The sequence below is a fragment of the Nocardioides sp. genome, assembly GCF_035697785.1.
Classification (GTDB): Bacteria; Actinomycetota; Actinomycetes; order Propionibacteriales; family Nocardioidaceae; genus Nocardioides_B.
In genome coordinates this window covers 1-55,633 of record NZ_DASSCL010000064.1, presented here as the reverse complement: position 1 = coordinate 55,633, position 55,633 = coordinate 1, and the positions used below count along the sequence as shown (strand labels likewise).

54 protein-coding genes (1 of these 54 cut by a window edge) are annotated in these 55,633 nt (G+C 72.0%); 28 read left to right on the top strand and 26 right to left on the bottom strand.

The window, feature by feature from the left end; genetic code table 11:
- Positions 1–225, bottom strand: the 5' end (the start) of a protein-coding gene (locus VFH10_RS06500; protein ID WP_325127134.1) for a DUF222 domain-containing protein. 1,200 nt of this gene lie to the left of the window's left edge; the window shows 225 of its 1,425 coding nt (coding positions 1–225); it begins with the start codon at positions 223–225; the stop codon falls past the left edge of the window.
- Between the two features lie 113 nt (positions 226–338).
- On the opposite strand from VFH10_RS06500, the gene VFH10_RS06495 reads away from it, so the two are divergent.
- Complete coding sequence (locus tag VFH10_RS06495) at positions 339–1,169, top strand: class I SAM-dependent methyltransferase (protein WP_325127131.1); 831 nt, start codon at positions 339–341, stop codon at positions 1,167–1,169.
- A gap of 6 nt (positions 1,170–1,175) precedes the next feature.
- Here the strand turns inward: VFH10_RS06495 and hrpA are convergent, their stop codons facing one another.
- A complete protein-coding gene (hrpA, locus tag VFH10_RS06490; RefSeq protein ID WP_325127129.1) occupies positions 1,176–5,060 on the bottom strand; it encodes an ATP-dependent RNA helicase HrpA in 3,885 nt (1,294 codons plus the stop codon).
- Between the two features lie 54 nt (positions 5,061–5,114).
- Between hrpA and VFH10_RS06485 the strand changes: the two genes are divergently transcribed.
- From VFH10_RS06485 to VFH10_RS06470, 4 genes are all read left to right on the top strand, one after another.
- Complete coding sequence (locus VFH10_RS06485) at positions 5,115–5,564, top strand: AraC family transcriptional regulator (protein WP_325127127.1); 450 nt, start codon at positions 5,115–5,117, stop codon at positions 5,562–5,564.
- 9 nt (positions 5,565–5,573) lie between these two features.
- The gene (locus tag VFH10_RS06480) at positions 5,574–6,008 is read left to right on the top strand and encodes a VOC family protein (protein WP_325127125.1); all 435 of its coding nucleotides are present in this window, start codon (positions 5,574–5,576) and stop codon (positions 6,006–6,008) included.
- 102 nt (positions 6,009–6,110) lie between these two features.
- Positions 6,111–6,395 (top strand): Fe-S cluster assembly protein HesB, encoded by a 285-nt coding sequence (locus VFH10_RS06475; protein ID WP_325127123.1) that lies wholly within the window; start codon positions 6,111–6,113, stop codon positions 6,393–6,395.
- Positions 6,396–6,491: 96 nt separating this feature from the next.
- Positions 6,492–6,635, top strand: a complete 144-nt coding sequence (locus VFH10_RS06470) for a GPGG-motif small membrane protein (RefSeq protein WP_325127121.1) — start codon at positions 6,492–6,494, stop codon at positions 6,633–6,635.
- A gap of 76 nt (positions 6,636–6,711) precedes the next feature.
- Here the strand turns inward: VFH10_RS06470 and VFH10_RS06465 are convergent, their stop codons facing one another.
- Complete coding sequence (locus tag VFH10_RS06465; RefSeq protein ID WP_325127119.1) at positions 6,712–7,380, bottom strand: TetR/AcrR family transcriptional regulator; 669 nt, start codon at positions 7,378–7,380, stop codon at positions 6,712–6,714.
- A 72-nt stretch (positions 7,381–7,452) separates the two neighbouring features.
- On the opposite strand from VFH10_RS06465, the gene VFH10_RS06460 reads away from it, so the two are divergent.
- The 4 genes from VFH10_RS06460 (at position 7,453) to VFH10_RS06445 (ending at position 10,796) form a co-directional block, all read left to right on the top strand.
- Positions 7,453–8,970: an NAD(P)/FAD-dependent oxidoreductase gene (locus VFH10_RS06460; protein WP_325127117.1), complete on the top strand. Its 1,518-nt coding sequence runs from the start codon at positions 7,453–7,455 to the stop codon at positions 8,968–8,970.
- The gene (locus tag VFH10_RS06455; RefSeq protein ID WP_325127115.1) at positions 8,967–9,791 is read left to right on the top strand and encodes an SDR family NAD(P)-dependent oxidoreductase; all 825 of its coding nucleotides are present in this window, start codon (positions 8,967–8,969) and stop codon (positions 9,789–9,791) included. Before VFH10_RS06460 ends, VFH10_RS06455 begins: the two co-directional genes overlap by 4 nt.
- A gap of 84 nt (positions 9,792–9,875) precedes the next feature.
- The gene (locus VFH10_RS06450) at positions 9,876–10,241 is read left to right on the top strand and encodes a hypothetical protein (protein ID WP_325127113.1); all 366 of its coding nucleotides are present in this window, start codon (positions 9,876–9,878) and stop codon (positions 10,239–10,241) included.
- Positions 10,242–10,250: 9 nt separating this feature from the next.
- A complete protein-coding gene (locus VFH10_RS06445; RefSeq protein WP_325127111.1) occupies positions 10,251–10,796 on the top strand; it encodes a DUF402 domain-containing protein in 546 nt (181 codons plus the stop codon).
- On the opposite strand, the gene VFH10_RS06440 is transcribed toward VFH10_RS06445, so the two are convergent.
- The 3 genes from VFH10_RS06440 to VFH10_RS06430 form a co-directional block, all read right to left on the bottom strand.
- A complete protein-coding gene (locus tag VFH10_RS06440) occupies positions 10,762–12,090 on the bottom strand; it encodes a threonine/serine ThrE exporter family protein (RefSeq protein ID WP_325127109.1) in 1,329 nt (442 codons plus the stop codon). The genes VFH10_RS06445 and VFH10_RS06440 overlap by 35 nt on opposite strands.
- Before the next feature lie 122 nt (positions 12,091–12,212).
- A complete protein-coding gene (locus tag VFH10_RS06435) occupies positions 12,213–12,539 on the bottom strand; it encodes a hypothetical protein (RefSeq protein ID WP_325127107.1) in 327 nt (108 codons plus the stop codon).
- Between the two features lie 128 nt (positions 12,540–12,667).
- A complete protein-coding gene (locus VFH10_RS06430; RefSeq protein WP_325127105.1) occupies positions 12,668–13,735 on the bottom strand; it encodes a DNA polymerase IV in 1,068 nt (355 codons plus the stop codon).
- Between the two features lie 46 nt (positions 13,736–13,781).
- Between VFH10_RS06430 and VFH10_RS06425 the strand changes: the two genes are divergently transcribed.
- Both VFH10_RS06425 and VFH10_RS06420 read left to right on the top strand, forming a co-directional pair.
- Positions 13,782–14,450, top strand: a complete 669-nt coding sequence (locus VFH10_RS06425; protein ID WP_325127103.1) for an SDR family oxidoreductase — start codon at positions 13,782–13,784, stop codon at positions 14,448–14,450.
- Between the two features lie 11 nt (positions 14,451–14,461).
- Positions 14,462–15,853: a wax ester/triacylglycerol synthase family O-acyltransferase gene (locus VFH10_RS06420; protein WP_325127101.1), complete on the top strand. Its 1,392-nt coding sequence runs from the start codon at positions 14,462–14,464 to the stop codon at positions 15,851–15,853.
- Positions 15,854–15,860: 7 nt separating this feature from the next.
- Here VFH10_RS06420 and VFH10_RS06415 read toward each other — a convergent pair whose 3' ends face one another.
- On the bottom strand, positions 15,861–16,004 hold the full coding sequence (locus tag VFH10_RS06415) for a hypothetical protein (protein WP_325127099.1): 144 nt from the start codon (positions 16,002–16,004) through the stop codon (positions 15,861–15,863).
- 32 nt (positions 16,005–16,036) lie between these two features.
- Between VFH10_RS06415 and VFH10_RS06410 the strand changes: the two genes are divergently transcribed.
- The gene (locus VFH10_RS06410) at positions 16,037–16,537 is read left to right on the top strand and encodes a cupin domain-containing protein (protein ID WP_325127097.1); all 501 of its coding nucleotides are present in this window, start codon (positions 16,037–16,039) and stop codon (positions 16,535–16,537) included.
- A 66-nt stretch (positions 16,538–16,603) separates the two neighbouring features.
- On the opposite strand, the gene VFH10_RS06405 is transcribed toward VFH10_RS06410, so the two are convergent.
- From VFH10_RS06405 to VFH10_RS06395, 3 genes are all read right to left on the bottom strand, one after another.
- Positions 16,604–17,626, bottom strand: coding sequence for an HAAS signaling domain-containing protein (locus VFH10_RS06405; protein ID WP_325127096.1), 1,023 nt, complete (start codon positions 17,624–17,626; stop codon positions 16,604–16,606).
- A complete protein-coding gene (locus tag VFH10_RS06400) occupies positions 17,623–17,982 on the bottom strand; it encodes a PadR family transcriptional regulator (RefSeq protein WP_325127094.1) in 360 nt (119 codons plus the stop codon). Before VFH10_RS06400 ends, VFH10_RS06405 begins: the two co-directional genes overlap by 4 nt.
- 71 nt (positions 17,983–18,053) lie before the next feature.
- Entirely contained in the window at positions 18,054–21,359 is a 3,306-nt protein-coding gene (locus VFH10_RS06395; RefSeq protein WP_325127092.1) for a DEAD/DEAH box helicase, read from the bottom strand.
- Between the two features lie 151 nt (positions 21,360–21,510).
- Here VFH10_RS06395 and VFH10_RS06390 point away from each other — a divergent pair, with 151 nt between their 5' ends.
- Positions 21,511–23,334 carry an NAD(P)/FAD-dependent oxidoreductase gene (locus VFH10_RS06390; protein ID WP_325127090.1) on the top strand — a complete coding sequence of 608 codons (1,824 nt, stop codon included), beginning with the start codon at positions 21,511–21,513 and terminating at the stop codon, positions 23,332–23,334.
- A gap of 18 nt (positions 23,335–23,352) precedes the next feature.
- Here the strand turns inward: VFH10_RS06390 and VFH10_RS06385 are convergent, their stop codons facing one another.
- Together VFH10_RS06385 and VFH10_RS06380 are read right to left on the bottom strand one after the other, a co-directional pair.
- The gene (locus tag VFH10_RS06385) at positions 23,353–24,312 is read right to left on the bottom strand and encodes a hypothetical protein (protein ID WP_325127088.1); all 960 of its coding nucleotides are present in this window, start codon (positions 24,310–24,312) and stop codon (positions 23,353–23,355) included.
- Positions 24,305–25,768 carry a hypothetical protein gene (locus tag VFH10_RS06380; RefSeq protein WP_325127086.1) on the bottom strand — a complete coding sequence of 488 codons (1,464 nt, stop codon included), beginning with the start codon at positions 25,766–25,768 and terminating at the stop codon, positions 24,305–24,307. The genes VFH10_RS06385 and VFH10_RS06380 overlap by 8 nt, the downstream gene beginning before the upstream one ends.
- Before the next feature lie 150 nt (positions 25,769–25,918).
- Here VFH10_RS06380 and VFH10_RS06375 point away from each other — a divergent pair, with 150 nt between their 5' ends.
- On the top strand, positions 25,919–26,743 hold the full coding sequence (locus VFH10_RS06375) for an HAD-IIA family hydrolase (RefSeq protein WP_325127084.1): 825 nt from the start codon (positions 25,919–25,921) through the stop codon (positions 26,741–26,743).
- 63 nt (positions 26,744–26,806) lie between these two features.
- On the top strand, positions 26,807–27,748 hold the full coding sequence (locus VFH10_RS06370) for a S1C family serine protease (protein ID WP_325127082.1): 942 nt from the start codon (positions 26,807–26,809) through the stop codon (positions 27,746–27,748).
- A gap of 209 nt (positions 27,749–27,957) precedes the next feature.
- Here the strand turns inward: VFH10_RS06370 and VFH10_RS06365 are convergent, their stop codons facing one another.
- The 4 genes from VFH10_RS06365 to VFH10_RS06350 form a co-directional block, all read right to left on the bottom strand.
- Positions 27,958–28,854 carry a sucrase ferredoxin gene (locus tag VFH10_RS06365; RefSeq protein ID WP_325127080.1) on the bottom strand — a complete coding sequence of 299 codons (897 nt, stop codon included), beginning with the start codon at positions 28,852–28,854 and terminating at the stop codon, positions 27,958–27,960.
- Positions 28,851–29,981 (bottom strand): cupin domain-containing protein, encoded by a 1,131-nt coding sequence (locus tag VFH10_RS06360; protein WP_325127078.1) that lies wholly within the window; start codon positions 29,979–29,981, stop codon positions 28,851–28,853. Before VFH10_RS06360 ends, VFH10_RS06365 begins: the two co-directional genes overlap by 4 nt.
- A gap of 3 nt (positions 29,982–29,984) precedes the next feature.
- Entirely contained in the window at positions 29,985–30,209 is a 225-nt protein-coding gene (locus VFH10_RS06355) for a hypothetical protein (RefSeq protein WP_325127076.1), read from the bottom strand.
- Positions 30,210–30,292: 83 nt separating this feature from the next.
- The gene (locus VFH10_RS06350; RefSeq protein ID WP_325127074.1) at positions 30,293–32,098 is read right to left on the bottom strand and encodes an alpha-glucosidase; all 1,806 of its coding nucleotides are present in this window, start codon (positions 32,096–32,098) and stop codon (positions 30,293–30,295) included.
- A gap of 35 nt (positions 32,099–32,133) precedes the next feature.
- Between VFH10_RS06350 and VFH10_RS06345 the strand changes: the two genes are divergently transcribed.
- Both VFH10_RS06345 and VFH10_RS06340 read left to right on the top strand, forming a co-directional pair.
- A complete protein-coding gene (locus VFH10_RS06345) occupies positions 32,134–32,529 on the top strand; it encodes a low affinity iron permease family protein (protein ID WP_325127072.1) in 396 nt (131 codons plus the stop codon).
- Between the two features lie 56 nt (positions 32,530–32,585).
- Positions 32,586–33,545, top strand: a complete 960-nt coding sequence (locus VFH10_RS06340; protein WP_325127069.1) for a glycerophosphodiester phosphodiesterase — start codon at positions 32,586–32,588, stop codon at positions 33,543–33,545.
- Position 33,546: 1 nt separating this feature from the next.
- On the opposite strand, the gene VFH10_RS06335 is transcribed toward VFH10_RS06340, so the two are convergent.
- Positions 33,547–33,675 (bottom strand): hypothetical protein, encoded by a 129-nt coding sequence (locus VFH10_RS06335; RefSeq protein WP_325127067.1) that lies wholly within the window; start codon positions 33,673–33,675, stop codon positions 33,547–33,549.
- Positions 33,676–33,819: 144 nt separating this feature from the next.
- Here VFH10_RS06335 and VFH10_RS06330 point away from each other — a divergent pair, with 144 nt between their 5' ends.
- Positions 33,820–34,635, top strand: coding sequence for an alpha/beta hydrolase (locus VFH10_RS06330; protein ID WP_325127065.1), 816 nt, complete (start codon positions 33,820–33,822; stop codon positions 34,633–34,635).
- On the top strand, positions 34,632–35,816 hold the full coding sequence (locus tag VFH10_RS06325; RefSeq protein ID WP_325127064.1) for a SpoIIE family protein phosphatase: 1,185 nt from the start codon (positions 34,632–34,634) through the stop codon (positions 35,814–35,816). Before VFH10_RS06330 ends, VFH10_RS06325 begins: the two co-directional genes overlap by 4 nt.
- A 10-nt stretch (positions 35,817–35,826) precedes the next feature.
- Here the strand turns inward: VFH10_RS06325 and VFH10_RS06320 are convergent, their stop codons facing one another.
- Both VFH10_RS06320 and VFH10_RS06315 read right to left on the bottom strand, forming a co-directional pair.
- Positions 35,827–37,248, bottom strand: coding sequence for an adenylate/guanylate cyclase domain-containing protein (locus VFH10_RS06320; RefSeq protein ID WP_325127063.1), 1,422 nt, complete (start codon positions 37,246–37,248; stop codon positions 35,827–35,829).
- Positions 37,249–37,266: 18 nt separating this feature from the next.
- Positions 37,267–38,991 (bottom strand): FAD-dependent oxidoreductase, encoded by a 1,725-nt coding sequence (locus VFH10_RS06315; RefSeq protein ID WP_325127061.1) that lies wholly within the window; start codon positions 38,989–38,991, stop codon positions 37,267–37,269.
- Between the two features lie 161 nt (positions 38,992–39,152).
- On the opposite strand from VFH10_RS06315, the gene VFH10_RS06310 reads away from it, so the two are divergent.
- The 5 genes from VFH10_RS06310 to VFH10_RS06290 are packed head-to-tail and all read left to right on the top strand — an operon-like array spanning position 39,153 to position 42,625.
- Complete coding sequence (locus VFH10_RS06310) at positions 39,153–39,680, top strand: 2'-5' RNA ligase family protein (RefSeq protein WP_325127059.1); 528 nt, start codon at positions 39,153–39,155, stop codon at positions 39,678–39,680.
- Positions 39,681–39,695: 15 nt separating this feature from the next.
- Complete coding sequence (locus tag VFH10_RS06305; RefSeq protein WP_325127057.1) at positions 39,696–40,448, top strand: class I SAM-dependent methyltransferase; 753 nt, start codon at positions 39,696–39,698, stop codon at positions 40,446–40,448.
- On the top strand, positions 40,441–41,220 hold the full coding sequence (locus VFH10_RS06300; protein WP_325127054.1) for a hypothetical protein: 780 nt from the start codon (positions 40,441–40,443) through the stop codon (positions 41,218–41,220). The genes VFH10_RS06305 and VFH10_RS06300 overlap by 8 nt, the downstream gene beginning before the upstream one ends.
- The gene (locus VFH10_RS06295; protein ID WP_325127052.1) at positions 41,217–42,257 is read left to right on the top strand and encodes a zinc-binding dehydrogenase; all 1,041 of its coding nucleotides are present in this window, start codon (positions 41,217–41,219) and stop codon (positions 42,255–42,257) included. The genes VFH10_RS06300 and VFH10_RS06295 overlap by 4 nt, the downstream gene beginning before the upstream one ends.
- A complete protein-coding gene (locus VFH10_RS06290; protein ID WP_325127051.1) occupies positions 42,254–42,625 on the top strand; it encodes a DNA polymerase ligase N-terminal domain-containing protein in 372 nt (123 codons plus the stop codon). Before VFH10_RS06295 ends, VFH10_RS06290 begins: the two co-directional genes overlap by 4 nt.
- A 52-nt stretch (positions 42,626–42,677) precedes the next feature.
- Here the strand turns inward: VFH10_RS06290 and VFH10_RS06285 are convergent, their stop codons facing one another.
- Complete coding sequence (locus VFH10_RS06285; protein ID WP_325127049.1) at positions 42,678–44,831, bottom strand: M36 family metallopeptidase; 2,154 nt, start codon at positions 44,829–44,831, stop codon at positions 42,678–42,680.
- Between the two features lie 203 nt (positions 44,832–45,034).
- Between VFH10_RS06285 and pta the strand changes: the two genes are divergently transcribed.
- Positions 45,035–47,122 (top strand): phosphate acetyltransferase, encoded by a 2,088-nt coding sequence (pta, locus tag VFH10_RS06280; protein ID WP_325127047.1) that lies wholly within the window; start codon positions 45,035–45,037, stop codon positions 47,120–47,122.
- Positions 47,119–48,318, top strand: a complete 1,200-nt coding sequence (locus VFH10_RS06275) for an acetate kinase (RefSeq protein WP_325127045.1) — start codon at positions 47,119–47,121, stop codon at positions 48,316–48,318. The genes pta and VFH10_RS06275 overlap by 4 nt, the downstream gene beginning before the upstream one ends.
- Positions 48,319–48,333: 15 nt before the next feature.
- On the opposite strand, the gene VFH10_RS06270 is transcribed toward VFH10_RS06275, so the two are convergent.
- Together VFH10_RS06270 and VFH10_RS06265 are read right to left on the bottom strand one after the other, a co-directional pair.
- Positions 48,334–48,807 (bottom strand): hypothetical protein, encoded by a 474-nt coding sequence (locus VFH10_RS06270; RefSeq protein WP_325127043.1) that lies wholly within the window; start codon positions 48,805–48,807, stop codon positions 48,334–48,336.
- Between the two features lie 138 nt (positions 48,808–48,945).
- Positions 48,946–50,259: an HNH endonuclease signature motif containing protein gene (locus tag VFH10_RS06265; protein ID WP_325127041.1), complete on the bottom strand. Its 1,314-nt coding sequence runs from the start codon at positions 50,257–50,259 to the stop codon at positions 48,946–48,948.
- Between the two features lie 405 nt (positions 50,260–50,664).
- Here VFH10_RS06265 and VFH10_RS06260 point away from each other — a divergent pair, with 405 nt between their 5' ends.
- On the top strand, positions 50,665–51,129 hold the full coding sequence (locus tag VFH10_RS06260) for a C40 family peptidase (RefSeq protein WP_325127040.1): 465 nt from the start codon (positions 50,665–50,667) through the stop codon (positions 51,127–51,129).
- 18 nt (positions 51,130–51,147) lie between these two features.
- Here VFH10_RS06260 and VFH10_RS06255 read toward each other — a convergent pair whose 3' ends face one another.
- The gene (locus VFH10_RS06255) at positions 51,148–52,701 is read right to left on the bottom strand and encodes a S8 family serine peptidase (protein ID WP_325127038.1); all 1,554 of its coding nucleotides are present in this window, start codon (positions 52,699–52,701) and stop codon (positions 51,148–51,150) included.
- Positions 52,702–52,793: 92 nt separating this feature from the next.
- On the opposite strand from VFH10_RS06255, the gene VFH10_RS06250 reads away from it, so the two are divergent.
- Positions 52,794–53,261: a hypothetical protein gene (locus VFH10_RS06250; RefSeq protein WP_325127036.1), complete on the top strand. Its 468-nt coding sequence runs from the start codon at positions 52,794–52,796 to the stop codon at positions 53,259–53,261.
- A 7-nt stretch (positions 53,262–53,268) separates the two neighbouring features.
- On the opposite strand, the gene lhgO is transcribed toward VFH10_RS06250, so the two are convergent.
- From lhgO to VFH10_RS06235, 3 genes are read right to left on the bottom strand one after another with little or no spacing between them, the layout of a single operon-like run.
- Entirely contained in the window at positions 53,269–54,498 is a 1,230-nt protein-coding gene (lhgO, locus tag VFH10_RS06245) for an L-2-hydroxyglutarate oxidase (RefSeq protein ID WP_325127034.1), read from the bottom strand.
- Positions 54,499–54,555: 57 nt separating this feature from the next.
- Positions 54,556–55,173 carry a helix-turn-helix domain-containing protein gene (locus VFH10_RS06240; protein ID WP_325127032.1) on the bottom strand — a complete coding sequence of 206 codons (618 nt, stop codon included), beginning with the start codon at positions 55,171–55,173 and terminating at the stop codon, positions 54,556–54,558.
- Positions 55,170–55,613, bottom strand: coding sequence for an SRPBCC family protein (locus VFH10_RS06235; RefSeq protein ID WP_325127030.1), 444 nt, complete (start codon positions 55,611–55,613; stop codon positions 55,170–55,172). The genes VFH10_RS06240 and VFH10_RS06235 overlap by 4 nt, the downstream gene beginning before the upstream one ends.
- Positions 55,614–55,633 lie beyond the last annotated feature (20 nt).

Below are 55,633 nucleotides of genomic sequence, written 5' to 3'. Positions count from 1 at the left end.
GGCCGCGAACGCACCCGCGAACGGCGTCCCGTCACCGCCGTACCGCCGCGCCCGCTCGGGGCCCGGCAACACCACCCCGGAGCCGATCGACTCCGCGGCGTGCAGGTCCGCCCACTGCGCCGCCAACACCAGCTCGCGGCACTCCGCCTCGACCAGCGCGGCGTGGTTGGACACCAAAGCGTCGGCGACAGCCCGCCGCTCGAGGTCGTCCACCACCGGTTCCATACCCTCAACCTAGAGGTGACCACCGACAGTTCTAAGCGCCGGATATCCCTTGTGCACAACGGGATCGGCCTCGATACGCATGACCGCCGCGAGGGGTGGACTAGCATCCCGGGATGAACGACGACTACCGGGCGGTCAACCGTGCGATCTGGGACGAGCGCGCTGTGGCGCATGCAGCGTCGCCCGGCTACTCCGTGGACCGGTTCGCCTCAGATCCCACGCACATCTCGGACGTGGTGCGGTTCGACCTGCCGCTCCTGGGTGACGTGTCGGGTCAGCGCGGGGTGCACCTGCAGTGCCACATCGGCACCGACACCGTGTCGCTGGCCAGGCTGGGCGCGCGGATGACCGGTCTCGACTTCAGCGCCCCGGCCCTGGAGCAGGCTCGGACGCTGGCCGAGGCCGCCGGTGCACAGGTGCGGTTCGTCGAGTCTGACCTCTACGCGGCTCCGGAGGCGCTGGGCCACGAGACGTTCGACCTGGTCTTCACCGGCATCGGAGCCCTGTGCTGGCTGCCCGACATCCGCCGATGGGCGCATGTCGTGGCGACCCTGCTGGCGCCGGGTGGCCGGCTGTTCCTTCGCGAGGGGCACCCGATGCTCTGGACGCTCGCCGACCCCCGCCCGGACGGTCTCGTCGTCGTCGAGTACCCGTACTTCGAGCGCCCCGAGGCAACGGTGTTCGACTCCGAGGGCACTTACGTCGAGACCGACGTGGAGTTCGAGCACACCACCACCCACGAGTGGAACCACGGACTGGGCGAGATCGTCACGGCGCTGCTCGACAAGGGTCTGCAGCTCACCGGGCTGGTCGAGCACGACAGCGTTCCCTGGGACGCGCTGCCCGGCCAGATGGAGGAGCTGCCCAACGGCGAGTGCCGGCTGCGCGACCGGCCGTGGCGGCTCGCCCACAGCTACACCCTCCAGGCGGTGCGGCCGGCGTGAGGACCGTCAGGCCTGGTCCAGCGCCTTGCGGATCCGGGTGTCCGACACCGGGAACGACGTGCCCAGCGACTGCGCCCAGAGACTGACCCGGAACTCCTCCAGCATCCAGCCGACCCGGCGCAGCTCCGCGCTCGGCAGGCGACCGTCGGGAAGCGCGTCGAGCCGGTGCAGGTACGCCTCCTGCAGTCCCACCACCTGGTCCATCAGCCGGCGGTCCCGCGCGACGTCTCCAGGAAGCCGGGTACGACGCTCGGCCACCGCGGCCAGGTAGCGCGGGTAGTGCCGCAGCCACACCGTCCCCGCTTCGCCGACGAACCCGCGTTGCACGAGCCGGCCGACCTGCGCCTTCATGTCCGCGAGCGCCGGCAGCATCGTCATGTCGACCGACCCGGTGAGTGCCTTGTCGACGTCTCGCCACACCGCCAGCACCCGCACGACGTCGTACATGACGCTCCGGGTCGTCTCCGGCAGGTCCACGCGCACCGCTGCGGTGAGTCTCGTGAAGGCCGCCTCATCCCACACCGGGCCGCCGTGCCGCGTCACCAGGTCGTCGACCGCGGCCGCTACGCAGTCCTCGAGCAGGTCCGCGACGGAGGGGTGCGGCGAGCCGGCGAGCGACAGCTTCTCGGCGTTGGACAGGCCGTCCGCGATGGCGCGCGCCGGCGACGGGACGGCCAGCATCAGCAACCGTCGCAGCCCGCGCAGGTGTGAGGCGTCCCGCTCCGGCTCGGAGCCGAACACGCGCAGCCCGACGGAGCCGCCCTCGTCGACGAGCCCCGGGAACCCGCGCACGTCGTGACCCGCCCGGGTCTGCGTGAAGGTCTGTTCGATGATGCCGAACGTCCACGCCGTCGCGCCGCTGACGTCGAGACCGGATGACGACGCGGCCTCGGCCATCGCGGCCTGGAACTTCGGCCGGAGCGGCTCCTTGAGCTTCTCCAGGTCCTTGCCCTCGCCGACGACCGTGCCCCGCTCGTCGACGACGCGGAACGTCGGTCGTAGGTGGTCGGGCACCTTGCTCCAGTCCCACGCCTCCGGCGGCACGTGCACGCCGCTCCGCCCGCGCAGGAACCGGCCGAGCGCGCCGAGCAGCGACTCCTCCCCCGGCGACGCGGCCGCGAGGAACTCCTTCGCCACGTTCGGAGCCGGCACGAAGTTCACCCGCAGCTGCTTGGGGAGCGACCGGATCAGTGCGACCACCAGGTCTTCGCGCAACCCCGGCACCTGCCACGTGAACGCCGTCGTGTCCACCTGGTTGAGGGTCGCCACGGGTACGTCGACGGTGACACCGTCGGCGGCGGTCCCCGGCTCGAACTGGTAGCTCAGCGGCAGGCTCAGGTCGCCCTCGCGCCACTCGTCGGGGTAGTCGTGGGCGGTGACCTCTCCGGCCGACTCGCGCACGAGCATCGCCGGGTCGAAGGTGAGCAGGTCCGGGGCCCGCTGCCGGGTCCGCTTCCACCACGAGTCGAAGTGCGCACCGGACACCACGTCGGCTCCGACCCGCTCGTCGTAGAAGTCGAACAGCGTGTGCTCGTCGACCACGATGTCGCGACGTCGGGCCCGGTGCTCGAGCTCCTCGGCCTCCTCCAGCAGCGCCCGGTTGCGCGCGAAGAACTTGTGCCGGGTCTGCCACTCGCCGTACACCAGCGCGTGCCGGATGAACAGCTCGCGGGCGAGTGCCGGGTCGACCTTCGCGTAGGACACGAGCCGGTCCGCCACCAGGGGTACGCCGTACAGGGTGACCCGCTCGTAGGCCATCACGGCGGCACGCTTCTTGCTCCAGTGCGGCTCGGAGTAGGTCCGCTTCACCAGCGAGGCGCCCAGCTCCTCGGCCCACTCGGGGCGGATCGCCGCATTGACGCGGGCGTAGAGCTTCGACGTCTCGACGAGCTCAGCGGACATGAGGAACTGCGGCTGCTTGCGGAACAGCCCCGAGCCGGGGAACACCGAGAACCGTGCGTTGCGGGCACCGAGGTAGTCGCGCTTCTCGGGATCGCGCAGGCCGATGTGGGACAGCAGACCGGACAGCAGCGCCTGGTGGATGCCGTCGGCATCGGGCTCGCCCGCGGAGCCGGTGGTGGAGCCCGTCGAGCCCCCCAGCTTCAGCTGCTTCGCCACCTGCCGCAGCTGCGACTCCAGGTCCTGCCACTCCCGGATGCGCAGGTAGTTGAGGTGCTCCGCGCGGCACATCCGCCGGAACGCGGACGACGACAGCTCGCGCTGCTGGGACTTCACGTAGCGCCACAGGTTGAGCAGGGTCAGGAAGTCCGAGGTCTCGTCGCGGAAGCGCGCGTGCAGCTGGTCCGCGTGCGCCCGGGTCTCCACCGGCCGCTCGCGCGGGTCCTGGATCGACAGCGCCGCGGTGATCACCAGCACCTCGCGCAGGCAGCCGCGCCGGTCCGCCTCCAGCACCATGCGGGCCAGTCGCGGATCGACCGGCAGGGTGACCAGCCGCCGCCCGAGACCGGTCAGCCTCCGGGAGCCACCGTCGACCCGCAACGCCCCGAGCTCCTCCAGCAGCTGCACGCCGGCCTTCACGTTGCGCTGGTCGGGTGGGTCGACGAACGGGAACCGCGCGACGTCCCCCAGCTCGAGCGCGGTCATCTGCAGGATCACCGAGGCAAGGTTGGTGCGCAGGATCTCCGGGTCGGTGAACTCGGGACGCGAGTCGAAGTCGGCCTCGGAGTACAGCCGGATGCAGATGCCCGCCTCGACCCGGCCGCACCGGCCCTTGCGCTGGTTGGCGGACGCCTGGCTGATCGCCTCGATGGGTAGCCGCTGCACCTTGGTGCGGTAGGAGTACCGCGAGATCCGCGCGTAGCCGGAGTCGACGACGTACCTGATCCCCGGCACGGTCAGTGATGTCTCGGCGACGTTGGTGGCGAGCACGACCCGACGGCCGGTGTGCGGCGCGAACACCTTGTGCTGCTCGGCTGCCGACAACCGGGCGAACAGGGGCACGATCTCGACGCGCCTGGGGTGGTCCAGCTTGTCGAGACCACCCTTCTCCAGCACATCGGCGGTGTCGCGGATCTCCCGCTCCCCGGGCAGGAACACCAGGATGTCGCCCGGCCCTTCCTGCATCAGCTCCTGCACCGCGTCGACGATCGCCTCGGTCTGGTCCCTGACCAGCACCTCGCCCTCGGCGTCGACGGCGTCCGGATCATCCTCCCCGGCCACCGTCATGAGCGGGCGGTAGCGCACCTCGACCGGGTAGGTCCGCCCGGACACTTCGACGATCGGCGCCGGCGTCCCGTCCGGCCTCGCGAAGTGAGCGGCGAAGCGCTCGGGGTCGATCGTGGCCGAGGTGATCACGACCTTGAGGTCCGGCCGACGCGGGAGCAGCTGCTTGAGGTAGCCGATGATGAAGTCGATGTTGAGGCTGCGCTCGTGCGCCTCGTCGATGATCAGCGTGTCGTACGCCGAGAGCATCCGGTCGCGCTGCAGCTCCGCCAGCAGGATGCCGTCGGTCATCAGCTTCACCAGCGTGTCCCGGCTCGACCGGTCGGTGAACCGCACCTGGTAGCCGACCGCACCGCCTGGCTCCCCGAGCCCGGGACCGCCCAGCTCCTCGTTGATCCGCTCCGCCACGCTCCGGGCCGCGATACGGCGCGGCTGGGTGTGCCCGATCATGCCGTGCACGCCACGGCCGAGCTCGAGGCAGATCTTGGGCAGCTGGGTGGTCTTCCCCGAGCCGGTCTCGCCGGCCACGATCACGACCTGGTGGTCCCGGATCGCCGCCGCGATGTCCTCACGTCGCTGACTGACCGGGAGCTCGGGGGGATACCGCACCTCCGGGACCAGGGCCCGGCGTGCCTCGACCTGCGCGGGGCTGAACCGCTGCCGACGAGGGCCCCTCCGGCGACGAGGGGTGCGGGTGGCCTGCGACATGACCCGTGAAGTCTACGAAGGGCGCGCAACCGGGATTCCTGGGAAGATCGGCACGTGGCCAGCGCTGTCTCCGCCGTTCCGGAAGACGTGCTCGTGCACCTGCGCCGAGCCCGCGACCTCGCCGACCGCGAGTTCGCCCAGCCTCTCGACCTCGACCGGCTGGCCGACGCCGCGGGGTTGTCGAAGTTCCACTTCCTCCGGCTGTTCAAGGCGACGTACGGCCTCACCCCTGCCGCGTACGTCTCCCAGCGCCGCATCGAACGTGCGCAGGACCTGCTCCGGGCCACGAACCTCACGGTGACCGAGGTCTGTCACGCGGTCGGGTTCACCAGCCTCGGCTCGTTCAGCTCGCGGTTCCGGGCACTGGTCGGGGTCAGCCCGACCGAGTTCCAGCAGCGGTACGCCGACGGAGCGCCGCGGATCCCGGGGTGCTTCGTGTTCCTCTGGGGCCTCGCCGAGACGTCCGCAAGCCAGGAGAAGCCACCGCCTGCGCCGTCCTCCTAGCCTGGCCACATGATCACCAACGTCTCGATCGTGGGTGTCTGGGTCAAGGACATCGACGACGCCAAGAAGTTCTACACCGAGGTCCTCGGCTTCGCGCCGAAGGACGACATCACGCTCGGCGAGGGGTACCGGTGGTGCACCGTCGTGCACCCCGACCAGCCCGAGCTCGCGCTCAACCTGCAGGTGCCGGGACCTCCGCTCTCGGGGACGCTGGCCGACGCGATCCGCCGCGAGCTCGACGCGGGCACCATGCACGCCGCCGGCCTCGACGTCGATGACTGCCGGAAAACCTACGAGGAGCTCAGCGCCGAGGGCGTCGAGTTCCTGCAGCCGCCTGCGGAGCGGCCGTACGGCGTCGAGGCGCTGGCCCGCGACAGCTCCGGCAACACGCTGGTGCTCGTGGAGAAGAGGGCCTACACGGCTCAGGACTTCGAGGACGCCTAGCCCTACCGTCATGTGGACGGGCATCGCCTCGATTTGAACGCGGTCCGCACGACCTGCAGGGTGGGAGGTCAGCGAAGCGATCAACCGAAGGAGAAAGCACTCGTGCTCACCCTGACCGAGAACGCCAGCACCGTCGTCAAGACCCTGGTCGACCAGACCGGCGGCCCCGAGGAGGCCGGCCTGCGGATCAGCCAGGACGCTCCCGACTCCCCCGCGCTGCATGTCATCCCGAGCGAGGCGCCGCTGCCCGGCGACCAGGTGCTCGAGGAGGACGGCGCCCGCGTGTTCCTCGAGGGGGTCGCGGCCGACACCCTCGACGACAAGATCCTCGACGCGCAGGTCGACGACAAGGGCGGCGTGCAGTTCACGATCGCTCCCCAGGCCTGAGCCCCGGCCGCCCGGAGAGCACGTCCAGACGTCCGGAATCAGGACGTTTGAACTCCCTCCCGGCGGGCACATGTTGGGTCAGGAAGGGAGAACAACATGGCATTCATTCTCTGGCTCATCGCGGTTGCCCTGGTCATCTGGGGCATCATCACCCTGGTCCGCGGCGGCGTGCTCATGGGCATCGTGCTCATCGTGCTCGGCCTGCTCGTCGGTCCGGGTGGGGTCAGCATCTTCACCTGACACCCGCACGACACAGCTACACCACGGCTGGACCGTCCGCACGACGCGGGCGGTCCAGCCGTTCGTGCGCGTCCGGTCAGGCGTCCGGCAGTGCGCCGGGCAGTACGCCGGGCAGTACGCCGGGCAGGGCGGCGGCCAGCATCGCGAGCAGATCTCGCTTGTCGACGCCGCCCGGGTCGCGCACCCAGGTCAGCACCACGTCCTCGGTCATCGCCGCCCAGCCGCGCACCATCAGCCGGGTGGCCGGGGTGTCCGCGACTCCCAGCACGTCGAGCAGCGGCCGCCCGTCGGCGACCCCGTCCGTCCGGGTCTCGAAGATCCGGTCGGTGAGCGCGGCCCGCGCTTCCTCGTAGATCTCGAGCAGGTCGGCGTTGCCGCTGCCCGCGCCGCGCACCAGCGACGCATAGCCCTCGTAGTTGGCCATGACGTAGTCGACGTACGCCTCCAGCGAGGTCGCCAGCCGCTCCAGGGGCTCGCCCTCGGCGGGCGGCGCGGTGACCCGGATCAGGTCGTCGGCCGCCTTGCGCACCACCGCCCGGTGGAAGTCCCGCTTGTTGCCGAAGTAGTGGTAGAGCAGGCCGCGCGAGATTCCGGCCTCCTCGGCGAGCATGTCGATCGACAGCTCGTCGACCGACCGCGTCGACAGCAGCCGGACCCCGAGGTCGAGCAGCTGCTCGCGCCGGCCGTCGGGCGTCATCCGGACGCGGCCGGCGCCGCGGGGATGGCCGGAACCGACGGCGCTCATGCCGCGACTCTACTGAACAACTTTCAACAGCGCTATTGACGCCCGTTCAATACCGTCGGTATGTTCGGCGGCATGCCCTCCGCCCCGCTCCCCTCCCACGTCCGAGTCCTCGTGATCGGTGCGGGGTTCGGCGGTCTCGGGACGGCGATCCGCCTCCAGCAGCACGGTGAGACCGACTTCCTCGTCGTCGAAAAGGGCACCGAGGTCGGTGGCACCTGGCGCGACAACACCTACCCCGGCGCCGCCTGCGACGTCCCCTCGCAGCTGTACTCGTTCTCGTTCGCCCCGAACCCCGACTGGTCGCGGTCGTTCTCCCCGCAGCCGGAGATCCAGGCCTACCTTCGCCGCGTCGCCGACGAGGCCGGAGTGCTCGACCGGTTCCGGTTCGGCACTGCCGTCGAGGACGCCGCCTGGCACGACGACGACGCGTCGTGGACGGTGCGTACGACGGCGGGGACCGTCACCGCAGACGTGGTCGTGGCCGCCGCCGGCGGGCTGTCCGAGCCGCGGATGCCCGGCATCGACGGGATCGAGGGCTTCAACGGCGAGATCTTCCACTCCGCCCGGTGGAACCACGACTACGACCTCACCGGCAAGCGGGTCGCCGTGATCGGCACCGGCGCCTCCGCGGTCCAGATCGTGCCCGAGATCGCGGACCGGGTGGCCCACCTCGACGTCTACCAGCGCACCGCCCCGTGGGTGATGCCGCGCCGCGACCGGGACTACACGACGGCGGAGCGACTCGGCTTCCGACACCTCCCCGGATTGCAGCGGCTCTACCGCACCGCGATCTACTGGGGTCGGGAGTGCTTCGTCCCCGGCTTCACGGTCAACCCCGGGCTCGCCGCCCCCGCGAAGAAGGCCGCCCTGGCGAACATCGCCAGGGGCATCGCCGACCCCGCGCTGCGCGCCAAGGTCACACCCACGTTCGAGATCGGCTGCAAGCGGATCCTGATCTCCAACGACTGGTACCCCGCGCTGGCCCGCGACGACGTGGACCTCGTGACCAACCCGATCACCAAGATCACCGGCAGCGCGGTCGTCACTGCCGACGGCGTCGAGCGGGAGGTCGACGCGATCGTTGTCGCCACCGGCTTCTACACGACCGAGCAACCGATCGCCGGCCACATCACCGGTGCCGAGGGCCGCACGCTCGCAGAGGTCTGGAGCGAGGACGGGATGGCGGCCTACAAGGGCACGACCTTCCACGGCTTCCCCAACCTCTTCCAGATCGTCGGCCCGAACACCGGCCTGGGGCACTCCAGCATGGTGTTCATCATCGAGTCGCAGATCGCCTACATCCTCGACGCACTGAGCCGGATGCGCAGCGACCGGTTGACCTCCGTGCAGCCGCGGCTCGGCGCGCAGCGAAGGTGGAACGCAGACGTCCAGCGCAGGCTCGCGCGCAGCGTGTGGAACACCGGCGGCTGCTCGAGCTGGTACCTCGACGCCCACGGCCGCAACACCACGCTCTGGCCACGCACCACATTCACGTTCCGGCGGCTGCTGTCCCGGTTCGACCCCGAGCAGTACGTCACGACCACCCGCTCCGGCGTACCCGCCCCGACCGACCGAAGGGTGACGGCGTGAGGACGCTCGACGGCAAGGTCGTCGTCATCACCGGCGCCGGCTCCGGCATCGGCCGGGCGCTCGCCGTCGAGGTCGCCGACCGCGGCTCGCACCTGGCGCTCAGCGACTGGGACGAGGTGGGGCTGATGGACACGGCCGCTCTCGTGCAGGCGCGGGCCAACAGGGAGCCGCGCACCGACAAGCTCGACGTGCGCGACCGGGACGCGATGCGGACGTACGCCCAGTCCGTCGCCGCCGACCTGGGCCGGGTCAACGTGATGGTGAACAACGCCGGAGTTGCGCTGCACGGTGACTTCGAGGAGGTGTCCTACGACGACTTCGAGTGGGTCATGGACGTCGACTTCTGGGGTGTCGTGCACGGCACCAAGGAGTTTCTGCCACACCTGATCGCCTCGGGCGACGGGCACGTCGTCAACGTCTCCAGCCTGTTCGGGCTGCTGGGCATGCCCGGGCAGACCGCCTACAACGCGGCCAAGTTCGGGGTGCGCGGCTTCACCGAGGCGCTGCGCACCGAGATGCTCGTCGCCCGGCACCCGGTCCAGGTCACCTGCGTGCACCCCGGCGGCATCCGCACCGCGATCGCCCGCAACGCCCGGGCCACCGCCTCGCACGACCAGGCCGAGGTGGCCCGGCACTTCGACACCAAGCTCGCGCGGATGACGCCCGAGCGCGCCGCCGAGATCATCGTCGCCGGGATCCTGGCCGACCGCCCGCGCGTGGTGGTCGGTGCCGACGCCAAGATCCTGGACGCGCTCGTCCGGCTGGTCGGTCCGCGCTACCAGTCGATGGTCGCCCGGGCGGCGCGCCGCCTGGCCCCCTAGGACCACCGGACCCCTGACTTTGGGGCTCCCTGGCTGTCGGCGCCACACCCTACGGTAGCTGGACGGCGACGAGGGGGGATCCTGTTGAGCGTCGACTCCTGGACCGGCGCGGGCAAGGCGCCCGCGGGCACCACCGCGACGGCGTGCGCGAGCTACGCGCCCGGCCACCAGATGCACTACATCCACCAGGGCCAGGCGCTCCGGTCTCCGTCGCTGCGCGTCGGCGGCCTGACCGTCGACGGTGACCGGCTGCTGATCTCCCTGGAGGACGGTGAGGAGCTGGTCTGGCGGCACCACGACCCGGCCCGGCTCTCCGACGTCCTCGGCCTGTTCCCGACGTTCCGGGTGATCTACCCGCACTTCCACGCGCTGCGAGTCGGCCCGTACTGGTTCAACTGCGCCGAGCACGCGTTCGTGCCGTGCGAGCCCGCGGAGCCCGACGACACCTAGGCTGCACCCGTGAGCTCGGTGCGGATGGTCTTCTCCAAGTGGCGCGGCCGCCCGCACTGGGAGTACGACGCGCGGGTGCTCGGCGACGACGAGCACGGCACCTGGGTCGGCGCCCCGGCCGGCACGCGGGTGGCGCGGCCCGGAGCCGCGTTCGATTCACCGAGCCACTTCGTCAGCCTGGTGCCACCCGACCGCGGCTTCGTCGCCACCTTCTACGGCGAGCACCCGCTGCCTCCGGGTGACCCACACGTCGAGCTGTACGTCGACATCACGACCGTGCCCACCTGGGAGACCGCCCGGGGCCGGACGACCGTCCTGATGGTCGACCTCGACCTCGACGTGCTGCGCGGCCGCAGCGGGCGCGTGTGGGTCGACGACGAGGACGAGTTCGCCGACCACCGGGTGCGCTACGACTACCCCGCCGAACTGGTCAGGCTCGCGGCCTCCTCGTGCGACCGGGTGCGTGAGGACGTGCTGGCCGGGCGCGGGCCGTTCGCGAGCGACGTCGGCCGGCGGTGGCTCAGCCGACTGGCTCCGTCTTCTTCTTCCTCTTGACCTGCCTGGCCCGCACCGGACCGACCAGGCGTGGCCCGGAGAGCCGCTGCTCGAGCCGGCGGGCCTCGCGGCGTAGCGGCTGGGCGGCGTACTCGCCGAAGATCACGCCCGACGCCAGCGCGATGGCGATCGCGGCGGCGCCCATCAGCGAGAGGATCCCGTTGCCGCCCGCGGCCAGCAGCGACAGCCCGCGGTAGATCGAGAGTCCGGGCAGCATCGGCACGATCGCCGACACCACCACGACGAGCGGCGGCACCCGCACCCGGCCCGCCGCCGCGTAGGAGACCAGGCCCACGAACAGGGCGGCGACGGCCGCGGACCAGGCCCTGCTGAAGCCCAGCTCCTCCACGAGTCCCAGGACCAGGGAGGCGACACCGGCGATCAGCGCGATGGGCAGCAGGCTGCGCAACGGCGCGTACGACGAGAACGCGAACGCGCCCGCACAGATCGCCGCACCCGCGACGACCATGGTGGCCTCCGACAGGGTGGACACCCCGGGGTCGAGCCGACCGAGGTCGACGCCGAGCATCTGCCCGACGGTCAGCCCACCGCTCACCCCCGCGATGATTCCGGCGGTCGCCAGGATGGCCTCGAGGATGCGGGCCCCGGCGGTGAGCGGGAAGCCGGTCAGGGCGTCCTGGATCGCTCCCATGAAGCCGATCCCGGCCAGCAGCATCACGATGCTGGTGGTGACGACGAGCGACGGGTCCACGTCGAGCCCGACGGCCGCGGAGGTCACCGCGAGCAGGGTGGCCAGCAGCCCGCCGGCCACCTGCTGGTAGAAGCCCGGGAGCCGCCGACGGGACATCCACCGGAGCAGCAGGTCGATGCCGACGGCGGCCACGAAGGCGATCACGATCACGGTCGGGTTTCCGCCGAGGAGCATGCCGACACCGGCACCCATCACTCCGAAGCCCAGGCTGACCGCCCAGCGCGGCCGCCGGTGACCCGAGGACACGACCCGTGCTAGCCGGGACCGCGCCTCGTCGCGGTCGATCACGCCGGCGAGCAGGTCACGGACCAGGTGGTCGACGAGGGTGAGGTCCTCGTAGTCGATGTCGCGGTGCCGCACGTGCCGGGTCTGGATCAGCGCCGGCTCGTCGGCGCTGGGCTGATGGCTCAGCGTCAGGGTGGTGAAGGTGACGTCGACCTCGACGTTGCGGATGCCGCATGCATGCGCGACCGACCACATGGTGGCGGTGACGTCCGCCGCGCCGGCCCCCGACGAGAGCAGCATCTCCCCGATCCGGAGCGCCACGTCGAGGGTCTTGTAGGTGTCGGTGTTGTCAGCCATGGCGACGTCCAGTCTGACGAATCCGGGACTGGCGGCGCGAGCCGGCGGACGTGGGGTTGCTCACGCGAAGGCCCCCGTGTCCGACGGACACGGGGGCCTCGATGCTGCAGCTGCGTGCGGGATCAGCTCCGGGGAGCGGCCTCGCGGGACTTCTTCGGGTTCCTTGCGTCGGCCACCGGGGTCGCCTCGCGGGATTTCTTCGGGTTCGGGCCGTCGGCGACCGGGCGGGCTTCGCGCGACTTCTTCGGGCTCTTGCCGTCGACCGCAGGAGTCGCCTCCCGCGACTTCTTGCCTCCCGGCGCGGTGACGGACTTGCGGACATCGGACGATCCGGTGTCGGCCGCGACTGCGGCACCGACCGTGATCATGCCGAGGACGAGCGTGCCGGCGCCGATGGCGCCGACGATACGCAGCGTGCGGGCACGCTGCGTTGCTTGCTTGCGCGTCATGTGATTCTCCCAGGGTCACAGAAGCGGATATGGAACCTCGACCGTAAAGCCGAAGCGACGGCCTGTCCGCAACTGAACCGGTTTTATGGTCCTTCGATGACGGAAATGGCCCGAAATGACTAGACGGATCAGTCCGTTTCGGGGTGATCGGCTCCGAGTGGCGGCGCCATCTCCAACCGGACCCCGACCAGGCGCACCGCCCGGGCGTGGTCGAAGCGGCCGAGCAGGTCCAGCGCCGCCGCCTCGATCACCGGCTCCTCGACCGTCGCCGCGGGCAGGGTCAGGCTCCGCGTCCGCGTCTCGAACGGGGCGTAGCGCATCTTCATGCCGACCCGGACCGCGGGTCGCCCCTCCCGGCGGATGTCGTCGAGCACGGTGCGGGCCAGCCGACGGACCGCCTCGGCGACCTCGTCCCAGTCGGTCAGGTTGTGCTGGAAGGTCTCCTCCCGGCCGTGGCCGCGGGGCACGTACGGCGAGGCGTCCACCGGGGAGCTGTCGACCCCGCGCCCGAGCCGTCGGTACCACGGTCCCATCGTCGGGCCGAGCCGGTCGGCCAGCACCTGCGCCTCCGTCTCGGCCAGCTCGCGCACCGTCCGGATGCCGAGCCCGGCCAGCTTGGCGGCGGTCTTCCGGCCGATCCCCCACAGCGCGTCGGTGGGCCGCTCCCCCATCACCTCGAACCAGTTCTCGGCCGTCAGCGTGAACCGCCCCCGCGGCTTGCCGAACTCGGTGGCGATCTTGGCGCGCAGCTTGTTGTCACCGACTCCGACCGAGCAGTGCAGCCGGGTGGCGTCGAGCACCGCGGCGCGCACGTCGTCGGCGAAGCCTTCCGGGTCGTCGGTGCGCACCCCCATGAACGCCTCGTCCCAGCCGAGCACCTCCACGGGCACGTCGAAGCCGCGGAGCGTGTCCATGACCTGCACGGACGCCGCCTCGTACGCCGGCGCGTCGACGGCGAGGAACACCGCGTCGGGACACTTCTTCGCGGCGGTGCGCAGCGGCATCCCGGACCCCACGCCGAACTCGCGCGCCTCGTACGACGCCGTCGACACCACGCCGCGCTCCGTCGGGTCGCCACGGCCGCCCACGACGACGGGCAGGCCGGCCAGCTCGGGGCGGCGCAGCACCTCGACAGCGGCGATGAACTGGTCGAGGTCGACGTGCAGCACCCAGTCGGTCCGGGTCGACTCGCTCACGCCGACAGTCTGCCCGGCCGCGGCGGCGACGCCCTAGGGTCGGGGCATGAGCAACCCGGTGATCGTGGTGGTGGGCGCAGGACCCGGCATGGGCGCGTCGGTGGCGCGGCGGTTCGGCCGCGAGGGGTACGACGTCGCGCTGATCGGGCTGCCGGCCGACCAGTTGGACGAGCTGGGCAAGACCCTGCAGGGCGAGGGGATCACCACCGGCTGGACGGCGGTGGACGTGGTCGACCAGGAGGGGATGCGAGCGGCGATCACCCGGTTCGGCGACCACGCCCACCGGATCGACGTGCTGCACTTCAACCCCAGCGCGTTCCGGCAGAAGGACCCACTCACGCTCGCCGTCGACGAGCTGCTCGAGGACGTCGCGCTCGGCGTCGGTGGACTGCTCACCGCGGTCCAGGCAGCCAGACCGTTCATGTCCGAGGGCGCGCGGGTCACCGCGACCGGGAGCATGGCCGCCGACGAGCCCTGGCACGAGGCGGCCTCCCTCGGCGTGCAGAAGGCCGGCCTGCGCAACCTCGTCCGCAGCCTCGACCGGACCCTCGAGCCACACGGCATCCGGGCGGTCTCGGTGACGGTCAGGGGCACGCTCAAACGCGGCACGCCGTTCGACCCGGACCTGATCGCGGACGCCATCTTCGCGGCGGCCCACCAGCCCGAGGACTCCTGGCGGGCCGAGGTCCCCTACGACGGCACCGAGGGGAGCTGATGCTCGCCCCGATGGATCCGACGTCCGCGGCGTTCATGCTCGCGGAGAACCGGAACCAGCCGATGCACGTCGGCAGTCTGCAGCTGTTCCGCCGTCCCGAGGACGCCGACCGGATGTTCGTGCGGGAGATGTACGAGGCGATGCTCGCCGCCGACGACGTCGCCCCGCTGTTCATCAAACGTCCGCACCGGTCTGTCGCCACCGGCGGGCAGTGGGCGTGGACCGAGGACACCGAGTTCGACATCGAGCACCACGTGCGGCACGGCGCCCTGCCGAAGCCGGGACGGGTCCGGGAGCTGCTCGAGCTGTGCTCGCGGCTGCACGGCACCCGGCTCGCGCCCGAGCGACCGCTGTGGGAGACCACGGTCATCGAGGGCCTGCGCGACGGCCGGATGGCGATGTACTCCAAGATGCACCACGCCCTGGTTGACGGCGTCTCCGCAATGCGGCTGCTGCAGAGCGTGCTGTCCACGGACCCGTCCCGGCGCGGGATGCCGCCGCCGTGGGCCGTGCAGCCCGCCACAGATGCGGAGCGGCAGCGGTCGGACGCCGACCTGCACCCCGGCCGCGTGCCGACGAGCGCCTTCCGCAGCGCCTGGGGCCTCAGCGCCGACGCGGCCGGGCTGCCAGGCGCCCTGGTGCGGACCCTCACGCGCGGGATGCGCAACGAGACCTCTGCGCTGTCGTTCTACGCACCGCGCACGATCCTCAACAAGAACATCACCGGTTCCCGGCGGTTCGCGGCGCAGGACTGGCCGGTCGAGCGGCTGCGGGCGGTCGGCAAGGCGACCGGCACCACGATCAACGACGTGGTGCTGGCAATGGTCAGCGGCGCGATGCGGCGCTACCTCGGCGAGCTCGACGCGCTGCCGGACACCACCCTGGTGGCGATGGTGCCGGTCGGCCTCAACGTCAAGCAGTCACAGCTCGCCTCGGTCGAGGGCGGCAACGCGGTCGGCGCGGTGATGGTGAAGCTCGGCACCGACGTCGCGGACCCGGGCAAGCGGCTCCGAGCGATCCATCGCTCGATGCGCGACGGCAAGGAGGCGCTCGGCACGATGACGCCCCTGCAGATCCTGGCGATGAGCGCGATCGGACTGGCCCCAGCCGTGCTGCCGCCGTTGCTGAAGATGTCCGGGTTCACCCGGCCGCCGTTCAACCTGATCATCTCCAACGTGCCCGGTCCCCGGGTGCCGCACTACTTCAACGGCGCCGAGCTGGTCGGGATGTACCCGCTGTCGATCCCGATCCACGGGATGGCGTTGAACATCACCTGCACGTCGTACGCCGGCAACATGGGATTCGGCCTCACCGGTTGCCGGCGCACGGTCCCGCACCTGCAGCGCCTGCTCACCCACCTCGACGACGAGCTGACCGACCTCGAGACCGCCGCCGCTGTCTAGGAGTCTCCTAGAAGGCGGAGATGACGAAGTAGAACACCAGCGCCAGGATCAGCACGAGGGCGACGCCGCGGACCCACGGGGGTGTGCTCGTCTCGCGGACCGGGTCGGGTGACACGCCGCGCAGCTCACGGGGAAGTTCGTCGTCGGCCATGCTTCGAGGGTACGTCAGCCTAGGGTCGGTTCATGTCCTACCCAGAGCCACGCTACTTCGGCGAGACCGGCGAGCCCTCCGCGGTGCTCCGGCCGGCCGGCCACCCGCCCGAGATCGCCAACGAGAGGACCGGAGGTTCGGCCCACTACCTCGCTACCGGTGCGCTGACCGGCGGGGACTTCGGCCTGTACCGGTGGAACATGGGCCCGGCGCCGTCCGGACCGTCCCCGCACTTCCACCGCACGATGACCGAGTCGTTCTTCGTGATCGACGGCACCGTCTCGTTGTACGACGGCACCGGCTGGCGCGACGCGACCGCCGGTGACTTCCTGTTCGTGCCGGCCGGCGGCGTACACGGCTTCCGCAACGAGTCCGGTGAGCCGGCATCGATGCTGATCCTGTTCACCCCCGGGGCTCCGCGCGAGGCCTACTTCGAGGGACTCGCGCGGATCGCGGCGTCGGGTGAGCGCCCGTCGGAGGAGGAGATGGCGGCCTTCTACGCCGAGCACGACAACGTCTGGGTCGACGACTGAGCCGTCCGGTTCGCCGTCAGCGCCCGCCGCATCCACCCCGCCCTGACCACGTCGCCGAGGCCAGGGTCAGGCGCCGCTTGCCACCAGCCGCCGGTGCTTGAGCACGCAGTCGATGCTGTCCCAGGCCACCACCACCAGCACGCCGACGACGACGCCGGGGACGGCGCCCGCGGGGTCCCAGTCGATCCCGTCGGCTGCCATCGCGGCGGAGTAGGCCGGGTTCACGGGATCGGTCAGCAGGTAGAGGGCGACGAAGTACGCCGCCGTCACGGCATTCAGCACGAGGTTGGCGACCATCAGGCCGCGGGTCCAGTAGCCGACGAGGTAGGCGCGGACCTCGAGGACGGCGACGGCGAGCGCCAGGACGGCCAGCGCCGGCAACCAGCCGTTCCACAGCTCCGGGTCGAGCAGCGGCACCGGGTCACCGGCGCCGTCCTGGTAGGCGGACCGGAAGTGCTGCCACGGCAGCCACACCGCCAGGAAGAGTGCCATGCCGACGCCCCAGAACAGGTCGGGGACGCCGATCTGGCGAGGCACCACGGTCTCGGGCAGCCGGTCGGGGCTCCAGGCGTCCCGCTCCCTGCCCTCGAGCACCACCTGCGGCTCGGCTCCCGTCCGTTCGATGATCACGAACAGCAGCGTGCTCCAGAAGGCGAGGTGCACCGCGACCTGGGCGGTGAACCCGGCCGCGGAGAGCAGCCCCCGGCCGAGTCCGGCGTCCTCGACGCCCACGTTGACCAGCGCCACGACGGCCAGCACGACGGGGAGCACGGTCACGGCGAGTGCTTTGAGCAGCCGAACGTAGTCGTCGTAGAGACGCGGACCGACCAGGTGCCGGGGCGGTCCGGCGTACTCCCGGGAGAGCAGGGCCGGGTCGCCGAGCTCCACCAGCACCGCCCGCACGACCGCCTCGTCGTCGAGCCGGCTGCCCCGGGCCTCGGTCATGTCGGCGATGGTGCCGCGCAGCTCGCGGGCGACGTCGTCGCGCATCGACTCGGGCAGCCGGCTCGAGACCGCCCACACGTAGCGTTCGGCCAACGGGACCGCCTGCGGGCGGCGGCTCCCCTTCCCGGTGGTGCTGATCGTCATGGCTTCACTCCCTGGATCACGGTGTCGAGATGTCTGTTCAGGTCGGCCCACTCCGCGGCCAGTGCCTCGCGGACCCGACTGCCGAGCGGGCTGACCACGTAGAACTTGCGGGGACGGGCCTCGTCGGTGTTCCACTCGCTGGTGAGCAGTCCTTGCTTCTCGAGGCGACGCAGCAGCGGGTAGAGCGTGTTGGCGTCGACGGCGAGGCCGGCCTGCTCGAGCGTGGCCAGCAGCGCGTAGCCGTAGCGCGGCTCGGTGAGCACGCACAGGCAGCCCAGCACCACGGTGCCGCGCCGCAGCTCCTGCACCAGGCCGGCGACCGCGTTCGCATCGAGCTCGTCCGGTCGGTCGTCCATACGACGCACTATACCGTGCGCCACACGGTATTGTGCAAGAGCCTGGTCTCGACGAGAACGACCACCGAGCGTCAGTCGTCGAGGAACAGGTCGCGCACGTCGTCGGCGCTGATCCCGTCGGTCACCACCGAGGCGCCGCCGTCCATCACCTGGGCGAAGAGCGCCGCCTTGCGCGCCTTGAGCTCCATCACCTTCTGCTCGACGGTGTCCTCGGCCACCAGTCGGTAGACGTTGACCGGTCGGTGCTGGCCGATCCGGTGCACCCGGTCGACGGCCTGCGCCTCGACTGCTGGGTTCCACCAAGGGTCGAGGACGAAGACGTAGTCTGCCTCGGTCAGAGTGAGCCCGACTCCCCCGGCCTTGAGGCTGATCAGGAACACCGGGTCGTGGCCCTGCTTGAACTCCGACACCACCGCGCCGCGGTCGCGGGTGCTGCCGTCGAGGTAGCTGCTGGTGATGCCCTCGCGGTCGAGGCGGACCCGCACCCGGCCGAGGAACGTCGTGAACTGGCTGAACACGAGCGCCCGGTGTCCCTCGGCGGCGAGCTCGGCCAGGTGGTCGACCAGCACGTCGACCTTGGCGGAGCCCACGCCGTCGTACTCCTCGTCGACCAGCGCCGGGTCGAGGGAGAGCTGCCGCAGCCGGGTGAGTGAGCGGAAGATCGCGATCCGGTGCTTGTCGAAGTCGTCGACGAGGCCGAGCACGGTCTGCCGCTCGCGCTGGAGGTGGGTGTCGTAGATCCGGCGGTGCCGTGGGGTGAGGCGTACGTCGAGCACCTGCTCCTGCTTCTCGGGGAGCTCCGCCGCCACGAGGTCCTTGGTGCGGCGGAGCATGAACGGCCGGACCCGACGCCGGAACCGCTCGAGAACCTGTGAGTCGCCCAGCCGCTCGACCGGGTTGGCGACCAGCTCGACGAAGCGCTGCGGATAGGGGTACAGGCCGGGGGCCACGATCGACAGCAGCGACCACAGCTCCATCAGCCGGTTCTCCATCGGCGTGCCGGTCAGCGCGACCCGGAAGGGTACGTCGAGGCGGCGGATCGCCTGATAGGTCTTGCCGAGGTGGTTCTTCACCGTCTGCGCCTCGTCGAGCACCAAACCGCCCCAATCGAGGGCGAGGTAGTCGTCGGCCTCCATCCGGTAGAGCGTGTAGGAGGTGATCACCAGGTCGGCGCCGTCGCAGAGCTCGGCGAGGGACGACCCGCGGCGTGCCTGGGAGCCGGCGACCACCCGCACGTCGAGGCCGGGGGTGAACTGCTCCGACTCGTGTGCCCACATCGACACCACGCTGGTCGGGGCCACCACGAGGAAGGGCGCGGCGTCGGCCGCGCGGGCGTGTGCCACGAGCGCCAGCGTCTGGAGGGTCTTGCCGAGCCCCATGTCGTCGGCGAGGATCCCGCCGAGCCGGGACTCCCAGAGGAAGGCCAGCCAGCGGAAGCCGTCGAGCTGGTAGGGCCGCAGGTCGGCCTTCAGGTCGACCGGGACCACGGCGGGCAGGGTGTCGGACGCGCGCAGGGCGCGGGCCGCCTCGACCCACTGCGAGGCCTGGGCGTCGACGATCCCGATCTCGGCGAGCTCGTCCCACAACCCGAGGTCGTGGTGGCTCACCCGGACGCCCTCGGCCGGCTGGTCGTGCAGCTCGGCGGCGGCGTGGACCAGCTCGGCCAGGTGTGCGAACTCGGGGCGGTCGACCTCGATGTGCACGCCGGTGCGCAGGATCACGCGTGACTCGCCCCGGGTGAGGGCGGCGAGTAGGGCGGGGAGCGCGAGGCTGTCGCCGTCGACGCTGATCAGGACCTCGAGGTCGAGCCAGTCCTGCCGGTGGTCGAGACCCTCGTCGTCTCGTGCGGCGAACCGGACCACCGGCGCCTCCGTGGCCGCCCGATAGTCGGGCCGGGCCCCGATCTCGCTGATCTCCACCTGTCCCCCGGCCTCCAGACCGGGGAGCACGTCGACGGCGAAGTCGATGGCGTCGGTGCCGGTGAGCACCGCCTCGGGGACCAGTCCTCGGTCGCGACTGCGCGAGCGGCAGAGCCGGTGGACGGCGGCGTCGTCGAGCACCAGCTCGTCGAGAAGCTGCCGCTCCCGGTCGGGCTGCCGGAAGCCGCGCAGGCCGCGGGCCTCACCCACGGCGTAGACGCGGTCGGTGTCGCCGGCCCGGTAGCGCCAGGACCAGGCCAGCTCGACGCGCTCCACCGACACCCAGGTGACGGTGAGAGCGAGCCGCGGCATCACCGGCTCGGGCAGCTCGACCGACCCGTCGGACGAGGTCACGGGTACGTGGCGTCGCAGCCGCGGCAGGAAGTCGGCCACTAGGTCGTGTCGGTCGGCCGCGGGAACGACGAGCGTGTCCCCGCTCGCGACCAGCCGGCGTACCTCCGGGCCGACCCCCTTGGTCAACGGGGCCAGCACGAGCACCCAACCGGTCGGCGGGTCGCCCGGCGACCAGACCGCGACGCCGTGACCCTGGTCGCCGAGGAGGTCGACGTCGTCGGCGGCGTGCCACTCGCCGTCGAGCCGGACGCCGACGCCGAGGTGGGTGTCGCCAGTGGCGGAGGTGTTGGCGTCCACCTCGATGCTGAGTGGGTCGGGGTGGAGGTCCACCCGGGCCAGGCCGGGGCCGGGCACCAGCGTGATCCCCACCTCGCGGGCCCGGCGCAGCAGCGGCCACAGCGAGGCCCCGAACCCGGCGAGCGGCAGGTGGGACTCGGAACCGAAGTAGGTCTGCCGGGACGCCGCGCGGTAGGCGGCCAGCAGCTCGCCGAGCACGGCGACCTGGGCGGGCGCGCAGCCCTTGCGCGCGTCGAGATAGGGGACGTCCTGCCAGGTGGCTCCGGACTTCACCCAGTTGTCCCGCGCGCCGCGCACGAGCGGCCGGATCCGGAGCGTGCCGCGGGCGGGGGCATGGGTGCGGGACCACGACTGGAAGGTCGAGGTGGTGCGCGACAGCATGATCTGGAGCGCGAGCGGGGTGGCGCGGTCCGGGACCCGCTCCCCCTCGTCGAGCTCGTCGAGCACGGACGTGAGCCGCCGCTCCCACGCGCGACGACCGTCGGCCTCCGCGTCGGCGACGTGCTCGCGACGTACGACGAGGAGCAGCGCGAGCGCGTGCTTGCAGCCGTCGCCGACCGGGCAGCTGCAGCGGCTGTAGACCCACACGCCGCGCTCGGCCTCGCCGACCGCGACGTAGCTCTGGTAGGGAACGCTGGTCGAGCCGACCACCCGGCCGCGGATGTCGAGGTCGCCCTCGCCGTCGATCTCGTGGCTGACCTCGAGCACCAGACCGCGCTCGACGTAGTCGAGGGCCCGCTCCAGGGTGACCGCGCCGAACCGTCGGGCCAGGTCGGCCTCGTCGAGCGCCACGGAGAGGTCCACCACGAGCCCGACCCTACGTCCGGCCGCCGACCTTCCCGCGCGCCACGACCGATATCGGTAGTGCAACCGTGAGCTGGGGGTCACTCCGGGGCTACCGATATCGGTGGTGGGCGTGGTGTGCTGCTCGTCACACCGTCCTGCGAAGGGAGCAGCCATGACCCAGACCCTCGAACCCCCCGGTGAGACCGCGGCGGACGGCCCGCAGCGCCGGGTGGACACGTGGTTCGCCGCCTTCGAGGGGGCGCTCGCCGCGCGCGACGTACCGAAGGCCGCGGCCATGTTCGCCACCGACTCCTACTGGCGCGACCTGGTCGCCTTCACCTGGAACATCCGCACCGTGGAGGGGCAGAGCGGGGTCGCGGACCTGCTCGGCGCCGTGCTCGACGGTGTCGACCCCTCCGGCTTCCGTACGACGGAGCCGCCGGAGGAGGCCGGCGGGGTGACGACCGCGTGGTTCGAGTTCGAGACGTCGGTCGGAAGGGGCAAGGGGCTGCTCCGGCTCAGGGACGACGTCGCCTGGACCTTCCTCACCACGCTGTTCGAGCTGAAGGGCCATGAGGAGCCGCGCGGGGCGGCCCGCCCGATGGGGACCGAGCACGGGGCGAACAGGGAACGGCTGACCTGGCTGGAGCGCCGGCAGCGGGAGGCCGAGGACCTCGGCTCGACGACGCAGCCCTACGTGCTCGTCGTCGGCGGCGGCCAGGGCGGGATCGCGCTCGGCGCCCGGCTACGACAGCTCGGCGTGCCCGCGATCGTGATCGACAAGCACGCGCGGCCCGGCGACCAGTGGCGCGGCCGGTACAAGTCGCTGTGCCTGCACGACCCGGTCTGGTACGACCACCTGCCCTACCTCAAGTTCCCCGAGAACTGGCCGGTGTTCTCGCCCAAGGACAAGATCGGCGACTGGCTGGAGTCCTACACGACGGTGATGGAGATCCCCTACTGGGGCAGCACGGTCGCCACCTCCGCGACGTACTCGGAGGAGACGGCCGAGTGGACCGTCGAGGTGGAGCGCGAGGGGAAGCCGCTGACCCTGCGTCCCAAGCAGCTCGTCCTGGCGACCGGGATGTCGGGCAAGCCGAACATCCCGTCGATCCCCGGCCAGGACGTGTTCCGCGGCGACCAGCACCACTCGTCGGCGCACCCCGGCCCGGACGCCTACGCCGGCAAGCGCTGCGTGGTCATCGGCAGCAACAACTCCGCCTTCGACATCTGCGGCGCGCTGTGGGAGCACGGTGCGGACGTGACGATGGTGCAGCGCTCGTCCACCCACATCGTCAAGAGCGACACCCTGATGGACATCGGGCTCGGTGACCTCTACTCCGAGCGGGCCGTCGCAGCCGGCGTGACCACCGAGAAGGCGGACATGATCTTCGCCTCCCTCCCCTACCGGATCCTGCACGAGTTCCAGATCCCGCTGTACGACCAGATGCGTGAGCGCGACCAGGACTTCTACGACCGCTTGGAGAAGGCCGGCTTCGACCTCGACTGGGGCGACGACGGCTCCGGGTTGTTCATGAAGTACCTCCGACGCGGCTCGGGCTACTACATCGACGTGGGCGCCGCGGACCTGGTCGCCGACGGTGAGGTCAAGCTCGCGAAGGGCCAGGTCGTCCGGCTCACCCAGGACGCGGTGGTGCTCGAGGACGGTACGACGCTGCCGGCCGACCTCGTGGTCTACGCGACCGGCTACGGCTCCATGAACGGCTGGGCCGCCGACCTGATCAGCCAGGAGGTCGCCGACAAGGTCGGGAAGGTGTGGGGGCTCGGCTCCGACACGACCAAGGACCCGGGACCGTGGGAGGGCGAGCAGCGCAACATGTGGAAGCCGACGCAGCAGGAGGCGCTGTGGTTCCACGGCGGCAACCTGCACCAGTCACGGCACTACTCGCTCTACCTCGCGCTGCAGCTCAAGGCCCGGTTGGAGGGCATCCCGACCCCCGTCTACGGGCTGCAGGAGGTGCACCACACGTCGTGACGGGCGGGCGACCGGGGCTCACTGCTGGTCGGTGGCCCCGGCCTCGTCGCTCGCGTCGCTCTCGCCGCTCTCGCCGCCCTCGTCGCTCTGCGGCTCGTCCATCAGCGCGACGGGAGCCGAGCCGGTCAGGGTGACCAGCATCTGCCGCACGTTGGAGAGCTGGGCGTTGATCGAGTCGCGACGCTGGGTGGCCGCGGCCAGCTCGCGGTCGGAGTCGGCGCGCACCCGGGCGGCGGAGGTCTTGGCCTCGGCGAGGATCGCGGCGGCCTTCTTCTCCGCGTCCTCGACGATCCGCGTCGCCGTTCGCACGGACTCGGCGTGCTCGGCGTCGGCATCGTTGCGCTGGCGCTCGATCAGGGTCTCCAGGTCGGCGTGCCGCTGCTGGGCGGCGTCCATCTGCAGGGTGAACTCGGCCTCGGCCGCCTGCTTGCGTCCGGCGAGCGTGGTCTCGAAGTCGGCCGCCGCCTTGGCCGCGCGGGCGCGCTGCTCCTCGTAGACCGCCTCCGCCTCCTGCATCCGGGCCGCGGCGTTGCGGTCGGCGCTGTCGGTGAGCTCGTCGGCGGTGCGCTTGGCGTCCTCGAGGATGCGGGCCGCGTCGGTGTCGGCGTCGCGGCGGCGACCTTCGGCGTACCGGTCCGCCTCGGCGCGGATCCGCCCGGAGTCCTCCGCCGCCTTGGCCCGCAGCTCCTGGACCTCCTGCTCGGCCCGCTCCCGGATGCTGGTCGCCTCCTCGTCGGCCAACGCGAGGATCGTGCCGACCCGCTCGCCGAGGTGCTCGAACGTCGCCGGCGGCGGTGGTCCCGCCTCGGCGGCGGTGCGCTCGCGCTCCGACTCGAGCTTGCCGACCATCTCGGTCAGCTCGTCGGCGCGGCGCTCGGCCGCCGCGGCGGCCTCGACCAGCTCACGGATGCGCTGGTCGACCTGCGCCGGCTCGTAGCCGCGCAGCACCGACCGGAACTGCTCGTCGGGATCAGTCATCAGCGGGGTCCTCTTCCTCGGGGGGTACGTCGGACGGCGGATCGGGTCGGTCGTCACCGGAGACGGCCAGCGCCTGGATCACGCCGGAGAGCTGACCGAGCTCACCGGTGATCGCGTCGCGCCTGCGGGCCAGGACGTCGACCTCGTCACGTGCCTCGGCTAGCATCCGGCGCGCCTGGGCGCGCAGCTCGTCGGCCTCGGCGCGGGCCTCGGCAAGATGCCGCGCGGCCTCCTCGCGGCTCGAGCGCAGCTCCTCCTGGGCGGTGCGCTGTGAGCGGACCACCTCGGCGGCGACCTGCTCGCGCAGGGTGCGGGCCTGGGCCTCGGCCGACTCGAGGCGCCGCTCGGCACGCGAGTGCATCTGCTGAGCGCGGGCGTCGGCCTCGGCGTGGAGACGCTCGGCGTCGGACACGGCCGCGTCCCGGACCCGGGCAGCCTCGGCGGCGGCCTCCTCACGCACCTTCGCCGCGGCGTCGGCGACCGCCTGGGCGCGCGCCTCTGCCTCGGCGGTCTCGCCCTGCAGGCGGGCGCGCATCCGGCGGCTGGCGCCGGTGATCCGTCGGCGGGACCGGTTCAGCAGGAGGGCGGCCTCCCCGTGGCCGCGCAGCCGGGTGCGGGCCGCTTCGGCGTCGGCGGTCTCCAGCAGCGAGGCGACGGTCGACCGGGTCCAGTGGGTCTGCTCCTCGGACTCCGCCAGCGCCCGCTCGGCTTCGGCCACCGCGTCGCCCACGACCTGGTCGGCCCGGGAACGCGCATCGGCGAGCAGCCGGTCCGCCTCGGCCCGGGACCGGTCGACGTCCTGGCCGGCGGAGGCCCTGAGCGCGGCCGCGTCGTCTGTCGCCGCCTGGCGCAGGGTGGCCGCCTCGTCCTCGGCGCGGGCCATGACCGCCTGGGCGTGGGCGTCCGCCTCGTCGGTGCGCTGCCGCACCAGGCCGGCGCTCTCCTGGTCGAGCCGGGTCGCCTCCTGGCGGGCGGTCTCGACCAGCCGGTCGGCCTCGGCCCGTGCGGAGGCGAGCAGCTCCTCGGCCTGGGTGTGCGCGATGGCCAGGTCCTGCTCGGAGCGCTCCCTGCGTTGCCGCGCGGCCGCTTCCGTCTCGGCCAGGATCTCGTCACGCTGGGTCTCGGCCGCCCTCAGCAGCAGCGTCGCCTGCTCGCCCGCATCGCTCACCAGCTGGTGGGCCTCGTCCGAGGCGGCGGCGAGCTCCTCGTCGAGACGCTTGCGGTCCCCGAGTGCCTCCCGGTGCCAGGTGTCGGCCTCGTCGTGCAGTCGTCGGGCCGCGGTGGTCAGCCGCTCGGCCTCGGCCCGCGCCTCCTCGAGCTCGCGCTCGGCGTCGGCGCGCAGCTCGTCGGCGACCAGCTCGGCCCGCCGCAACAGCTGGGCGGCCTGGCCGTCGCCGGCGGGGGCCCCGGCGGCAGGGGCGACAGGGGCGCCCTGTGCGGACCGCGGCTGATCCATTCGACCTCCCACCATCTCCCATGGCTGCCAGGGTTCTCGGGGCCTCCTGGCTCCCGACGACCCGCCCCATCCTCCCCCGCCGGCGTCCCGGGCACCAGTTGGGTCGGTCGGCCGCTGCCGGGGCGCCGCCGGTCTGACAGAGTTCGGGGCATGGAGAAGCTGCGACCGGTCCGGACCTGGCTCTCGGACATGGACGGCGTGCTCGTCCAGGAGGAGGAGGCGATTCCCGGCGCGGCCGAGTTCGTCGCGCGGCTGCGCGACCGGGGGCGACCGTTCCTGCTGCTCACCAACAACTCGATCTTCACCGCGCGCGACCTGCGGGCCCGCCTGGCGCGCTCCGGGATCGAGGTGCCGGAGGAGTCGATCTGGACCAGCGCACTGGCGACGGCGCAGTTCCTCGACGCGCAGCGGCCCGGTGGCACGGCGTACGTCATCGGCGAGGCGGGGCTGACCACGGCGATGCACTCGATCGGCTACGTGCTCACCGACCGCGACCCGGAGTACGTCGTGCTCGGCGAGACCCGCACCTACTCGTTCGAGGCGATCACGACCGCGATCCGGCTGATCGAGAAGGGCGCCCGGTTCATCGCGACCAACCCCGACCAGACCGGGCCGTCGCCGCAGGGCTCGATCCCGGCGACCGGCTCGGTGGCGGCGCTGATCACCCGGGCCACCGGTGTGGAGCCGTACTTCGTCGGCAAGCCGAACCCACTGATGATGCGCTCGGCGCTGAACCGGATCGACGCCCACTCCGAGTCGACCGTGATGGTCGGTGACCGGATGGACACCGACATGGTCTCCGGGCTCGAGGCCGGCCTGCGCACCATCCTGGTGCTGACCGGGTCGACCCGACCGGACCAGGTCGAGCGCTTCCCGTACCGGCCGACGTACATCCGTGAGTCGGTGGCGGACCTGGTCGAGCTCGTCGACCAGTGGGACTCCGACGAGGAAGCCGTCGTCGACCTGGCGGAGTGAGTCCCGGGCGCGGGAATCAGATCCGCACGCACGCGGTTCTCCCTGACACCGATCAGGACGCCCATGGAACCCACCGACCACGACGCGCTCGACGCGTACTCCCAGATCGTCTCCGCGGTCGCGGAGGCGCTGCTGCCGCGCGTGGCCGCAGTCCGGGTACGACGCAGCGGGCGATCGGGTGAGGGCTCCGGGTCGGCCGTCGTGCTGACCGCCGAGGGTCACCTGCTCACCAACGCGCACGTGGTCGGCAACGCCGACTCGGGCGAGGCGACGTTCGCCGACGGCAGCGTCGCGTCGCTGGACGTGGTCGGCCGTGACCCGCTGGCCGACCTCGCCGTGGTGCGCACCGACCGGGCCATCGGCGACCCGCCCACCTACCGCGACGTCGACGACCTGAAGATCGGGTCCCTCGTCGTCGCGGTCGGCAACCCGCTCGGCATGGCCGGCAGCGTCACGGCCGGGATCGTCAGCGGCCTCGGCCGGGCCCTCCCGGTGCGGACCCGCAACGCGACCCGGATCGTCGAGGACGTGATCCAGACCGATGCCGCACTCAACCCCGGGAACTCCGGGGGCGCGCTCGCGGACTCGCGGGGCCGGGTGGTCGGTATCAACACCGCCGTCGCCGGCGTCGGGCTCGGTCTCGCCGTACCGATCAACGCCACCTCGCGGCGGATCATCTACGCCCTCATGCACGACGGACGGGTCCGCCGCGGCTACCTCGGCCTGGTCTCGTCGCCGGCGCCGCTGCCGCCGGAGTGGGTGGCCCGGACCGGACAGCGCACCGCGCTGCGGGTCGCCGAGGTGGTCACCGGCAGCCCGGCCGCGGTCAGCGGGTTGCGCGCCGGAGACATGGTGCTCGCCGTCGACGGCCAGCCGCTCGGCGATGCGCAGTCGCTGCAGCGGCTGCTGTTCGAGGAGTCGATCGGCCGACGCATGGAGATCACCGTGCTGCGCAGCGGCGCCCTGGTCGACGCGGTCGCGGTGCCCGCCGAGCTCGGTGACTAGTCCGGGGACTGCTCGCCAACCGGACATTGGGGGCATTCAGTCATTCGGGGGACGGCACGCACCACCCTTGCAAGAATCGCCGAAACGGGACGGGGAACCGACCGCCCAGGTCGCCCGGGGGGTCGGAGGTCGTCACGGGGGTGCGCCCTCCGACCTCCCGTGGCCCGGGACATCCGCTCCGGCCGGCCGGCGCTGGACCGTGCCTGTGATCAGTCAAGCAGCCGATCCACGCACAGCAGCTCGTGCTCGAGCGCCTCGGACGGCGCCGCTCGGCAGGTGAGCCGGCGCGCGGGAGTGTGCCGGGTGCGCACGCCGACCCGCCAGCGCGTCCCGTCGAGCCGGAACTCCACGTGCGTCGTGTCGCCGTCCCGCTCGTGACCGAGCAGCAGCGGCGCCTCGACGGCGAGGTGGCCGGTGTGCTCGCGCAGGAACAGCTCGGCCGCCTGCACGCGGAACCCGAAGCCGCACCGGCCGCGCAGATGCGGCAGGTCGAGCCGCCCCGCGCGGTGGGTGTCGACGAAGGCCGCGGCCTCCGAGGGGTCGACCCGCCCGTAGTAGAGGCCGTGCGGCAGCACCAGCATGTTGGGCGCGAACCGGTCGCCGCCGATGTGCGAGACCTCCCAGGTCTCCTCCGGGGCGACGGCGTGCAGCGCCTTGCAGAGCGGCCGTCCCTGCTCGGCGCAGCAGGCGTCGTGCTTGCCGTGCGTGCAGACCAGGAACAGCGGGTCGGGGTGCGGGGTCAGGCCGGGCGAGGTACCCGCCGCGAGGCCGGTCATCGGCAGGTCCAACAGCTCTCGTACGTCGGACAGGGTGGCCGTCTCGACCCACGGCCGGTCGGCGCCGACATGGGCGGCGAAGACCCGCACCGGCCCCGGGGTCCGGCGCGCGTGGTCGCGGATCATCAGCGCCCGGACGGCGTGCCGCCGGGCGAGCCCGACGAGGTGGTCGCGCACCTCGACCGGGATGCGGGAGCCGGCGACGGCGTCGACGCCCCACGAGCCCGGAGCCTCCACGAGCAGGAAGGCGCGGACCGTCGACGCCGTGCCCACCATCGACTCGTCGGCGGACGCGGAGGCGAGCGCGCAGCGGAACGCGGGTGTGGTCACGATGTGATCCGCAGCAGGCCCTCGCGCACCAGCCGGCGCGCGACGACCAGGCGGCTCGACTCGTCGAGCCAGGGTGAGAGCTCCTTCACCCGGAACGCCGGGCTGTCGCGCACGAACTCCATCACCGGCGTCAGCCGGAGCGGCATCCGCAGCGAGCGGTCGCCGAGGTGCACGGTCAGCCGCTCCTCCCCGGCTCGCAGCACGCACGCCGCGGTGGCCCGGCACTCCAGCAGGGTGGTGTCGGAGAGGGCGGCCAGCCCGACCCGGTCGGTGAGTCCGCCGGCGAGCGCGGGGGTGCGCTCGGACAGGAACGCGTCGGCGCGCTCGACGGCGAGCACGGTCGGATCGGTCGCGGACACCGCTGCTGCGAAGGACGACAGCGGCTCCTCGAGCGCCGCCGCCAGCACCGACGGGTCGTCGACCCAGCCCGAGGGCAGCGGCTCGTCGTACCGCTCCGCCGCGAGCGCCCGCTTCGAGACTCGCTCGAGCAGGTCGCGCCAGGTGAGCCGGTTGATGCCGAGGGTGACGTGCAGCGAGGTCTCGTCCTGGCTGCGTGCCGAGTGCGGGGTGCCGGTGGGCAGGTACATGCTCAGTCCCGGCTCGAGCAGCACGTCCCGGACGAGCCCGTCGGACTCGACGACTTCCCACTGCTTGTGGCCGTGGGTCTGGAACACGAACACGTCGTGGCTGTCGCTGTGCCGGGCGAAGCCCTGCGCGCCCGGTGGCGTGAGATACGCGTTGGCCTGGCAGGGGTGGCCGAGCTCGAGCTCGAGCGCACGGACCAGGCGCGTCAGCGGCGGGTGGTAGCGGTGCAGCCCCTGCAGCACGACGGTGGCGCCGTCGTCGAAGAGGTCCAGCACCTTGCGGGCGTCCACGAGGCCGGTCAGTGGGGACCCTGCCATCGTCGCGGCGCGGGTGAACCTCGACGGCGCGATCACCGAGCCGTCCTTGGCGATCCGGAGCGCCGGCGTGCGCAGGGCGGTGCTGGTCAGCAGGTGGTCGACGTCGTCGAGTGAGAGCAGCCCGATCAGGTCGGCCGGGTCGGCGTGGTGCAGGTGCACGCGGGACGCCCAGACCTTGTGGTGGAAGGTCTGGGCGTCACCGCTGAGCAGGTTGAGTGCCGACAAGGCTCAGGCGTCGGTGCCGTCGGCGTCGCCGCCGTCGGTGCTGTCCCCGTCGGTCGAGTCGGTGCTGTCGCCGTCGCTGGAGTCGCCGTCGGTCGAGTCGGTGCTGTCGCCGTCGGTGCCGTCGGCATCGGTCCCGTCGGCGTCACCGCCGGGCATCGGGGTCGCGGTGGCGCCGGGGACGGTCTCGATGTCGCCGTCGCCGACGGGTTCGTTGGGAGTGGTCGTCATAGCGCCTCCGTTGCAGTAGGTGGGTTCGTCGCGTCGTACCCGCGGTCCATGGGGGCAAACTTAGGGCACGCCGGCCCTCCCCGTCAGCGGCCGACCAAGCGGTGCACGCGCGCCTCCCACGGCCCGAGGGGCACGTCGACCGTGGCCGCCGTCCCGGCGTCGACCGCGAGCACGAGCTCGGCACCGGCCCACACGCCGACGTCCTCACCCGCCGCTGCGAGGTCCGGCTTCGCCTGGTCTTCGGAGGAGAGGTTCGCCACCACCAGCAGACGCGTGCCCTCGTGCTCACGGACGAATGCGTAGATCTGCTCGTGGTCCGGCAGCAGCATCCGGAACGACCCGTGCACCACGGCCGGCTCCTCGTGCCGCAACGCGATCAGCCGGCGGTAGTGGCTGAACACCGAGTCCGGTTCGTCGACCTGCGCCGCCGCGTTGATCTCGGTGTGGTTGGGGTTGACCGGGATCCACGGCTCGCCGTCGGTGAAGTCGGCGTGCGGAGAGGCGTCCCACTGCATCGGGGTGCGGGCGTTGTCGCGGCCCTTGTACCGGAGGGCCGCCATCACCTCGTCGGGGTCCTCCCCTGCCTCGACGGCGGACCGGTAGTGGTTCAGCGACTCGATGTCGCGGAAGTCGTCGACGGTCTCGAACACGGTGTTGGTCATGCCGAGCTCGTCGCCCTGGTAGACGTACGGCGTGCCGCGGTGCAGGTGCAGCACCGTCGCCAGCGCCTTGGCCGACCGCACCCGATGGTCGGGATGGTCGCTGCCGAAGCGGCTCACCGAGCGCGGCTGGTCGTGGTTGCCGAGGTAGAGGCTGTTCCAGCCGACATCGGCCAGGCCGTCCTGCCACCGGCCCAGCGACTCCTTGAGCCGAGGCAGCGTGAGCGGGACCAGGTCCCACTTGCCCTTCGGTCCGGAGTCGAGGTCCACGTGCTCGAACTGGAAGATCATGTCCAGCTCGCGGCGGGCCGGGTCGGTGTACAGCCGGGCGTGGTCGACCGTCGTACCGGGCATCTCACCGATGTTGATCAGCCCCGGCGGACGGCCCTCGAACACCTCGCGGTGCATCTCCCGCAGGAACTCGTGGATCCGCGGCCCGTTGAGCACGTGCGGCGACTGGTTGCCGTACGGCGACGCGCCGGGCTCGGTCGACACCTCCGCGTCGGGCAGACCCGGGCTGCCGGGCACCACGTTCTTGGAGATGTGGTTGATCACGTCCATCCGGAACCCGTCGATGCCGCGGTCCAGCCACCAGCGCATCATCGTGTAGACGGCCTGGCGCACCTCCGGGTTCTCCCAGTTCAGGTCAGGCTGGGAGGGCGCGAAGATGTGCAGGTAGTACTCCTCGGTGCCGGGGTCCCACGTCCAACCTGGTCCGGAGAAGACCGAGCCCCAGTTGGTCGGCTCGGCCCCCGGCTCACCGCCCACGTGGCCGGGACGCGGCGGGCGCCACCAGTACCAGTCGCGCTTCGGGTTGTCCCGGCTCGACCGCGACTCCTCGAACCACGCGTGCGCGCTGCTGGTGTGGTTGACGACCAGGTCCATGACGACCTTCATGCCGCGTTCGTGCACGCCCGCGACGAGCTCGTCGAGCTGCTCGAGGGTGCCGAACAGCGGGTCGACGTCCTGGTAGTCGCTGATGTCGTAGCCGTTGTCGTCCATCGGCGACCGGTAGATCGGGCTCAGCCACACCACGTCCACGCCGAGCCGCTGCAGGTGGTCGAGGTGGCCGATGATGCCCGGCAGGTCGCCGACCCCGTCGCCGTCGCTGTCGGCGAAGCTGCGCGGGTAGATCTGGTAGACGACGGCGGACTTCCACCAGTCACGAGGCGTCTCGGCGTCGGTGACCCCGGTCGGCGTCGAGACCGGACGGTCGTTCTCGGCGTTCATGCGCCGACGGTATCGGTGCAGCCTAGAGTCACGGCATGGACCGTGATGAGGCCAAGTCGTCCCGCGAGCAGAACGACGGGCTGTCGCCGTTCGAACGCTTCGTGGAGTGGGCGAACTACCGGGTCAGCAAGGCGCCGTTCTTCTTCGTCATCCTGGCGGTCATCGCGGCCTGGCTGGTCAGCTACCCGCTCTTCCCCGACGCCAAGTCCTGGCAGGTGGTCATCCACACCGTCGGCAGCGTGCTGACCCTGCTCCTCCTGGTGCTGCTGGAGAACGCCGGGCGTCGCTCCCAGGAGACGATCCAGGAGAAGCTCAACGTGCTGGCCGAGGCGCTGTCCGCGCTCATGGAGTCCCGCGGCCGCGACGACCCCGAGCTGCTCGAGGCCGCGGAGGAGCTGCGCGAGGCCGTCGCCCTGGAGGAGCGCCACTGAGCGCAGTCGTACCGGTTCGGGCCGGTTCGGCTCGCGGTCCTCGGGTTCGAGTGGTGATGCCGGGCGACCCCCTTTACCCTGGGCTGGTCCGTCCCGGCGCGATCGGCCTCTCTCGGCGACGCACCGACCCCGACCGGAAGTCGATGATGCGGTACCTCACCACGCTCGCCCTCGCGCTCGTCTGCGCCGTCTCCACGCTGGCGCCCGGCGCCGCCGCGCAGGAGTCGCGCAGCGCCGCCGACGTGTCGACGGTGGCGCACCGGGGTGCCCGCTTCGTCGCGCCCGAGAACACCCTGACCGCGATCCGCGCGGCGCTCGACCGTGGCGCCGACATGGTGGAGCTCGACGTCCAGCGCAGCAAGGACGGCCGGCTCGTGCTGATGCACGACCAGGACCTGCGGCGCACCACCAACGTCGAGCGGGTCTTCCCCCGGCGCGCGTCGTACGACGTCGCCGCGTTCACCTACCGCGACATGCGCCGGCTCGACGCCGGCCGGTGGAAGCGCGACAAGTACGCCGGCGAGCGGATCCCCACCCTCAAGCAGGCCGTCCGGCTGCTGCAGCGCAGGCGGGCCGGGCTGGTGGTCGAGCTGAAGTCACCGGTCCTCTACCCGGGTCTCGGCTTCGAGGTGTCCGCGGCACTGCGGCAGGTCGACGGCTACCTGGGCTGGGCGGTCCGCCGCGACAAGCTGGTCGTGCAGTCGTTCGACTTCGAGGTCGCGCGGGCCTTCAAGGACCTCGAGCCGCGGGTGCCGGTGGCGCTCCTCGGCACGCCTGCGGTGGCCGACCTGCCGGAGTTCGCCCAGTGGGCCGACGAGATCAGCGCCAGGCACAAGACCGTCGACGCCGGCTACGTCGCCGCGGTGCACGCGGCCGGCATGCGCTGCTCGGTGTGGACGGTCGACACCGCGGAGAACATGAACGCGGCGCTCGAGAACGGGGTCGACGCAGTGGTCACGAACAAGCCGGACCTGCTCGGCCGGGTGATCCAGAGGCGCGCGGCCGCCGGGCTCTGAGTCAGCGCTCGGCCGGCGCGCACGCCCCCGTGTGCGGACGACCGCCGCAGGTCTCGCAGGGCTGGCTGTCGTCACGCCCGGTCACGGCGTGACCGCCCATCGAGTCGTCGTACGCCCACGGTCCCTGCATGTTGGTCTCCCCCGGTCTTGGCCGAACCCCGGAATACGGCGCGGTGACCTCACGCTAGGCTCCGCCGGCCCGCGACACCGCTTTGTTGCGCCAACCAACCGACCGTGCAACGGGTCCGGGCCCCGCGTCGACTAGCCTGCCTGGGTGGACGTTCTCGCCCGGCACAACGTGAAGGTGCACGGACCTTCGGACGGGCAGCCGATGCTGTTCGCACACGGCTTCGGCTGCGACCAGAACATGTGGCGGTTCGTCGCGCCCGCGTTCGCCGACCGCTACCGGGTGGTCCTCTTCGACCACGTCGGTGCCGGCGGGTCCGACCTCTCGGCGTACGACGTCGAGCGGTACTCGTCGCTGGACGGCTATGCCGACGACGTCCTGCAGATCTGCGACGCGCTCGACCTGCGCGACGTGGTCTTCGTCGGCCACTCGGTGTCCGCGATGATCGGCGTCCTCGCCGAACGCGCCCGGCCCGACCTGTTCTCGGCCCTCGTGCTGGTGGGACCCTCGCCGCGCTACATCGACGACGAGGGTTACGTAGGCGGCTTCTCGGAGGCCGACATCCGCGAGCTCCTGGGATCGCTGGAGAGCAACTACCTCGGCTGGTCCAGCGCGATGGCCCCGGTGATCATGGCCAACGCCGACCGGCCCGAGCTGGGCCAGGAGCTCACCGACAGCTTCTGCCGCACCGACCCGGACATCGCCCGCCGCTTCGCCGAGGTGACCTTCCTCAGCGACTCGCGGGCGGACCTCCCCGGCGTCTCCGCTCCGACGCTGGTCCTGCAGTGCTCCGACGACGTGATCGCGCCCGTTGAGGTCGGCCGCTACGTCCACGACGCCGTCCCGGGCAGCACGTTCAGCATGCTCACGGCCACCGGTCACTGCCCCAACCTGAGCGCACCGGAGGAGACCCGCGAGGCGATCGAGCGATTCCTGCACGACCTCGCCCCGGTCCACCGGTGAGCCGGCACCAGGCCGCGCGCGAGGCCTTGATCGAGGCCCTGACCGACGACGACCCCGAGGTGCTCTACCAGCGCGCGCCCTGCGGGTTCCTGTCGGTCACGCCGACCGGGACGATCGTGAAGGTCAACGACACGTTCCTCACCTGGACCGGGTTCCAGCGCGACGACCTCGTCGGCCGGAGGCGGTTCGTCGACCTGCTCACGCCGGGCGGGAAGCTCTACCACGAGACCCACTACATGCCGCTCCTCCAGATGCAGGGGCAGGTGCGGGAGGTCGCGCTCGAGGTGGTGGTGGCCGACGGTGAGCGGATGCCGACCCTCGTCAACGCGGCGCTGGAACGCAACGCCGACGGCGACCCGCGGGTGATCCGGATCGTGGTGTTCGACGCGACCGAGCGCCGACGCTACGAGCGCGAGCTGCTGCTGGCCAAGCAGCGCGCCGAGGCGTCCGAGGGCCAGGCCCGGGAGCTGGCGCAGACGTTGCAGCGCACCCTGCTGCCGCCCAGCACACCGATCATCCCCGGCCTGGAGGTGGCGGCCGCGTTCCGGCCGGCCGGAGAGGGCGCCGACGTCGGTGGCGACTTCTACGACGCGTTCCAGGTCGGGCAAGACGACTGGGTGGTCGTGCTCGGGGACGTCTGCGGCAAGGGTGTGGAGGCGGCCGTGGTGACAGCGTTGGTGCGGCACACCCTGCGGGCGGTGGTGATCGGCCTGCACGAGCCGGGACAGGCGCTCCAGGTGCTCAACGAGGCGCTGCTCGCCCAGGCGGACGGCCGGTTCTGCACCGTGGTCATGGCCCGCCTGCAGCGCGACGCGGACGGCTGGCGGGCGACGCTGGGGTCCGGCGGTCACCCTGCGCCCCTGCTCCGGCGGCCGGGGCGGCCGGTGGAGCCGGTCAACGGTCAGGGCCCGCTGATCGGAGTTCTCGAGTCGGTCGAGTTCCGGGACCGCGTCGTCAGGCTCGAGCCGGGTGACGTCCTGACCCTGTTCACCGACGGCGTCACCGAGGCCCGGCGCAACGGCGAGCTGTACGGCGACGCGCGCCTGCGTGCCAGCGTCGAGCGCAGCGATGCCTCCGCGGTCGCGGTGGTCGAGGCGATCCTCGACGACGTGGACGCGTTCCAGCGCGGCAGCCTGCGCGACGACGTCGCCCTGGTGTCCCTGCGAGTCCTCGACTCCTGACGACGAGTCCTCAGTCGACCGCGAGCAGGCGGTGCACCTCGAGCGGCTCCGCCTTGCCCTTGAGCTCGATCAGGCCCAGCGACTCGGTGTGCGCGCCCGGGAGCAGCGCCTTGGTGCCGGGACCGATCGCGACCCCGCCCCCGGGCGCCTTGCCCTCGATCCGCGAGGCCACGTTGACGGTGTCCCCGATCACCGTGTGCGTGCGCCCGCCCTCGGTCCCGAGCAGCGAGACCGACACCGGCCCGCTGTTGATGCCGACCCGGAAGCACGGCCAACCGGGGTGCTCGGCGACGACGCGGGCGGTCGCCTCCTGGATCGCGAGGCCGGCACCCGCGGCCCGTCGCGCGTGGTCGGGCTGGTCGCCGCGCTTGTTGAAGGTGACCATCAGCGCGTCGCCGATGATCCGGTCGATGTCGCCGCCGAACTGCCGGACGACGGGCGGCACCGCGACCTCGAAGAAGGTGTTCAGCATCGCGGTCACCTCGGCCGGCTCGTGGTGCTCCGAGAAGGCCGTGAACCCCTGGAGGTCAGCGAACAGCACGCTCATCTCCCGCGTGCCCGAGACGGTGTCGTCGAGGTACAGGTCGGCGAACCGCTCCTCGTGCCACTGCAGCTGAGCACCGAGCGCAACCAGTCCGAACGCCGCCAGCATCAGCACGTGCCACTCCCACCAGGTCAGCTGCCAGTTGCGGGCGAACACCACCGCGACCATGGCCTCGGCGAGCAGCACGAAGGCGGCCAGGATCGACAGCAGCATCAACGACGGACGACGCCGCCAGAGCCCCACGTAGCGGACCGCGGCCACGGCGTACAGCACGATCGCCGGCACCGCCAGCAGCCCGAGCAGTCCGCCGGCCTGCTCCGGCACGATCTGCTCGGCGTGCAGCGGCGGCAGCTGAGCCAAGGACAACACCGCCCACAGCACCATCAGCCCCACCAGGGCGAACCGGAGCCAGCGCCCGAGCCGGACCGTCCGAGCCGACTGCTGGGACAGGTCCAGCGACGACCCGACCGCGAACAGCGAGCCGAGCGCGATGCCGACCGGCGTGGCTACCACGAAGCCGGCGTTGGGTGCGGCCAGCAGGACCCCGGGCGTGGCCAGCGCGTGCAGGCCGAGGAAGCCGGCGGCCGACAGGAAGGTCAGGGAGACCAGCAGCACCCGGGCGTCGCCCCGGCGCACCGCGGCGGTCCCGGTGCCGAATGCGAGCAGCGCACTCAGCGCCGCGCTGAGCAGCACCAGCCAGAAGTGCGCCGGGTGGTGCTCCCAGTGCAGGTCCAGCCCGGGACGGCGCATCAGCAGCAGCAGCCCCAGCAGCGGCAGCGCGAGGACCGCGCCCGCCGCGGCGAGCATCCACGGGGTGTACACGAACCGGTGCCGTTCCGGTGTCGTCGTTGCTGTCACCAGGTCCTCACCGGGGCCCCACCGGGTCATCGCCGGGTGATCGGCGGGTCATTGTTGGGGCACCTTGAACAGCTGGTGGACCTGGGAGACGACGACCGACCCCTCCCCCACGGCCGAGGCCACCCGCTTCACCGACCCGCAGCGCACGTCCCCGACGGCGAACAGCCCGGGGACCGTGGACTCGTAGGGGTACGGCGCCCGGGCCAGCGGCCAGGTGCCGGACTGCGCGACGTCGCTGCCGGCGAGCACGTAGCCGAACCGATCCCGCGCCACCTCGGCGGGCAGCCAGTCGGTGCGCGGTTGGGCGCCGATCATCACGAACAGCCCGTCGGCCTTCAGCGTCTCCTCGACACCCGACGTACGGTCCCTGATGACGACCCGTTCCAGCCGGGTCTCCCCGCTGCCGCCGACCACCTCCGTCGACAGCCGTACGACGATGTTGGGCGCGGGCGCGATCGCGTCGACCAGGTAGCTCGACATGCCCGCGCCCAGGTCCGCCCCGCGCACCACCAGGGTGACCCGCTCGCAGTACTTCGCCAGGTGCAGCACCGCCTGCCCCGCCGAGTTGCCGCCGCCGACCACGACGGCGTCGAGACCGGTCAGGCCCTGCGCCTCGGAGATGTTCGCGCCGTAGTACACCCCCGCACCGGTGAGCGCCTCTAGCTCCGGGACGCCGAGCCGCCGGTAGGACACGCCCGTGGCCAGCACCACCGCCCGCGCGGAGACCTCGCCGACGCCACCGATGCGGGCGACGAACCGGCCGTCCTTGACGGCGAGGTCCTCCACCTCGCGCATGAACAGGAAGTAGGTGCCGAACACCCAGGCCTGCTGGTAGCCGCGCTGCGCGAGGTCGGCGCCACTGACCCCGCGCGAGAAGCCGAGGTAGTTCCGGATCAGCGAGCTCGACCCGGCCTGGCCGCCGAGCGACTCCCGCTCCACGACCAGCGTGCGCAGCCCCTCCGACGCCCCGTACACCGCCGCGGCCAGACCCGACGGCCCGCCGCCCACCACGAGCACGTCGAAGTCCCGGTTGTCCTCGTCGAGGTCGGTGGCCACCCCCCAGGCCTCGGCGATCTCCACGTCGGTGGGGTCGAGGAGCACCTTGCCGTCGAGCGCCGCCATCCACACGAGCACCTCGGCGTTCGACGCGTTGAAGCCCTGCAGGTGGACGTAGCGCAGCACGTCGTCGGCGGGACCGGTTCCCCTCTCCCGGAACGCGTGCGGCACGCCGTTGCGGGTGAGCAGGCTACGGATCTCCGAGGCGCGCACCGAGCGGCGGTCGGCGACCACGACCACCTCGCGCAGGTTGGTCGGGTCGCTGCGCGACCACTCCTGCACGAACTCCGCGATCGTGCGGTGGAAGAGCTCGTCGCGGTCGATCCAGGGCTTGAGCACGTAGTAGCTGATGTCCCCGACCGCCATCGCCTGCAGGATCGCCGCGGCGGCGTCCCGGTCGGCCCAGGAGCCCCAGTCGACGAGCATGGCCCGGCGGGCGTCGGGGTGCGTCGCGCGCACCCGGCCGAGCAGCTCCGCCCGCTCGTCGGCCGGCAGCGCGTAGTCGACCAGCACCACCGCGACCCGCTGGCCGAGCTTGCTCGCGTCCTCGAGCACCCGGCCGGCGTCGGCGCAGCCGCTCTCGCCGCGGACCCTGAACTCGGCGCCGAAGCCCTGCTGCAGCTCGTCTTCCACCCGGTCGAGCTGGTGCGGGTCGGCCACGACCGTCACCAGCAGCGGTCGCAGCCGACCGGCCCCCACCTGGATCTCGGCGCCCATGCGTCGAGGCTAAGGAGGCACCGCCGGCATGGCGACGGGTATAAGTCGGGCGTTCCGCGCCCAACCACCGCGCTCCGGGCAGCCCTTCTGCCGGTGTCCCGACCCGCGCCGCCCACAGCGAAACCTTGACGGGCGGACGACGGCGGCGCGAGGGTCCCGGCATGGCGCTGTCGGTCTGCCTGCTCCTCGACGACCGCTCCGACCGCGCCGTGCGCCGGCTCTGGGAACGGCTCGAGCAGGACGGAGTCGGCACGCTGCTCACCCACACGCACGGCCGGCACCGGCCGCACCTGACACTGGCGTCGCTGCTCAGCTACGAACTCGAACCGGTGCGCGCCTCCGTGTCCGACCTCGTGACCCGGCAGCCGATGGCGCTGCGCCTGGAAGGGCTCGGCATGTTCCGCCGCAGCCGGTGCTGGCTGGCGCCGGTGGCCTCGGAGCGCCTGCTCGGGCTGCAGTGCGAGACGGCCGAGGCGGTACGGCGTACCGGCGCGATGCTGCACCGCAACTACGAGCCGGGCACCTGGACGCCGCACCTGACGCTCGCGCCGCGGCTGCACCTCGACCAGCTGCCGACGGTCGCGCGGCACGCGTTCGAGGTGCTGCCGATCGACGCCACACTGGAGCGGACGGTCCTCATCGACACCTCCACGGGCGCGGTGCACCCGGTCCGGCCGGCGCTACGGTGAGCGGCAGGTGAGGAGGTGACGCTGGTGCGCACGGTCGGTCCCGGCCCCAGGTCGAACGCCTTCGCGCGCGACCTGTTCGGCGACCTGCCGCGTCGCTACGACCGGCTGGAGGAGCTGCTGTCCTTCGGCCAGAACCGGCGCTGGCGGACCGCGATGGTCGACGCCGTCACCGCCTCCAGCCTCCCGCTGCGGGACGTCCTCGACGTCGCAACGGGCACGGCCGGGGTCGCGATGGACCTCGCCGCCCGCACCAGCGCGCGGGTCACCGGCCTCGACCTGACCGAGCCGATGCTGCGGGTCGGTCAGGAGCGGGTCGCCGCACGCGGCTACGAAGGTCGGGTCCGGCTGGTCTGCGGGCGGGCGGAGCAGCTGCCGTTCCCGGACTCGACGTTCGACGCGCTGACGTTCACCTACCTGCTCCGGTACGTCGCCGACCCCGCCGCCACCTTGCGCGAGCTGGCCCGCGTGGTCCGTCCGGGCGGCGTGGTCGCGAGCCTGGAGTTCCATGTCCCGTCGGCCCCGCTCTGGCTGCCGCTGTGGCGGCTGTACACCCGGGCGCTGCTCCCCCTCGGCGGGCTCGTCGGCGGCGGCCGCGCCTGGGCCGACGTCGGGCGGTTCCTCGGGCCGTCGATCGAGGAGCACTACCGGCAGCTCAGGCTGGAGGCGCACGTGCGGGCGTGGCAGGGTGCCGGCCTGGTCGACGTGCACACGCGGGTGATGAGCCTCGGCGGCGGCTTGGTGATGTGGGGACGGGTGGCCGGTGGTTGAGCCGACCGCGGGGCCAGTGGTCGGGCCTGCCTTCTACGCGCGCCGCGGCGGCCGGGCGGCGGACTGGTGGACGTTGCTGCACCCGCCGTACACCGCCTGGCACCTGAGCTACGTCGGGCTCGGCGCCGCGATGGCCCCCGCGCTCGACTGGTTCGCCCTGGCCTGCTCCCTGGTTGCGTTCTTCCTCGCCGTCGGGCTGACCGCGCACGCCCTCGACGAGCTGCACGGCCGGCCGCTCGGCACCGGGATCGGTGACCGCACCCTGTGGGGAGTCGCGGTGGCCGCCCTCGTCGGGGCCGGCGCGATCGGCGTCTACGGCGTCTGGTTCCACACGACCGAGACGAACTGGCTGCTCGCCGTGTGCGTCCCGGTCGGCGCGCTACTGGTCGTCGGCTACAACCTGGAGCTGTTCGGCGGCCGGCTGCACACCGACGCCGGGTTCGCGTGGGCGTGGGGCGGCTTCCCGGTCGCGGTCGGGTACCTCGCCCAGTCCCCGCTCCAGCCACCCGGGCCGACGGTGGCCTCGACGGTCGCGGCCGCTGCCGCGGTGCTCGCCGCGGTCGGCACCGCGGCGGCGCAGCGCGTGCTCAGCACCAGTGCCCGCGGGCTGCGTCGGCGCACCGCCGGGGTGTCCGGCACGATCCGGCACGACGACGGCCGGGTGGAGCCCATCGACCGGCAGACACTCCTGGCCGCGCCCGAGCGCGCCCTGCGCGCGATGTCCTGGGCGCTGCCGTTGCTCGCCGCCGCCGCTCTGCTGGCCCGCGCATGAGGGCGGTCCGCTACGACGCCTACGGCGCCACTCCCCGCGTCGTCGACGTGCCGGCACCGGCCTGCCCGCGCGACGGCGCCGTCGTCGAGGTGCGGGCCACCGGCGTGTGCCGGTCCGACTGGCACGCGTGGCAGGGCCACGACCCGGTGCCGTTGCCCCAGGTGCCCGGGCACGAGCTCGCCGGGGTCGTCGTAGCGGTCGGCGCCGAGGTCCGTAACCGGCACGTCGGCGAACGGGTCACCGTGCCGTTCGTCTGCGGGTGCGGCCGCTGCTCCTACTGCGCCGCCGGCGACGCCCAGGTGTGCCCCGACCAGTACCAGCCGGGCTTCACCGGGCCCGGCTCGTTCGCCGACCTGGTCGCCCTGCCCGCCGCCGACCTCAACCTGGTCCCGCTGCCCGACGACCTGGACTTCGTGACCGCAGCCGCATTGGGTTGCCGGTTCGCGACCGCCTACCGGGCGCTCACCGCGCACGGCCGCGTCACCGGCGGCGACCGGGTGGTGGTGCACGGGTGCGGCGGGGTGGGGCTGTCGGCGGTGCTGGTGGCCGTCGCGCTCGGGGCCCGGGTGGTGGCCGTCGACACCTCCGAGCCGGCGCTCCGACTGGCCGGCGAGCTGGGTGCGGAGCACCTGTTGCCGGGCGGTCCGGAGGCGGTACGCCGGGTCCTCGACCTCACCGACGGCGGGGCGCACGTGTCGGTCGACGCGGTCGGCTCGACGGCCACCGCGATCGCCTCGGTGTCCTCCCTGCGACCGCGCGGGCGGCACGTCCAGGTGGGGCTGCTGCTCGGCGAGCACGCCCATCCCCCGCTGCCGATGGACGTCGTGGTCGCCAAGGAGCTCGAGATCTACGGCTCGCACGGGATGGCCGCTGGCGACTACCCCCCGATGCTGGAGCTCGTCACCTCCGGCGCGCTGCGGCCCGACCGGTTGGTCGGCTCGGTGATCGGGCTCGACGACGCCGGCGCGGCGCTCTGCTCGATGAGTCTCCCGTCCACCTCGGCCGGCGTCACCGTCGTACGGCTGGAGGGGTCGTGAGGAAGCGGAGCAAGGGGCCCACCCGTCCGGCGTTCGTGCTGCACGACCACCGCAAGCCGCAGCCGCACTTCGACCTCCGGCTCGAGCAGGACGGTGTGCTCCGCTCGTGGGCGGTGCCGCGCGGACTGCCGACGGACCCGCGCCGCGACCGGCTGGCCGTGGCCGTGGACGACCACGAGATCGACCACCTCACCTACGAGGACGACGACAAGTCGATCGCCGACATCGGCTGGTGGGAGGACGAGGGCGGCAACGAGCGACGCTTGCTGTTCACCTTGCACGGACGGGAGGCGTCGGTGCGCTACGCGCTGATCAACACCGGCTCCGACTGGCTGCTGCACAAGACGAAGGACCAGCCGGAGAGCTGAGCCGGGGCCGACCCGAGGGTCGACCCCGGCCCCGCTTCTGTCTCGCTCGGTGCTACGCGCAGCCGGCGGGCTTCGTGGTCGACTCGGTCACCCGGACCGCCTTGCCGACGACCTTGCCCACGGCCCCGACACCGACGCCGTACTTGGCGAAGGAGTTCCAGACCATGCACTCCCGGGCGCCGTTGCCGCTGGCGGTGAGGCCGGCCAGGATCCCGTCGCGCATGGCCTCGAAGGTCGGCGTCTGTGGCGTGAAGTTCATGCCCGTGACCAGGTCCTTCAAGATGGCGTCCGGGCTGAGGCCGGCGGCCTTGTACTGCTTCCAGAGGTCCCAGCCGATCGCGCCGTACACCTCGCCGTCGGCGTGCACCTCGGTCCCCACGATGTCGCCGTAGGTGAGCGGGTAGCCCTCGTACGACGCGGACCGGATGCCGGCCGGGTCGGAGGCGGAGTACTCGCCGACGACCGGGTCGTCGTTGGCGATCACCGCCAGCACGTCGCCCATCCCCTCACCGATGGCGCCGCCGAGCGGGCCCTTCATGCCGCCGATCATCCTCCAGGTCAGCCCGTGGCCGTACTCGTGCCAGACCACGTCGGAGTCGAGCGAGGCGTCTTTCATCAGCGGCGCCGGGTCGCGCAGCCGGATGGTGGCGCTCGCGGTGGCCAGACTCTTCAGGGTCGCACCGTCGGCCTGGGACACCATCACCCCGGCGATCGTGAGGCTCGGGTCCTCACCGCCCATGGTGATCGGCAGGCCGGCGCGGTTGTTCGCGACGACGATGCCCACGGCGCCGGCGTTCTCGGCGTTCTTGGCCTTGACGACGAAGTCACAGGTGCCGCGGTCGGCGATCACGATCGCCCCGGTGGCCGCGGGGATCGGCTCGCAGGCGTCACCTGCCGTGCCGGTGCCGTCGTTCGCGACCACGAGCGGGCCGGTGCGGCCGGTTGCGTCCAGGGGCGTGCCCCAGGTGGCACCGGTGGCCGTGAACGCCTGACCACCGACGAGCACCTCGTGGGTCTCCGGCTGGTTCCACAGGTACATCTGCATCCGCGGGTTCTGGCCGTCGGTCGGCGTCGCGAAGTTGGCGTTGTCGGTGCCGCCGCCGTCCTGCGCCTCGGCCTGCACGGCGTCGCTGTCCTTGCCGCCCTCGCCGAAGTTCTGCTCCTGGAAGTTGCCCGCGGCGGGGGTGAACCCGGCGCGGTACAGCGTGTCGTGGATCAGGTTGTTCAGGTAGAAGAGGTTCTGCACCGCGACCTCTTGGTTGGCGGGCGTCGTGGGGGCGACGGTGCCGTCCCACGCCGTCAAGAACCGCTCGTTCCCTACCGGGGTCCGGTTGGCGTCCGGCTTGTTGTCGTTGTCGGTGTCGAGGTACGTGTTCGCGTTGTTGCCGCTGATGTGGTTGCTCCACTGCGGGCCGCCGGCCAGCCAGCCGTTCGCCGACGCGACCGGGTCGTACGGGTCGGTCTGCACCGCCTGCGGCGTCGTGACCGGGTCCTCGCGGAAGACGTTGTACTGCTCGTTGTTGGTGCGCAGCTCGTTGTCGACGACCTTGCCGGCGCCGTCCACGGTGGTGATGTTCAGCTGGTTGTCGGCGGTCCACGTGGTGACCTGGTAGCCAACCGCCGCCTTGCCGGCCGTGGTCGGCAGCGCGACCTTCTCCACCGTCGGTGCGGTCGAGAAGCCCTGCACGGCGTACTTCGTGGTGTTGCCGGTCGTCTTCGCGCCGGACGTGGTCACGGAGCGCTTCGGGTACAGCGACGCGACGGCGGCGCGGAGGGCGTCGTCGTCGCTGGCCGAGGCGGCGGCCGGCGGGCCGGACACCTTGGCGGTGTTCTCGATGACGCTCACCAGGCGGCCGCGGTCGTCGAAGACCGCCTTGGCGTCGGTCGCGGGCACGCGAAGCCCGGCCAGGGTCTGGCCGAACCGGACCACGGTCAGCCCGCGCGCCTTCCAGGACCCCTCGGAGGACAGGGTGTCCGCCGCGGCGCCGACGCTCTTGCCGGACAGGTACTGCTTGACCACCTGGCCAGGCGCCTGGTCCGACTTGCCGGCCAACGCCTTGCCGTCGGCCCAGTGCACCCGCACCGGCTGGTCGGCGATGCGATCGCTGGGCGCGGCCTGGGCCGGGGTCACGGCGACCAGGCCGCCGCCGAGCAGGGCGACGGATGATGCGGCCGCGAGTGCGGCCCTGGACGAGATCTTGTGCATGGGCATCCCCTCTACCGGACAAAACTGTCGACACCGTACGCCTGTACCGGAACTTGCACTAGAGGGGAGATTGCCGTCCTTCTCGGACGTCCCACCCCGATACGACGCGACATATCTGCTGTATTCGGGCAGTGCTAGCGACAAATGCGTCGCGTCGTATCCGAGATGGTCGGCGGCCGCGGGTGACGCCCTAGGGTCGGGTCATGGGCAGCAGCGTCTACGTCGCCTCCACCGAGGGCTACTCGGGCAAGTCCACGGTCGCGCTCGGCGTCCTCGAACTGCTCTCCCGCCGCGTCGAGCGGGTCGGGGTTTTCCGGCCGGTCGTGCGCGCCGACAGCGCGGAGACGGGCGGGCGTGACTACGTGCTCGACCTGCTGACCTCCCACGACGCCGTGACGATGACGTACGACGAGTGCGCCGGGGTCGGCTACGACGAGGTGCACGCCGACGCGGCCGCGGCCCTGGACCGGATCGTCGAGCGCTACCACCAGGTCGCCGACAGCTGCGACGCCGTGCTGGTCGTGGGCACCGACTACACCGACGTGGGAACGCCGACCGAGTTCTCCTTCAACGCGCGGATCGCGGCCAACCTCGGCGCGCCGGTCCTGCTCGTGCTCAACGGCAACCGCCGCAGCCCCGAGGACCTGAACACCATGGCGTCGATGGCTGCGTCCGAGCTCAAGGCCCAGCACGGCACGCTGTTCGCGGTGCTCGCCAACCGATGCGACAGCGGCCGGCTCGAGGAGGACGTCGCGGCCATCGCCGGTCTGGGCGTGCCGGCGTACGCCATCCCCGACGAGCCGGTCCTCAACGCACCGTCCGTGGCCGACCTGATGCGCGGCTGCGACGGACGCCTGGTCAGCGGCGACGAGTCGTTGCTCGGCCGCGAGTCGACGGGGCTCGTCGTGGCCGCGATGACGTTGCCCAACGTGCTCGACCGGCTGTTCGAGGGCGCGGTCGTGGTGACTCCCGGGGACCGGCCGGAGGTCGTGCTCGGGGTGCTCATGGCGCACGTCTCGTCGAGCTTCCCGCAGCTCTCCGGCATCGTGCTCAACGGCGGCCTGCCGCTGCCCGAGCAGGTGACCCGCCTCATCGAAGGTGTCGGTGCGACGATGCCGATCGTCGCGACCGATCTCGGCACGCACGCCACGACCACGGCGCTGAGCAGCGTCCGCGGCCGGCTCACCAAGGAGTCGACGCGCAAGGTGGTGACGGCGATGTCGCTGTTCGCCGAGCACGTCGACGGCGATGCGCTGCTGGACCGGCTCGAGGTGGCCCGCACCGACGCGGTGACCCCGCTGATGTTCGAGCACCACCTGATCGACCGCGCCGTGGCGGACCGGCGCCACATCGTGCTGCCCGAAGGTGACGAGGAGCGCGTCCTCCGGGCGGCCGACATCGTGCTGCGGCGCGGGCTCGCCGACCTCACCCTGCTCGGCGACCCGATCCGCGTCAACGCTGCCGCCGCGACGCATGGCGTCGACATCTCCGAGGCGCGCGTGCTGAGCCCGCTCGACGATGAGCTCGTCGAGCGGTTCGCGCAGGAGTACCACGAGCGCCGCCGGCACAAGGGCGTGGACCTGGACGACGCCCGCGGGCTCGTCACCGACGTGTCGTACTTCGGGACCCTGATGGTCGAGCTCGGCTTGGCGGACGGCATGGTGTCGGGCGCGGTCCACACCACGGCGCACACCATCCGGCCGGCGCTGGAGATCGTGAAGACGGTGCCCGGCGTCTCCGTGGTCTCATCGGTGTTCCTGATGTGCCTGGAGAACCAGGTGCTCGTCTACGGTGACTGCGCGGTCATCCCGGATCCGTCCGCGGAGCAGCTCGCCGACATCGCGATCTCGTCGGCGACCACCGCGGCGGGCTTCGGGATCGAGCCGCGGGTGGCGATGCTGTCCTACTCCACCGGCACCTCGGGTGCCGGGACCGACGTCGAGAAGGTCTCCAAGGCCACGGTGCTGGTCAAGGAGCGGGCGCCAGATCTGCCGGTCGAGGGACCGATCCAGTACGACGCTGCCATCGACGCCGCGGTGGCGCGGACGAAGCTGCCCGGCTCGGAGGTGGCCGGGCGGGCGACCGTCTTCGTGTTCCCGGACCTGAACACCGGCAACAACACCTACAAGGCGGTGCAGCGGTCGGCCGGCGCGGTCGCGATCGGGCCGGTGCTGCAGGGTCTGCGCAAGCCGGTCAACGACCTCTCCCGCGGTGCGACCGTGCGCGACATCGTGAACACGATCGCGATCACGGCCATCCAGGCGCAGACGCCGGCCGAGGGTGCCCGGTGAGCACTCTGGTCCTCGTGGTCAACACGGGGTCCTCGTCGCTGAAGTACAGCCTGGTCGACGCCGACACCGGTGACGAGCTCGCCGACGGCCTCGTCGAGCAGATCGGCGAGTCCTCCGGGGCGGTGACGCACCGGTCGGGTGGGGAGGAGCGCCGCGACGAGCGGGAGGTTGCCGACCACGAGGCTGCGCTGCGGGCGGCGCTCGACGCATTCGACGAGCACGGCCCGTCCCTCGACGAGGTCGACGTCCGCGCCGTCGGGCACCGGGTCGTGCACGGCGGCGCCCGGTTCTCCTCCCCCGCTCTCGTCGACGACGACCTGGTCGACGCGGTGACGTCGCTGGTGCCGCTGGCACCGCTGCACAACCCGGCGAACCTCGAGGGGCTCGCGGTGGCCCGCAAGCTGTTCCCCGACCTGCCGCAGGTCGCAGTGTTCGACACGGCGTTCCACCAGACGCTGCCGGAGCACGCCTACACGTACGCCGTACCCCGGTCCTGGCGCGAGGAGCACCAGATCCGGCGCTACGGGTTCCACGGCACGTCGTACGCCTTCGTCTCCCGCGCGGCCGCCGACCTCCTCGACAAGCCGGTGGAGGAGACGAACCTGGTCGTGCTGCACCTGGGCAACGGCTGCTCGGCCACCGCGGTCGCGGGTGGCCGCTCGGTCGAGACGTCGATGGGGCTGACTCCGCTGGAGGGCCTGGTGATGGGCACCAGGTCCGGTGACCTCGACCCGGCGGTGCACGCGCACCTGCACCGGCAGCTCGGCTGGGCGCTCGAGAAGATCGACGGCGTCCTGAACAAGGAGTCCGGACTCAAGGGACTGGCCGGGGAGAACGACTTCCGCCGGCTGGTGCAGCTGCGCGCGGACGGCGACGAGGGGGCCCGCCTCGCGTTCGACGTGTACTGCCATCGGATCCGCAAGTACGTGGGCGCCTACTACGCGGTGCTCGGGCGGGTGGACGCGATCGTCTTCACCGCCGGGGTCGGCGAGAACTCCGCCGCCGTGCGCGCCTGCTCCCTGGCCGGTCTCGAGCGACTCGGCATCGAGGTCGACGAGTCGGCCAACGGGGTCGGCCGCATCACCGAGCCGACCCGTGTCTCGACCGACGCGAGCGAGGTCGCCGTGCTCGTCGTGCCCACCAACGAGGAGTGGGAGATCGCCCGCCAGACCATGGCGGTCGTCGGCGGCCTCTGACCTCTCGGCTGCTGCTCAGCCGCGGCGGACCCAGCCGGTCGGACCGGCCTCCCCGGCGATCGCCGAGGTCGGGCTCACGATCAGACCGCTCACCTTGACCTGGTCGGTGAGCCTGCCGAGGCACGTGCGCGGAACCCGGAACTGCCAGTAGCCGGACCGGTAGTGGATCCGAAGCCCGTCACATGCCACCAGGCGCTGCCCGCGCTCGAGGCTGTCCACCCAGTCCACCGAGTACCACGCGCCCTGGACCGTGTAGCTGACGCCGTTCGCGCCCTTGAGCTTCACATTGACCCAGCGGACGGCCGCGCGGCCTCCCGTGCCATGCAGCTTGACCACGACGGCGTTCGCCCCGTTGTCGACGACCATCTTCTTGATGTCGCTGGTCCCCGGCTCCGTCGCGGTGTCGGCGGCGGCGGTCCCCACCGGCCCGACCAGCAACGGCCCGACCAGCACCGCCGCGGCCATCAGCGCCGCACACAGCTTCTTCATGTCCCCACCCCAATCGGTTCGCGCCCCTACGCCGAGTGTGGGGTGCCATCCGACGTGCGTCCCCGGAACCCGCGGAATTTGCCTCGGCGTGCTGGTGGGTCCCGCCGGGTCCGAGGCCCCTGTACTCCGGGCGTCGCCTCACGTCCTCCGGCTGAACCGGACGCCGCCGTCGGGCATCCGGCGCATGTCCCAGCGGTCCGGGTGGTCGGCCATCCGGTGGTGTGCCGGGCACAGCGGCAGCCCGCGGTGAAGGTCCGTGCGGCCGCCCGCCGACCACGGGTCGAGGTGGTGCACCTCGGTCCACGCCGGTGGGCGGTCGCAGTTGGTCGCCGCGCAGCCGTCGTACTGCTGCGCCAACGCGATCCGTTGGTGCTTGGAGAACAGCCGTCGTTCCCGGCCGAGATCGAGCGGCACCGAGTCGCCGTCGAGCACCATCGGGATGATCCCGGCCCGGCAGGCGAGCCGACGGGTCTCACCGGCGCTGATCCGGCACCCCGTGTCGACCGCCGCGACCCCGAGGCCGGACTGCAACGCGTCCAGCTCCATGGTGACCACGACCGTGAACGGCGAGCCGCCCTGGCCGGGCATCGTGGTCAGGTCGAGATGGCGCTCCAGGAGCTCCATCAACCCCTGTCCCCGAAGGAAGGATGCCGAGGGCCGCCGTACTCCGCCGGCGGTCGCGTCGACCGGACCGGCTCGCAGCCGTCGGGGCGCGGTGAGCGCATCGAGGGCCTTTCTCAACAGGTCCGCGTGCAACGTGGGCAGCCGAAAGCGACCGTCGACCGTCCCGTCACCGTTGTCGCGCAGGGTCACGTAGGCGAGCCGGCGGGCACGGTCCTCCTCCGCCGCCAGGATCCGGCCCTCGTCGGCATCGGCCGCGGCAGGGCAGACAACTTCGTAGAGCCGCTTGCCCAGTCGACGCACGCGGGCCACGTCGAGGCGGCGGGCCTGCGACAGGAGGTGCGCCTCCGCCTTCGCGTTCGTCCCGGGCGGCAGATCGTCGTGCTCGTCGCTGAGACGGCGCACCGACGACACCACCACGACCGCCCGTGGCACGTCGATCTCGCCCGCCGCGAGCGCTGCGCGAGTCGCCTCGAACTCCTCGTCCAGGGCATGCGCAAGATGCACATCACGGAAGCACGCGACCCGGGTCGACCCGGTTGCGTCCGCCAGCCAGGCGGCCGTCGACGTCGCACCGGACTCGGCACCGATGTCGTTGCGGTCGGCGGCGACGAGAACCCTCAGCTCGAGCTCCTCGAGGCGCGCCCGCTGCCGCCGCAGCTCGACCAGCGCGTGCCGCTGCTCCCCCGGCGTCATGGTCCAGCCGGAGACATCCGCCAGCCGGTCGAGGGCGCGCGACATCGACGTCACGAACGACGTCACCGGGTGCCCGCGGTCATCCGCGGGCCCGGTGTTGTCCGAGGTGTCGGCGGTCTCGGCGACGTCGGTCATGAGCCCCACGCTAGGTCTGCCCACGTCCGCTCGTTCGAACAGTCGAGCGGGCTGGGGATGAACGCGTTTCTCCTGGCCCTGTTGACGAAACCCGGCCACACCCGATCTCGTAACCATCGCTGTACCTGAGACCAGTCTCACGAATTGTCCTGTTTGAACCCCGTCGGTACCGTCAACAGTTACCGCAGCCCCCGCCGGTCCGTTCGGCGGGGCCACCGGCGCCTCGCTGAGGCCCGCCGAGCGTCCGGTGCACCGCGAGACCATCCGTGGCGGGCGCGGACGACCCAGCAGTGCGGCACGCCTCTGGCGAGGCGGGCCTTGGGGTGAAGCCACCCAGGTGGCCGGGCAGTCTTCGGAACCGAACCCGACAGGTCATCGTTCGTAAGCGTCGCCGGAGGGTTCCCCATGTCCACGACTCGTCGTGCACTCCTGCATGCCCAGAACACGTTGGCCGTCGTGATCGTCTTCACCGTCGCGCTGATCGCCTTCTCACCGGCTCCCCGGGCCGAGGCCGCACCTCGCCCGTCGGGCGACCGCCTGGTCAAGATCGCCGCTTCCGAGAGGGGTACGCCGTACCGGGCCGGCGGGAGCGGCCCGGGCGGCTTCGACTGCTCCGGCTTCACCCGGTGGGTCTACGCGCGCGCCGGGAAGCAGCTGCCGCGCACGTCAGCCGCCCAGGCAGCCGCTACCCGCAACGTCGCCCGCAAGGCCGCCCGCCGCGGCGACCTGGTGTTCTTCCACTCCGGCGGCCGCGTCTACCACGTGGGCATCTACGCCGGCCATGGTCGGGTTTGGCACTCCCCGCGTCCCGGCCAGGGGGTCCGCCTCGACCGGATCTGGACCGGAGCGCACTTCTTCGGCCGACGCTGAGTCGAGAGGTGAGTCACGTCAGCTGCGCGGTCGCACCTTCGCGGTCCGCGGCGACTCGGGGCTGTTGCCGACCACGTTCGTCGACATGATCGTGAACCGGTAGGCACGACCCGGCCGCAGCCCTTTGACCTTCTTCTTGGTCACCGTCGCCGCCAGGGAGATCGTGCGGACCCGGTCTCCGCCCCGGTAGACGCGAACGGTCTGCGCGGTCAGCGGCGAGCCGCCGTCCGCGCCGAGGGTCCAAACGAGCTTCACCGCCCGGCGGGCACGGGTGGCACCTGGAGCATCCGGCCGGGCGGGCACGCGGGCGGCCGCGACCGGCGGGGGCGACGCCGTGACGACCGGCCCCGGCAACGGCGGCGGTGGCAGCGGTGGCGGTGGCGGTGGCTGCGCCAGGAACAGCAGCCGGTTGGGCGTCGTTCCCGTCACCAGCCGCACCACACCACCCGTCGCGTCGGCCACCACACGTTCGCCCACCTGGGCCGGGGTCAGCGTCGGCTGTTGCGAAAGCAGGACCGCGGCCGTGCCCGCGACGTGCGGTGACGCCATCGAGGTGCCTGAGAGGGACGCGACGGCGGTGGACGAAGCGTTGGAGGCGGACACGATGTCCACCCCGGGCGCGTACAGGTCCACGCACCCGCCGTCGTTGGAGAAGGACGCCTGCCGGTCGACGATGTCGCTGGCTGCCACCGTGAGCGCCTCCGCGACGCGGGCCGGCGACTCCGTGCACGCGTCGGCGGCCGAGTTGCCCGCCGCCACCGCGACCGTGATGCCGTCGGCGACGACACCCCTCACGGCGGCGTCGAGCATGTCGTCGCCGAGCCCGCCGAGACTCATGTTCAGCACGGCCGGGGCCCCGGCGGCGTGCGCCGCCACCACCCAGTCCAGTCCGGCAATGACCTCGGAGATGCGAGCGCTCCCGTTGCAGGCGACGGCTCGGACGGGGATCACGGTGGCGGTCTTGGCAACCCCGAAGGTCGTGCCTGCGAGCGTGCCTGCGACGTGCGTGCCGTGGCCGTTGCAGTCGCTGGTGCCGACCTGGTCGTTGTACACGGTGAACCCCGGCGCCACCCGGCCGGCCAGGTCGACATGGTTGGCGAGGACTCCGGTGTCCACCACGTAGGCCTGCACTCCGGCGAGGGCGGCCGGCGTCGTGAAGGTCCCCGACAACGGCAGCGCGCGTTGGTCGATCCGGTCGAGACCCCAGGGCGGGTTCTGCTGGGTGTCGCTGATGCTCACCATCCGATCCGGCTCGACGGCCAGCACCTCGGGCGAGCCGGCAAGAACCTCGGCCCCGGCCGGTGTGGTGATGACGAGAACTGCCTTCACGGCGTGGCCGAAGGTCCGGCGTACGTCGACCCCGTCGGCACGCAGCGACCGTGCCTCGGCGGCGATGTTGCGCCCGGACCGGTAGCGGACCAGGTAGCCACGGCTGCCTTCGCCCGAGACGACCTGCGGTTCCCGGCCCTGCCCTGCGGGCTGCAGTGCACCGGTGGCCGGCGTGGCCATGCACAGCGCGAGTGCGACCGCGACGATCGCACCCAGGGTCCCGAGCCTGCACCGCACGTTCATGGGAAGGCCTCTCCACCGGCAGAGTACCTTCGTCAGCGTCCCGGTGTGGGCCCCTTGCGCAGGTCGTCGAGACCCCGTCGTACCTTGTCCCCATGCCCGACTGGAACCTCGTGGGGAAGCAGCACGTCCTGGCCGCGATCGCCGAGTGCGACCGGCTCGGTTCGCGGGACTTCCTGCAGCGCTACCGGTTCGGCCGCGCGCGGGCCTCCACGGTGTGGCACCGCGGTCAGGAGTACGACTCCAAGGCGATCCTTGGTGTCGCCTACCTGCACGCCACCGGCCGCGCCGCCACCGCCGACGACTTCACCCGCGGCGAGGCGGGCGCGGTCGACCTGCTGCAGGGGCTCGGGTTCGACGTCGTCGTCGACGAGGAGGCGCTGGCCGCCGAGAAGGCGCCGCGCGTGCGCAAGACCACTGCCACCAAGCCGGCCCGGGCCTCCAGGTCCGCGCCGGCGGCGAAGCCTCGTCGTACGACGGCGAAGTCCGACGAGCGCGTCAAGGTCTGCCCGACCTGCTACATGGCGCTGCCGGCGACCGGCATCTGCGACAACTGCGACTGAGGTCGTCTCACGGTCCCTCCCTGCGCCCGCGGACGCCGGTGATCTCGGCGACGAGGTGCTCCGCGATCGCGAGGCTCGAGGTCGCGGCGGGTGACGGGGCGTTGCGCAGCGCGGTGACCCGGCCGTGTCTTTCGATGCGGAAGTCGTCGACCAGGCTGCCGTCGGCGTCCATCGCCTGCGCGCGGATGCCGCTCGGCCCTCGCACCACGTCGTCGACGGCGAGCTCGGGCACGTAGCGCTGGGCGGCGGCGATGAACCGGCGCCGGTTCAGCGACCCCGCCAGCTCTCCGATGCCGGTGCGCCAGTGGGCGCGGGCGAAGGCGGCGAAGCCGCGGTTGCCGACCGCCTGCGCGAGGTCCCTGGGCGACACCCGGCCCCAGGTGTAGCCCTCGCGCGCCAGCGCCAGCACGGCGTTGGGTCCGACCAGCACCTCACCGTCGACACGCGGCGTGAGGTGCACGCCCAGGAACGGGTAGCGCGGGTCGGGCACCGGGTAGACGAGACCGCGCACCAGGTCACGTCGCTCGGGCCGCAGTGTGTAGTACTCGCCGCGGAACGGCATGATCCGCGGGGCGACGTCACCGCCCACCCGGCGCGCCAGCCGGTCCACGTGCAGGCCGGCGCAGATGACCACCTCGTCGTACACCTGGACCGACCGGCCGTGCGGACCCTCGGTCATCACCGCGACGCCCGCGGACGTCGGTCGCAGGTCGACCACGCGCGTGCCGAGCAGGACCCGGCCGCCGGCCTTCTCCACCAGCGCGGCCAGGACGTGGGTGACTCCGGGGAAGTCGGCGATTGCTGTGCTCGGCGAGTGCAGGCCGGCCACGCCCTGCACGTGCGACTCCAGCTCACGCAGCTCGGCCGCCCCGACCCGGCGTACACCCGGTACCCCGTTGGCGCGGGCCCGCTCCTCGATCGCGTCGAGCCGACCGGCCTCGACCTCGTCGAGCGCCACCAGCACCTTGCCGATCTCGTCGTAGGCGACGTCGTGCTCCGCGCAGAAGTCGCGCAGCATCCCGACGCCCCGGCGGCACAGCCGCGCCTTGAGGGACCCGGGCGCGTAGTAGAGGCCGGCGTGGACCACGCCGCTGTTGCGGCCGGTCTGGTGCCGGGCGAGCGCGGTCTCCTTCTCGATGACGGTGACCTCGTCGAAGGCCTCGGTCTCGACCAGCCGGTGCGCGACCGCCGTGCCGAGGATGCCACCGCCGATGACGGCACAGCTCGCTCGGCTCATGACCCTCCTCCTGACTCGACCCAGGGCGTGGTGATGCGGCCGCGTGGTCCACGAACGCTACTGCCGCTGCGCGGCGAGGGTCTCGAAGCCACCCCGCTCGGCCGACATCAACAGCAACCGGTTGAGCAGGTCGGCGGACCGGGCGACCTCGTCGCGCTCGCCGCTGACCAGCAGGTCGAGCAGCAGCCCTCGCGCGGCCCCGAGCGCGAGCCGGGCATGGGTCTCCGCCTGGTCGTCAGGAATTCCGATGGCGCGGCAGAGCTCGGTGACCTGCGGCAGCCAGGACGCGATGAGCTCCTCACGCAGTGACGCGGCGTGCGGCTTGCCCTGCATGGCGTGCGAGGCGAGCTCGAAGAACAACGGCCCGTAGCGCAGCGTCGCCTTGACCGTCTCGTCCCAGTACTTCGCCGCCGCCTCCAGCGGAGGGAGGTCCGTGTCGTAGGTCGCCGCCATCACCGCTCGCTGGCGCGCCTCGACGGCGCGGGTGACCTCGACGAGCAGCCCATCCCGCGACCCGAAGTGGTAGATCAGCATCCGGTGGCTGGTGCCGAGCGCCTCGGCCAGCCCACGCAGGCTGGTGTCCCCGATGCCGTGCCGGCCGAAGTGGTCGATCGCGGCTGCGAGCAGGCGTTCCTTGGGCGAACCCGCTACGTTGTCGGCCGCCGCCCGGGTCACGTGGCGGCCGTGCGCGTCACGCGCCCGGCCAGGCTCTCCGCCTCGAGCTCGATGTAGCGCTGGGTCAGCCTCCGCCACACGAGGGCCGCCACCGCCCCCATCGGTCCGGTCTGCTCGATGCTGAGCGTCACCTTCGAGCCCGACGCGTCCGGCACCACCTCGTGCCGGGCGATGGTCTTCATGCCCGGGCCGCGGGCCTCCCACGTGAAGCTGTTGCCGTCCCTGACCTGGCCGACCTCGGTGACCTGCCACTCCGCACGCGGCAGCTTGGGCTGACGCACTCGCACGCGCGAGCCGACCCCGAACGGCCTGTCGTCAAGGGGCTCAACGCTGTCCACGGTCGGCGTCCACTCCGGCCACCGGGCGACGTCGTACAACACCTCCCACACCTGCTGGGCGGGGGCGTCGATGTGCCTGCTTGTCTCGAAGAACCTGTTCATGTACCAAACGGTACATCGAA

Bases quoted from the DNA above. Each gene is read 5' to 3' on its own strand.
- VFH10_RS06285 (WP_325127049.1), bottom strand. From the start codon at position 44,831: ATGCACAAGATCTCGTCCAGGGCCGCACTCGCGGCCGCATCATCCGTC.
- VFH10_RS06310 (WP_325127059.1), top strand. From the start codon at position 39,153: ATGGCGCTGTCGGTCTGCCTGCTCCTCGACGACCGCTCCGACCGCGCC.
- VFH10_RS06265 (WP_325127041.1), bottom strand. From the start codon at position 50,259: ATGACCGACGTCGCCGAGACCGCCGACACCTCGGACAACACCGGGCCC.
- VFH10_RS06260 (WP_325127040.1), top strand. From the start codon at position 50,665: ATGTCCACGACTCGTCGTGCACTCCTGCATGCCCAGAACACGTTGGCC.
- VFH10_RS06370 (WP_325127082.1), top strand. From the start codon at position 26,807: ATGGAACCCACCGACCACGACGCGCTCGACGCGTACTCCCAGATCGTC.
- VFH10_RS06345 (WP_325127072.1), top strand. From the start codon at position 32,134: ATGGACCGTGATGAGGCCAAGTCGTCCCGCGAGCAGAACGACGGGCTG.
- VFH10_RS06420 (WP_325127101.1), top strand. From the start codon at position 14,462: ATGGATCCGACGTCCGCGGCGTTCATGCTCGCGGAGAACCGGAACCAG.
- VFH10_RS06435 (WP_325127107.1), bottom strand. From the start codon at position 12,539: ATGACGCGCAAGCAAGCAACGCAGCGTGCCCGCACGCTGCGTATCGTC.
- hrpA (WP_325127129.1), bottom strand. From the start codon at position 5,060: ATGTCGCAGGCCACCCGCACCCCTCGTCGCCGGAGGGGCCCTCGTCGG.
- VFH10_RS06405 (WP_325127096.1), bottom strand. From the start codon at position 17,626: ATGACGATCAGCACCACCGGGAAGGGGAGCCGCCGCCCGCAGGCGGTC.
- VFH10_RS06390 (WP_325127090.1), top strand. From the start codon at position 21,511: ATGACCCAGACCCTCGAACCCCCCGGTGAGACCGCGGCGGACGGCCCG.
- VFH10_RS06250 (WP_325127036.1), top strand. From the start codon at position 52,794: ATGCCCGACTGGAACCTCGTGGGGAAGCAGCACGTCCTGGCCGCGATC.
- VFH10_RS06350 (WP_325127074.1), bottom strand. From the start codon at position 32,098: ATGAACGCCGAGAACGACCGTCCGGTCTCGACGCCGACCGGGGTCACC.
- VFH10_RS06235 (WP_325127030.1), bottom strand. From the start codon at position 55,613: ATGAACAGGTTCTTCGAGACAAGCAGGCACATCGACGCCCCCGCCCAG.
- VFH10_RS06495 (WP_325127131.1), top strand. From the start codon at position 339: ATGAACGACGACTACCGGGCGGTCAACCGTGCGATCTGGGACGAGCGC.
- VFH10_RS06480 (WP_325127125.1), top strand. From the start codon at position 5,574: ATGATCACCAACGTCTCGATCGTGGGTGTCTGGGTCAAGGACATCGAC.
- VFH10_RS06315 (WP_325127061.1), bottom strand. From the start codon at position 38,991: ATGGGCGCCGAGATCCAGGTGGGGGCCGGTCGGCTGCGACCGCTGCTG.
- VFH10_RS06465 (WP_325127119.1), bottom strand. From the start codon at position 7,380: ATGAGCGCCGTCGGTTCCGGCCATCCCCGCGGCGCCGGCCGCGTCCGG.
- VFH10_RS06255 (WP_325127038.1), bottom strand. From the start codon at position 52,701: ATGAACGTGCGGTGCAGGCTCGGGACCCTGGGTGCGATCGTCGCGGTC.
- VFH10_RS06440 (WP_325127109.1), bottom strand. From the start codon at position 12,090: ATGGCTGACAACACCGACACCTACAAGACCCTCGACGTGGCGCTCCGG.
- VFH10_RS06400 (WP_325127094.1), bottom strand. From the start codon at position 17,982: ATGGACGACCGACCGGACGAGCTCGATGCGAACGCGGTCGCCGGCCTG.
- VFH10_RS06320 (WP_325127063.1), bottom strand. From the start codon at position 37,248: ATGACCCGGTGGGGCCCCGGTGAGGACCTGGTGACAGCAACGACGACA.
- VFH10_RS06375 (WP_325127084.1), top strand. From the start codon at position 25,919: ATGGAGAAGCTGCGACCGGTCCGGACCTGGCTCTCGGACATGGACGGC.
- VFH10_RS06470 (WP_325127121.1), top strand. From the start codon at position 6,492: ATGGCATTCATTCTCTGGCTCATCGCGGTTGCCCTGGTCATCTGGGGC.
- VFH10_RS06380 (WP_325127086.1), bottom strand. From the start codon at position 25,768: ATGGATCAGCCGCGGTCCGCACAGGGCGCCCCTGTCGCCCCTGCCGCC.
- VFH10_RS06385 (WP_325127088.1), bottom strand. From the start codon at position 24,312: ATGACTGATCCCGACGAGCAGTTCCGGTCGGTGCTGCGCGGCTACGAG.
- pta (WP_325127047.1), top strand. From the start codon at position 45,035: ATGGGCAGCAGCGTCTACGTCGCCTCCACCGAGGGCTACTCGGGCAAG.
- VFH10_RS06415 (WP_325127099.1), bottom strand. From the start codon at position 16,004: ATGGCCGACGACGAACTTCCCCGTGAGCTGCGCGGCGTGTCACCCGAC.
- VFH10_RS06270 (WP_325127043.1), bottom strand. From the start codon at position 48,807: ATGAAGAAGCTGTGTGCGGCGCTGATGGCCGCGGCGGTGCTGGTCGGG.
- VFH10_RS06295 (WP_325127052.1), top strand. From the start codon at position 41,217: ATGAGGGCGGTCCGCTACGACGCCTACGGCGCCACTCCCCGCGTCGTC.
- VFH10_RS06410 (WP_325127097.1), top strand. From the start codon at position 16,037: ATGTCCTACCCAGAGCCACGCTACTTCGGCGAGACCGGCGAGCCCTCC.
- VFH10_RS06425 (WP_325127103.1), top strand. From the start codon at position 13,782: ATGAGCAACCCGGTGATCGTGGTGGTGGGCGCAGGACCCGGCATGGGC.
- VFH10_RS06340 (WP_325127069.1), top strand. From the start codon at position 32,586: ATGCCGGGCGACCCCCTTTACCCTGGGCTGGTCCGTCCCGGCGCGATC.
- lhgO (WP_325127034.1), bottom strand. From the start codon at position 54,498: ATGAGCCGAGCGAGCTGTGCCGTCATCGGCGGTGGCATCCTCGGCACG.
- VFH10_RS06335 (WP_325127067.1), bottom strand. From the start codon at position 33,675: ATGCAGGGACCGTGGGCGTACGACGACTCGATGGGCGGTCACGCCGTG.
- VFH10_RS06355 (WP_325127076.1), bottom strand. From the start codon at position 30,209: ATGACGACCACTCCCAACGAACCCGTCGGCGACGGCGACATCGAGACC.
- VFH10_RS06460 (WP_325127117.1), top strand. From the start codon at position 7,453: ATGCCCTCCGCCCCGCTCCCCTCCCACGTCCGAGTCCTCGTGATCGGT.